This is a genomic window from Nitrospiria bacterium, from assembly GCA_035517655.1.
Lineage (GTDB): Bacteria > Nitrospirota > Nitrospiria > JACQBZ01 > JACQBZ01 > JACQBZ01.
Genome location: DATIYJ010000012.1, coordinates 1 through 57,671 on the forward strand (window position 1 = coordinate 1; position 57,671 = coordinate 57,671).

At 60.0% G+C, this 57,671-nt stretch carries 52 protein-coding genes, 2 tRNA genes, 3 rRNA genes and 1 riboswitch (1 of these 58 running past the window's edge); of the genes, 9 read left to right on the top strand and 48 right to left on the bottom strand.

Annotated elements, in window-relative coordinates:
* Together VLY20_02305 and VLY20_02310 are read left to right on the top strand one after the other, a co-directional pair.
* Positions 1-1,015 (top strand): hypothetical protein (locus VLY20_02305; GenBank protein ID HUK55472.1); only part of this gene is annotated, 1,015 nt, incomplete at its 5' end.
* Between the two features lie 147 nt (positions 1,016-1,162).
* Positions 1,163-2,062, top strand: coding sequence for a diacylglycerol kinase family protein (locus tag VLY20_02310; GenBank protein HUK55473.1), 900 nt, complete (start codon positions 1,163-1,165; stop codon positions 2,060-2,062).
* A gap of 24 nt (positions 2,063-2,086) precedes the next feature.
* Here VLY20_02310 and VLY20_02315 read toward each other — a convergent pair whose 3' ends face one another.
* From VLY20_02315 to radC, 29 genes are all read right to left on the bottom strand, one after another.
* On the bottom strand, positions 2,087-3,208 hold the full coding sequence (locus VLY20_02315) for a glycosyltransferase (GenBank protein HUK55474.1): 1,122 nt from the start codon (positions 3,206-3,208) through the stop codon (positions 2,087-2,089).
* A gap of 69 nt (positions 3,209-3,277) precedes the next feature.
* Complete coding sequence (locus VLY20_02320; protein ID HUK55475.1) at positions 3,278-4,483, bottom strand: polysaccharide deacetylase family protein; 1,206 nt, start codon at positions 4,481-4,483, stop codon at positions 3,278-3,280.
* Positions 4,484-4,597: 114 nt separating this feature from the next.
* Positions 4,598-5,815, bottom strand: a complete 1,218-nt coding sequence (locus VLY20_02325) for a glycosyltransferase family 4 protein (GenBank protein ID HUK55476.1) — start codon at positions 5,813-5,815, stop codon at positions 4,598-4,600.
* Positions 5,802-6,542, bottom strand: a complete 741-nt coding sequence (locus tag VLY20_02330) for a polysaccharide deacetylase family protein (protein ID HUK55477.1) — start codon at positions 6,540-6,542, stop codon at positions 5,802-5,804. Before VLY20_02330 ends, VLY20_02325 begins: the two co-directional genes overlap by 14 nt.
* Positions 6,539-7,651: a glycosyltransferase family 4 protein gene (locus tag VLY20_02335; protein ID HUK55478.1), complete on the bottom strand. Its 1,113-nt coding sequence runs from the start codon at positions 7,649-7,651 to the stop codon at positions 6,539-6,541. Before VLY20_02335 ends, VLY20_02330 begins: the two co-directional genes overlap by 4 nt.
* Positions 7,648-8,730 (bottom strand): GNAT family N-acetyltransferase, encoded by a 1,083-nt coding sequence (locus VLY20_02340; protein HUK55479.1) that lies wholly within the window; start codon positions 8,728-8,730, stop codon positions 7,648-7,650. The genes VLY20_02335 and VLY20_02340 overlap by 4 nt, the downstream gene beginning before the upstream one ends.
* A complete protein-coding gene (locus VLY20_02345) occupies positions 8,708-9,838 on the bottom strand; it encodes a glycosyltransferase family 4 protein (GenBank protein HUK55480.1) in 1,131 nt (376 codons plus the stop codon). The genes VLY20_02340 and VLY20_02345 overlap by 23 nt, the downstream gene beginning before the upstream one ends.
* A gap of 45 nt (positions 9,839-9,883) precedes the next feature.
* A complete protein-coding gene (locus tag VLY20_02350; protein ID HUK55481.1) occupies positions 9,884-10,936 on the bottom strand; it encodes a glycosyltransferase family 9 protein in 1,053 nt (350 codons plus the stop codon).
* Positions 10,933-12,021, bottom strand: coding sequence for a lipopolysaccharide heptosyltransferase II (gene waaF, locus VLY20_02355; GenBank protein HUK55482.1), 1,089 nt, complete (start codon positions 12,019-12,021; stop codon positions 10,933-10,935). Before waaF ends, VLY20_02350 begins: the two co-directional genes overlap by 4 nt.
* The gene (locus VLY20_02360; GenBank protein ID HUK55483.1) at positions 11,991-12,752 is read right to left on the bottom strand and encodes a glycosyltransferase family 2 protein; all 762 of its coding nucleotides are present in this window, start codon (positions 12,750-12,752) and stop codon (positions 11,991-11,993) included. The genes waaF and VLY20_02360 overlap by 31 nt, the downstream gene beginning before the upstream one ends.
* A 6-nt stretch (positions 12,753-12,758) precedes the next feature.
* Positions 12,759-13,301 carry an isoprenylcysteine carboxylmethyltransferase family protein gene (locus VLY20_02365; protein HUK55484.1) on the bottom strand — a complete coding sequence of 181 codons (543 nt, stop codon included), beginning with the start codon at positions 13,299-13,301 and terminating at the stop codon, positions 12,759-12,761.
* A gap of 11 nt (positions 13,302-13,312) precedes the next feature.
* The gene (locus VLY20_02370) at positions 13,313-13,480 is read right to left on the bottom strand and encodes a Trm112 family protein (GenBank protein HUK55485.1); all 168 of its coding nucleotides are present in this window, start codon (positions 13,478-13,480) and stop codon (positions 13,313-13,315) included.
* Positions 13,481-13,495: 15 nt separating this feature from the next.
* Positions 13,496-13,993 (bottom strand): adenylyltransferase/cytidyltransferase family protein, encoded by a 498-nt coding sequence (locus VLY20_02375; protein ID HUK55486.1) that lies wholly within the window; start codon positions 13,991-13,993, stop codon positions 13,496-13,498.
* A complete protein-coding gene (locus VLY20_02380) occupies positions 13,990-15,003 on the bottom strand; it encodes a PfkB family carbohydrate kinase (protein HUK55487.1) in 1,014 nt (337 codons plus the stop codon). The genes VLY20_02375 and VLY20_02380 overlap by 4 nt, the downstream gene beginning before the upstream one ends.
* A 27-nt stretch (positions 15,004-15,030) precedes the next feature.
* A complete protein-coding gene (locus VLY20_02385; GenBank protein ID HUK55488.1) occupies positions 15,031-16,539 on the bottom strand; it encodes an HAD-IIIA family hydrolase in 1,509 nt (502 codons plus the stop codon).
* Complete coding sequence (gene lpxK, locus VLY20_02390) at positions 16,536-18,959, bottom strand: tetraacyldisaccharide 4'-kinase (GenBank protein HUK55489.1); 2,424 nt, start codon at positions 18,957-18,959, stop codon at positions 16,536-16,538. The genes VLY20_02385 and lpxK overlap by 4 nt, the downstream gene beginning before the upstream one ends.
* A 142-nt stretch (positions 18,960-19,101) precedes the next feature.
* Positions 19,102-19,608, bottom strand: a complete 507-nt coding sequence (locus tag VLY20_02395) for a lysophospholipid acyltransferase family protein (GenBank protein HUK55490.1) — start codon at positions 19,606-19,608, stop codon at positions 19,102-19,104.
* Positions 19,592-21,334, bottom strand: coding sequence for an ABC transporter transmembrane domain-containing protein (locus VLY20_02400; GenBank protein ID HUK55491.1), 1,743 nt, complete (start codon positions 21,332-21,334; stop codon positions 19,592-19,594). Before VLY20_02400 ends, VLY20_02395 begins: the two co-directional genes overlap by 17 nt.
* Positions 21,331-22,548 carry a lipid-A-disaccharide synthase gene (gene lpxB, locus VLY20_02405; GenBank protein ID HUK55492.1) on the bottom strand — a complete coding sequence of 406 codons (1,218 nt, stop codon included), beginning with the start codon at positions 22,546-22,548 and terminating at the stop codon, positions 21,331-21,333. Before lpxB ends, VLY20_02400 begins: the two co-directional genes overlap by 4 nt.
* The gene (locus tag VLY20_02410) at positions 22,545-23,228 is read right to left on the bottom strand and encodes a hypothetical protein (GenBank protein ID HUK55493.1); all 684 of its coding nucleotides are present in this window, start codon (positions 23,226-23,228) and stop codon (positions 22,545-22,547) included. The genes lpxB and VLY20_02410 overlap by 4 nt, the downstream gene beginning before the upstream one ends.
* Positions 23,229-23,231: 3 nt before the next feature.
* Positions 23,232-24,032 carry a UDP-2,3-diacylglucosamine diphosphatase LpxI gene (gene lpxI / locus VLY20_02415; protein HUK55494.1) on the bottom strand — a complete coding sequence of 267 codons (801 nt, stop codon included), beginning with the start codon at positions 24,030-24,032 and terminating at the stop codon, positions 23,232-23,234.
* On the bottom strand, positions 24,029-24,805 hold the full coding sequence (gene lpxA / locus VLY20_02420; GenBank protein ID HUK55495.1) for an acyl-ACP--UDP-N-acetylglucosamine O-acyltransferase: 777 nt from the start codon (positions 24,803-24,805) through the stop codon (positions 24,029-24,031). The genes lpxI and lpxA overlap by 4 nt, the downstream gene beginning before the upstream one ends.
* On the bottom strand, positions 24,802-25,254 hold the full coding sequence (fabZ, locus tag VLY20_02425) for a 3-hydroxyacyl-ACP dehydratase FabZ (GenBank protein ID HUK55496.1): 453 nt from the start codon (positions 25,252-25,254) through the stop codon (positions 24,802-24,804). Before fabZ ends, lpxA begins: the two co-directional genes overlap by 4 nt.
* Positions 25,251-26,309 carry a UDP-3-O-(3-hydroxymyristoyl)glucosamine N-acyltransferase gene (gene lpxD, locus VLY20_02430; GenBank protein ID HUK55497.1) on the bottom strand — a complete coding sequence of 353 codons (1,059 nt, stop codon included), beginning with the start codon at positions 26,307-26,309 and terminating at the stop codon, positions 25,251-25,253. Before lpxD ends, fabZ begins: the two co-directional genes overlap by 4 nt.
* A 27-nt stretch (positions 26,310-26,336) precedes the next feature.
* The gene (locus VLY20_02435) at positions 26,337-26,891 is read right to left on the bottom strand and encodes an OmpH family outer membrane protein (protein ID HUK55498.1); all 555 of its coding nucleotides are present in this window, start codon (positions 26,889-26,891) and stop codon (positions 26,337-26,339) included.
* Positions 26,892-26,928: 37 nt separating this feature from the next.
* Entirely contained in the window at positions 26,929-29,280 is a 2,352-nt protein-coding gene (gene bamA / locus VLY20_02440; protein HUK55499.1) for an outer membrane protein assembly factor BamA, read from the bottom strand.
* Between the two features lie 186 nt (positions 29,281-29,466).
* Positions 29,467-29,844: a phage holin family protein gene (locus VLY20_02445; protein HUK55500.1), complete on the bottom strand. Its 378-nt coding sequence runs from the start codon at positions 29,842-29,844 to the stop codon at positions 29,467-29,469.
* 42 nt (positions 29,845-29,886) lie between these two features.
* Positions 29,887-30,735 carry a formylglycine-generating enzyme family protein gene (locus VLY20_02450; protein ID HUK55501.1) on the bottom strand — a complete coding sequence of 283 codons (849 nt, stop codon included), beginning with the start codon at positions 30,733-30,735 and terminating at the stop codon, positions 29,887-29,889.
* Positions 30,728-31,438, bottom strand: a complete 711-nt coding sequence (gene radC, locus VLY20_02455) for a DNA repair protein RadC (protein ID HUK55502.1) — start codon at positions 31,436-31,438, stop codon at positions 30,728-30,730. Before radC ends, VLY20_02450 begins: the two co-directional genes overlap by 8 nt.
* Before the next feature lie 204 nt (positions 31,439-31,642).
* On the opposite strand from radC, the gene VLY20_02460 reads away from it, so the two are divergent.
* On the top strand, positions 31,643-31,834 hold the full coding sequence (locus VLY20_02460; protein ID HUK55503.1) for a hypothetical protein: 192 nt from the start codon (positions 31,643-31,645) through the stop codon (positions 31,832-31,834).
* Between the two features lie 106 nt (positions 31,835-31,940).
* On the opposite strand, the gene VLY20_02465 is transcribed toward VLY20_02460, so the two are convergent.
* From VLY20_02465 to VLY20_02480, 4 genes are all read right to left on the bottom strand, one after another.
* Positions 31,941-32,558, bottom strand: a complete 618-nt coding sequence (locus VLY20_02465; GenBank protein ID HUK55504.1) for a hypothetical protein — start codon at positions 32,556-32,558, stop codon at positions 31,941-31,943.
* A gap of 73 nt (positions 32,559-32,631) precedes the next feature.
* Entirely contained in the window at positions 32,632-33,921 is a 1,290-nt protein-coding gene (locus VLY20_02470; protein ID HUK55505.1) for a glycosyltransferase, read from the bottom strand.
* 6 nt (positions 33,922-33,927) lie between these two features.
* The gene (locus tag VLY20_02475) at positions 33,928-34,308 is read right to left on the bottom strand and encodes a hypothetical protein (protein ID HUK55506.1); all 381 of its coding nucleotides are present in this window, start codon (positions 34,306-34,308) and stop codon (positions 33,928-33,930) included.
* A gap of 25 nt (positions 34,309-34,333) precedes the next feature.
* Positions 34,334-34,666, bottom strand: a complete 333-nt coding sequence (locus tag VLY20_02480; protein HUK55507.1) for an antibiotic biosynthesis monooxygenase — start codon at positions 34,664-34,666, stop codon at positions 34,334-34,336.
* Between the two features lie 183 nt (positions 34,667-34,849).
* Here VLY20_02480 and rsmD point away from each other — a divergent pair, with 183 nt between their 5' ends.
* The 6 genes from rsmD to VLY20_02510 all read left to right on the top strand — a co-directional run bounded on the left by rsmD (position 34,850) and on the right by VLY20_02510 (position 39,272).
* The gene (gene rsmD, locus VLY20_02485) at positions 34,850-35,404 is read left to right on the top strand and encodes a 16S rRNA (guanine(966)-N(2))-methyltransferase RsmD (GenBank protein HUK55508.1); all 555 of its coding nucleotides are present in this window, start codon (positions 34,850-34,852) and stop codon (positions 35,402-35,404) included.
* Positions 35,401-35,889 carry a pantetheine-phosphate adenylyltransferase gene (gene coaD / locus VLY20_02490; protein ID HUK55509.1) on the top strand — a complete coding sequence of 163 codons (489 nt, stop codon included), beginning with the start codon at positions 35,401-35,403 and terminating at the stop codon, positions 35,887-35,889. The genes rsmD and coaD overlap by 4 nt, the downstream gene beginning before the upstream one ends.
* The gene (locus tag VLY20_02495) at positions 35,886-37,088 is read left to right on the top strand and encodes a pyridoxal phosphate-dependent aminotransferase (GenBank protein ID HUK55510.1); all 1,203 of its coding nucleotides are present in this window, start codon (positions 35,886-35,888) and stop codon (positions 37,086-37,088) included. The genes coaD and VLY20_02495 overlap by 4 nt, the downstream gene beginning before the upstream one ends.
* 14 nt (positions 37,089-37,102) lie before the next feature.
* Complete coding sequence (locus tag VLY20_02500) at positions 37,103-37,423, top strand: FmdB family zinc ribbon protein (GenBank protein HUK55511.1); 321 nt, start codon at positions 37,103-37,105, stop codon at positions 37,421-37,423.
* Between the two features lie 142 nt (positions 37,424-37,565).
* The gene (locus tag VLY20_02505) at positions 37,566-38,810 is read left to right on the top strand and encodes an Ig-like domain-containing protein (GenBank protein ID HUK55512.1); all 1,245 of its coding nucleotides are present in this window, start codon (positions 37,566-37,568) and stop codon (positions 38,808-38,810) included.
* Positions 38,811-38,831: 21 nt separating this feature from the next.
* On the top strand, positions 38,832-39,272 hold the full coding sequence (locus VLY20_02510; GenBank protein HUK55513.1) for a hypothetical protein: 441 nt from the start codon (positions 38,832-38,834) through the stop codon (positions 39,270-39,272).
* A gap of 40 nt (positions 39,273-39,312) precedes the next feature.
* On the opposite strand, the gene rrf is transcribed toward VLY20_02510, so the two are convergent.
* The 15 genes from rrf to VLY20_02585 all read right to left on the bottom strand — a co-directional run.
* Positions 39,313-39,429: ribosomal RNA gene (gene rrf / locus VLY20_02515) — 5S ribosomal RNA — on the bottom strand.
* A 65-nt stretch (positions 39,430-39,494) separates the two neighbouring features.
* A 23S ribosomal RNA gene (locus VLY20_02520) occupies positions 39,495-42,508 on the bottom strand.
* A 230-nt stretch (positions 42,509-42,738) separates the two neighbouring features.
* Positions 42,739-42,814 (bottom strand) — tRNA-Ala (locus VLY20_02525).
* A gap of 117 nt (positions 42,815-42,931) precedes the next feature.
* Positions 42,932-43,008: transfer RNA gene (locus VLY20_02530), tRNA-Ile, on the bottom strand.
* A 181-nt stretch (positions 43,009-43,189) separates the two neighbouring features.
* A 16S ribosomal RNA gene (locus VLY20_02535) occupies positions 43,190-44,750 on the bottom strand.
* Together the 16S, 23S and 5S rRNA genes with 2 tRNA genes alongside form the textbook arrangement of a ribosomal RNA operon.
* 210 nt (positions 44,751-44,960) lie before the next feature.
* Positions 44,961-46,262, bottom strand: a complete 1,302-nt coding sequence (gene mtaB / locus VLY20_02540; GenBank protein HUK55514.1) for a tRNA (N(6)-L-threonylcarbamoyladenosine(37)-C(2))-methylthiotransferase MtaB — start codon at positions 46,260-46,262, stop codon at positions 44,961-44,963.
* Positions 46,259-47,581: a tRNA (N6-isopentenyl adenosine(37)-C2)-methylthiotransferase MiaB gene (miaB, locus tag VLY20_02545; GenBank protein ID HUK55515.1), complete on the bottom strand. Its 1,323-nt coding sequence runs from the start codon at positions 47,579-47,581 to the stop codon at positions 46,259-46,261. The genes mtaB and miaB overlap by 4 nt, the downstream gene beginning before the upstream one ends.
* Positions 47,582-47,639: 58 nt before the next feature.
* Positions 47,640-48,002, bottom strand: coding sequence for a VOC family protein (locus VLY20_02550; GenBank protein HUK55516.1), 363 nt, complete (start codon positions 48,000-48,002; stop codon positions 47,640-47,642).
* A gap of 82 nt (positions 48,003-48,084) precedes the next feature.
* A complete protein-coding gene (locus tag VLY20_02555) occupies positions 48,085-49,191 on the bottom strand; it encodes a DNA topoisomerase IV subunit A (protein ID HUK55517.1) in 1,107 nt (368 codons plus the stop codon).
* Between the two features lies 1 nt (position 49,192).
* The gene (locus VLY20_02560) at positions 49,193-51,079 is read right to left on the bottom strand and encodes a DNA topoisomerase VI subunit B (GenBank protein HUK55518.1); all 1,887 of its coding nucleotides are present in this window, start codon (positions 51,077-51,079) and stop codon (positions 49,193-49,195) included.
* Positions 51,080-51,620: 541 nt separating this feature from the next.
* A complete protein-coding gene (locus VLY20_02565) occupies positions 51,621-53,954 on the bottom strand; it encodes a 6-phosphofructokinase (GenBank protein ID HUK55519.1) in 2,334 nt (777 codons plus the stop codon).
* 154 nt (positions 53,955-54,108) lie between these two features.
* Positions 54,109-54,870, bottom strand: coding sequence for an exodeoxyribonuclease III (locus VLY20_02570; GenBank protein HUK55520.1), 762 nt, complete (start codon positions 54,868-54,870; stop codon positions 54,109-54,111).
* Between the two features lie 85 nt (positions 54,871-54,955).
* A complete protein-coding gene (locus VLY20_02575) occupies positions 54,956-55,348 on the bottom strand; it encodes an AtzH-like domain-containing protein (protein ID HUK55521.1) in 393 nt (130 codons plus the stop codon).
* 824 nt (positions 55,349-56,172) lie between these two features.
* Positions 56,173-56,272, bottom strand: a riboswitch (cyclic di-GMP riboswitch).
* A 118-nt stretch (positions 56,273-56,390) separates the two neighbouring features.
* Positions 56,391-57,032, bottom strand: coding sequence for a thiopurine S-methyltransferase (gene tmpT / locus VLY20_02580; GenBank protein ID HUK55522.1), 642 nt, complete (start codon positions 57,030-57,032; stop codon positions 56,391-56,393).
* A gap of 115 nt (positions 57,033-57,147) precedes the next feature.
* Positions 57,148-57,671: the 3' portion of a hypothetical protein gene (locus tag VLY20_02585; GenBank protein ID HUK55523.1), read on the bottom strand. It continues 130 nt past the right edge of the window; 524 of the gene's 654 nt are visible here — the last part of the coding sequence; the start codon falls outside the window, past its right edge; its stop codon occupies positions 57,148-57,150.

A 57,671-nucleotide genomic window follows, 5' to 3' on the forward strand; every position in this document is an offset into this window, starting at 1 on the left:
GGATAGTACCAATATCATCTTTATACCCAACGGATCGGGAGGCTTCTCGGTTTCCAACACGATGACTCACCCGCCGGCATCGACACAGCCTCCCACTTGGGAGTCCGCGATCGGCCACACGATTTCCACGGTGGGTCTGGACAGCGCGGATGACCAAACGGTCGGCCTCACCTTCGGTTCCTTTTCGTTTCCTTTCGCCGGGACAACCTACACGGGCGGGAACGTTTTTTATATCTCCTCCAACGGAACCGTTAATTTGGGGGGAGACAACGGCGACGACTGTTGCTCCCCGGCCGGCGGCTCTTTGGTCGGAGCCACATACCCGAAAATCGCGGCCTTTTGGACCGACCTTAAACAGGCAAACGGGGGGGACGTTTATGTCAACGCCTTCGATGACAATGGCGACTCGATCACGGATCGAATTGTGATCACCTGGGAGGGCGGTTTTTATCCGTGCAGCAACGGTCCCACCTGTTATGAAGCGGCCCAGCTGCAACTTCTCACCAACGGGACGATCATCATGGGGTACAACGGGATCGTTATCACCAACGGGTATTATGACAATGTTCTGATCGGAGTGAGCCCTGCGAACGGTGCTTTCGATCCCGGAAGCACGGACTTCGATACAAAAAGGTCGTTCGACACCGGGAGCACGCCTACCGTCTACGAAGATTTTCCTGCGCCTCCGGTGTTGGATATGGATTTTACCAATATCACCTTCACTCCCAACGGGTCGGGCGGTTTCACCGTCGACTACACGGGCCCTCTTCCCCCCGTTGAAAATAACCCCGGCAATAATCAGGAGGGCCTCACCAAAGCCACAACCCGGGAAAACGGAGCGAGTTTCCTCGGGTGCTCCCTCGGTATGATCCGGCTCACCGGCGACGGTGACGGCCCTTCGGGCGGTTTCACATCCGGAATGGGGAGCATGATGACGCTCGCGTTGGTTCCAATCTGGATAACGATAAGACGCTTGGCCCGGCGCTTGCGGCCCGGCCGTCTCGCGAACTACTGACGGGATTCGCCCGCCGTTTTTCTGAAAGCGTCCTTGGCAAGTTTTCCAAGGACGCTTTTTTTTGAGGGAAGCGGCCCGTATGCTCTTCTCAACACGATCCGGGCTGTGTTAAGATGGCGGCGCGAAAATATTCGGCGGATCACAACAATGGATGCGAAAAACCCGGCATTGATCTTAAACCCCGTCGCCGGTCCGCTATGGCGGCGGAGGAAGTCGCGGCGTTTGATCGGCCGTCTCAAAACGCTCTATCCCGGTCTCACCGTCCATCCGACGGAGCGGGCGGGCGACGGCGAACGCCTGGCGCGTGAGTTGTCCTCCGCTTCCCACGATCTGATCCTGGCCGCCGGAGGCGACGGAACCTATCACGAAGTGATCAACGGGATGCGGAACTCTTCCGTCCCGCTCGGCATCCTCCCGATGGGAACCGGCAACAGCCTTATTCGCGAATTGGGACTGCCGACCAACCCCCTGAAGGCCGCGACGGCGATCCGGGCCGGCGCGGCCCGGCCGATCTATCTGGGGCGGTACGATCAACGCCTTTTTATTCTGATGGTCGGCGCCGGATTTGACGCGGCCATCGTCCGCAGCGTCCCGCCCGGAAGAAAACGGTTGGGCATGTGGGCCTACATGGCGGCCGGCCTCCTCCAATTGTTCCGTTACCCCTATTCCACCATTGTATTCCGTGTGGACGGGCGCGCGGTCAGAGGCACGTCGGGCATCGTCGCCAAGGCCCGCTGCTACGGCGGTTCTTTTGCGATCGTCCCCAACGTTCGGCTGGAGCGTCCGGAACTGATCCTCTGTCTCTTCAAAGGGCGGGGCCCCGTGACTTACATGAAGTACACCCTTGGAGTGATCACCGGGCTGCACGTGCGGATGAAGGACGTGGAATTCCACCGCGGGACGGCGATCGAGATCGAAAGCCCGGTGCCGCTCCAGGCCGACGGGGAAGCGGCCGGTTTCGCCCCCGCCCGACTCGCCGTCGTTCCCGAACCCCTCAACCTCGTCTTTCCGCCGACCGATGGAACGGAATTCTCTGGATCGGCGTGACCCCGTTCGCCCGAGAATCCCCGACTACGCCAAAAATTTCGGGTTCTCCGCCAGTTTTAAATAGAGAGCCTCCGTCCGGTCCACCATCGTCTGAACCGAGAACTCGGCCTCCATGAATCGGCGTCCCTCCATCCCCATCTTCGATCGACGCGCCGGGTCTTTCAACAGATTTAGGATCGCCTCGGCCAGGGCTTGGGGATCTCCCGGCGGAACCAGGAGGCCGGTCCGCTCCGGAATTACCAGCTCCCGATTTCCCGTCACATCCGAGCCGATCACCGGCACCCGCATCGCCAGCGCCTCGCGGAGGGAGCCCGGAAGCCCCTCGGAGACGGTGGTGCTGTTGACGCAGACGGACATGATCGCATAAAAGGCCTCCACGTCTTCACGGAATCCGGTGAAGGTAACCTTCGGAGCGATTTCCAGACGGCGGGTTCGTTGGGCCAGCCCGTCATACTCCTCCGGGCTTTTCCGGCCGATGCAAAAAAAATGAACGTTCGGCATCTGTTTTAATACGAGCGCCGCCGCTTCAACCAGAACACCGTATCCTTTATAAGGGCGCAGGTCGGCCACCTGCCCGACCACGGGCGTGTCCGGAGAAAGCCCGAATTCTTTCCGGACACGATCCGCCGAAACATCGGGATGGAACCGATCGAGATCCACGGCGCTGTAGATCGTCACCACCTTCTTTGGCGAAATGCCCGAGGCGATCAGACTCTCCGCCACCCCTTTCGATACCGCGATCATCCCGGCCACGGCCTTGTCCCATTTCCATTTGAGAAAGGGGTGGCGCCGCAGCGGAAAAGAAACCCGTCGCGTCGCCACCACGGGCGGTCCGGACCACCCTGCGGCCAGAACGGCCAGGGTGTGAGCCAGCGGCTTGTGCGTGTTGATGATATCGATCCCCCGTTCCTTGATCCATCGCCTCAAGCGCCAGACGGCTCCGAGGTCCCACTGACCCCGCATCCGGAGCGGGACCACGTTCAGGCCGGCGGCCCGCGCCTTTTCCATCAGATGGCTCCCGGGCTCGCATACGACGGTGACCGCATGGCCCCGGTCGGCCAGTCCGCGGCTCAGCAGGTAAACCTGATGATGGCTTCCGCTCCAGCCGACGCCGGAATTGATCTGTAGGATTCGAAGCGTTTTCATCATGGATCGGATGCGATCAAGAACATCTCCGCGGGAAATATCGTCCCCGAACAGGTCGCGTCCGGATTTTTAAATCTCGGAACGGTCCGCCGACACGGACCACAGCGATCTTCGGCCCTCGCCGGGCAAGCGGAAGATATAATAGTCCCGCAAGCGAACGATATGGAAGGGGTCGTCGCCGGGGCGATTGACGGGGCGCCGGATCAACCTTCCCCAGAAATTGGCCTCGTATCCGGCCTCTTTCGAAAGTTGAACGGCGCGTTCGCAGCCGTTCCACCAAGGATAACAAAAATGCCGGACCCGATGACCGGGCAGCTTCTCTTCGATCCGTCGCTTTGAACCGTCGAGCTCCTCGATCATGGCCCGATCCGTCTCGGCCGAAGTGGCGTAGCGCCCCCCATCCCCGTGGGTGCTCCGGTAGTTTCGTACGATTTTAAAGAGCGTTCGGACGGAGCCCTTTTGCGAAAAAAAATCCTCTCCGTTTTGTTCCGCGACATACTGAACGCAAATTTCCCGGAGTTTTTCATCGTCAAAGTAGCGGGGCCGCCCGGAAAAAACCGATTGACTTTCGTAAAGCGGCATGCCGAAGCGTCCCCGGCGATCCCGGCGATCCCGACCCGCTTCCCGATAAACCGGAAAACTCAGCTTCGGAAGGGGCCCGTTTCGTTTCGGGCTATAAAAGTCGACGACCTTGGGCGAGATAAACACGCGCGCGTGGTTCAAACTGTGCGATTGGATATCGACCACCCCGTTTTGAAGCATCTCTTTCAGTTCCGACCAGGTGCAAAACCGGCGGGGACCGGTTACCCGATGCTTCCCCCCGGGTGGGAGCGCGTCGGATGCAGCCGGCGGGCGACTTTCTCCCTCAAGCGGTTCTTCCCCGATCAGCGCCGGGGCGATGAAGGCCACCGCTTTGTAGCCGTACCGTTTCAACAGAGGGTAGGCCACCGTCCAAAGCGTCGACCATCCATCGTCGAACGACAGGAGCACCGCCCGGTCCGGAACGGGGATCTCCCGCTTGAGCACCGCCAACAACTCGTCGGCCGTAAGGGTCCGGTATCCGTTCTGATGGAGATACTTGAGCCGCGACTCAAACGGCTCCGGTTCGACCGAATGAAACGTGAAGACCGGAACCTGCCCCTCCAAGGTCCGGAGCCGGCCGTCGTATACAAAACGAGGATACCCCCAATGAAAGGCCGCGGTCAGAGCCGGGATCTGTATTTTCCAGGCCTCCCACACCTTCTGAAGATAGGCCTTTGGGGTCGCGCCGTCCATAATCTCCCCACCTTATCAGAACGTCCGGACGGGGTCAAGGCGCGGTCCCGCCCCCCGGAACGGCCCGGTGGCGGATCGGAATGGTTGTTCACCCGGACCATGAGGCGCTCCGGGTCAATTCCCGGTCAATGAAAAATAAAAGGCCTCGGTCTTTTTGAGACGGATTTCCTCCGTAAATTCGGCCTCGATCCGTTTGCGGGCCGCCTCGCCCATTGCCTGCGAGCGCGGACGGTCGGACAGCAGGGCCGCGAGGCACTCCGCGAGATTCTCCGCATTCCCTTGCGGAATCAGATGACCCGTCACCCCTTCGACGATCGTCTCCGGAAGGGCCCCCACCGGGAAACCGACCACCGGTCGTCCGACCGCCATCGCCTCCAAGGCCGCGCGACAGGAGCCGTCCCGGCCGGAGGCCAACAGGACTGCGACGTCCATGGCGGCATAGATCTGCGGCAGGTCGCGATCGCGGTAACCGGTGAAGACCACGCAGCGTTCCAGGTTCAGCTCCCGGACGACCCGTTCGAGAACCGGCTGATGCTCTCCCCGCCCGACCAGAAGAAGGCGGATCGTCGGAAAGAACGTTTGAAGACGGGGCATCGTCCGGATCAACAGTTCGTGCCCCCGATGCGGCTGGAAACGGGCCACCATGCCCACCACCGGCGTCGTCATTTTGATTCCGAACTCGGCGCGGCCCAGCCGGGCTTCCGCATCGGAATGAAAGCGCGTTGTGTCCACGGCGCCGTGAATGACCGAGACCGGTTTCGGATCGATCCGATAAGTCCGTCTTAACCGTTCCCGGTCGTTTTCACAGATCGTCACGAACCCGTCGGTCAGGGATTCGTACAGCCAGGACCGGAAGGGCCGACGCTCGATCGTTCGCGGGTGATGAATCGTCCGGACGACAATAGGAAGAGCGCCCATCCCCCCACCACCGGCGGAGCCGGATGGAGCCTCCCCCTTCCCGACGCCCGCTCCCGCTCGCTGTTCAATACAGGTTGACCCTTTGGCCCAGCGGGCCGCCAGGGCCCCGATCCAATGATCGGTCGACTGATGCAGATGCAGTATGTCCGGCCGGTCCCGAATCAAAATCTCTTTGAGTCTCCGAACATCCAACCCGAACTGGACCGGATGCTTTCGCGCCAGCCGCAGGCCGTTCTCCGGCGTCACGCCTTGTTCTATCGCCCGGTCGGCCAGAAGCCTTCGGGAATTGGGCGTGCAAAAAAGACGGACCTCGTGCCCTCGCTGCTTCAGATCGCGGCAGAGCGTGACCACGCCTTCGGCCGGTCCGGTCCATTTATAACTGGCCAGCAGGTGAATGATCTTAAGCTTCGACACGATGAAACTCCCCCCGCCTCGCCCGGGCAAAGCGCCACAGAAACCGCAAGGCACGAACTTCCCCGTGGATGTTCTCCCGACGGACGGCGTAAAGACCCCGTTCCGGGTAGTGGGTCGTGAAACCGATTTCGTATCCGACCTTCCGCACCATCCGGGCATGTTCGGGGGAACAGGCGCCGTACGGATAGGCGAAGGACCCGATCGGGATCGAAAGCGCTTCTTCAAGCCGTAGCTTGGATTCCCGGATTTCCCGTTCGGCCTCGTCTTGCGACAACGCGGGCAGGCGGGAATGGGTCACGGAATGGGCCCCGATCGACCAGCCCGCCCTCGCCAGTTCGCCGATCTCGCCGGCCGTCAGCAATTCGTCGTCGGGATGATCCGGGTCGCGGTCCCATACCGCCCGGCCGCCCAGTTGTCCGGAGACGACGAACACCGTCGCGGTCAATCCCAGCGGACGCATCACCGGAAGCGCCTCGGTGAAGCACGTCCGGGACCCGTCATCGAACGTGATCAGAATGGAATCGGCGCCGGCCTCCTTCTCCCCCCGGTAATGGGCCGCCAGCGCCTCCGGCGTGATGCACCTCCAGCCCCGCCGGGAAAGATAGCGCATCTGCCAGGCGAAGCGCTCCGGGGATACCCACGTTCGCGGGCGGCGGACGCCGGACGGCGGCACGCCGATCTTGTGATATAAGAGGATCGGGACGCGGCGGAGGGAACGGGTCGTCATGTCGCCCTCCCGGCCGAGGCCGCTTCCGTGTACACTTGCAAGGTCCGCTCGGCCACGGAATCCCAACTATACCGCTCCGCCGTGGCACGGGCCTCGCGACCGATCCGCTCGCGCAAGCCCGCGTCCTCCAACGCGGCGAGGGCCGCGGCCGTCCCGTCCAGATCTTCGGAATGCTTCAGGACGAGTCCGTTGTGCCCGTCCGTGATCAGCTCGCTCACACCGCAGGAAGCCGTCACGACCACCGGCAGCCCGGAGGCCATCGCCTCCAAGGCCACGCTGCCGAAGGTGTCGTAATAGGACGGAAAGATGAGGGCGTCCGCGCCCGCATGGAGCTCCTCGAGCCGCTCGGCGAACGGGAGAAAGATCACGCGGTCCTCGATCCCCAGGCGGCGGGATTGGGCCCGATGGGGCCCGGCCCGGTCCCCGCCCGCCACGATCAGTTTGACCCGGTCGTTCGTCCGTCTCGCAACGGCCGAGAGCAGGTTCGGAAGACCGCGGTTTTCGAAATTTCCGGAGGCGACGAACAACACCGCCAGATTCCGGTCGGAAAGGCCGATCTCCCGTCGGATGCGATTGCGATGAAGGGGTCGGAGCCGGGGATGAAACCGGTCGGCGTCCACGCCGTTGGGGATGACCGCGACGCGCTCCGGAGGAATCCCGTAAAGATGATAAAGATCCCGCTTTAAGCGCTCCGAAAAGACGATAATCCGCCGGAGCCGGCGATTCTCAAATTGACGCCGCTCGATGAACAGGTGCGGATCCCGGAGCCGGAGAGGCAGACCTCTCGCCAGGCGATTGGCCTTGCGGCAGATATGGACCGTGACGACGTCCTGGTCGGCGGTGTTGCCGTGCCCGTGGACGATATCGAACCGTTCGGCGGCCATCCTGCGGCGGCATCCCCAGTCGAAGCTCAGAACACGCCCCCACGAGCCGAGGGGCAGCATCGGGACATGCCGGAGGGCCGGCCCGGCGTCATACCGTATCGGGTTGCGGTTGCAAAAGATCTGGATGTCGTGGCCCCGGGCCGAAAGCCGCGAAGCCGCTTCATGGATCGCGCGGCTCGACCCGTTTCGCAGCGTGAAATGCTTGGTCAGCATCGCGATCTTCATCCGGCCCCGGCCTTCTTGAACATCCTCCCCGCCCGGGCCGCAAGGCCGGATCCGAGGAGCTTCAGGTAGCGGATGGAATCCCGCGTCACCGCGACGCGATAGAAGGGCCGCTCCTCGACCTTCCACTTCGATTTATACTCGGCGCGTCCTCGCATGAAATCAAATTCACGGACGGACCGCTCGATTCCATCCTGGATGCACTTCGCCAGAAGCACCATCCCGGCGCTGTACCTCGCCCATGCCGGATCGAAGCCGGAATGGTAATAAAACAGCTTTTCGCGGTATTCGAACGCGAAAAGTCCGGCGATCATCCGGCCTTCCCGTTCCAGCGAAGCGAGATTGAGCCATCCCCGTTCGGCGAACCGGGCGGCCAGCTCTTGGTGAAACCTCAGGGCGGTCTCCTCCTCGGCGGCGAGCCGTCGGCCGCGCATCGTGAGACGTTTCGTCATCAAACCGAAAAACTCCCCCACTTTTTTTTCCAGTTCCGAACCCGGCCGATGAAAGCGCCGGAAGGCGACCCCGTGCTGGCGCTCCAAGGTCCGTGTCCGGCGGCCGATGTTGTAACGCTCGTTCTTTCCCAGGGCCGAGAGGTAATCCTCCCATTTCGATGGAAGGCGGACGAAATAGCAATGGCCCCGCTCCTTGACCTGGAGAACGGCCCCGTCCGCGCGGGAGACTTCCCGGATGATCCCGAGACGATCCGGCGGGATCTGTTCCAGAAGAACCAGATCAACCCCGCCCGTCTTTAAAAGATGCCGGAGCAGCTCCCGATAGAGCCGATCCGCTTCTCCCCGGGCGACAAGAAAATCAAGATAGTCCGACTGGCCCCGGCCCAACATTTGAAGCGACGTCATCCCCCACGGGCCCCGCGCCCGATGAAGCGGGGCGACGCCGATGAGTGTTTCCTCCCGCCAAAGCGTGAGGACGTGGAGCTTCCCGCTTCCGAACCGTCTCCACCAAGTCGAGATCCATTCCCAGCTCAGGAACGGCGTGGCGTGATCCGATCCGGCCAGGAGTTCGTTCCAGACCGGTTCGAGCTCCTTGAACGACTCGTCATTATCGATGAGCCGGATTTTCACCCGCGACCGTCCTCGCTTTTTGCGACAGGACCTTGAGATAAACCGCCTCGGTCGCCGCGACCATGGCCTCGGCCGAGAACGACTCAAGCATCCGGGCGCGGCCGGCTTGTCCCATCCGTTTCCGTTCATCCGGCCGTTGGATCAGTTCGATCAACGCGTCGGCCAGCGCGGCCGGATCGCGCGGCGGGACGAGAATCCCGTTGACCCCGTTCACCACCATCTCCGGAATTCCGCCCACCCGCGTGGCGACGACCGGCCGGGCCATCGCCATCGCGTCCAGGAGGGACGTGCCGAGGCCTTCCAGATGCGAGGACAGAACGACGATATCCATGGCCGCCAGCAGCTTCGGGATATCCTTCCGGAAGCCGGTTAAAAGGACGTATTGCTCGAGTTTCAATTCCTTGATTCGAAGCTCGATCGCGGGACGAAGCTCCCCCTCGCCCACCAAAAGAACCCGGACGTCCGGGACGGCGGCCGCCACGCGGACCGCGGCCTCGATCAAATAACGGTGTCCTTTGTGGTCGGCGAAATGGGCCACGCATCCGATCACGGGAGACCGTTCCGGAATTCCGAATTCCTTCCGGATTTCGGTCCCGGGATCGTTGGGATCGAACGGCCGCGGATCGATCCCGCTGCGGATCACCGCGATGCGGCCCGGATCCAGACCGTCCGCCACCAGGACGTTTCGCACGCCCTCCGAAATCGCCACGATGCGATCCACCCCCCACTGGTATTTGAACTTTCGGAGCGGGTTGGACCGCACCGAAAAATCCACGCGCCGCGAGATGATCCGGACCGGCGTTCCGGCCAGGCGCGCGGCCCATCCTCCCAACGTGCAGGCGTGGGAGGAATGCATGTGGATCACCTGGATCCGCTCCCGCTTCAAAACACGCGTGAGCGCCAGCACGGCCGACAGGCTCCATTCGGACGGCATCGTCACGGCCTCGGTTTTCAGTCCTTTCTCGGCCGCCCGCGAGAGCAGCGGACTGCCCGGCGGACCCGCAACGATGCAACGATGGCCCCGACGGGCCAAGCCTTCCGCGAGGTGGAGGAGCTGGGCTTCGCCGCCTCGCCAGGTGCGTTCGGTGTCGAGATGTAGTATGTGCATTTTTTGAAAACACGTGAGGAGTGAAGAGAATTTATTTTTCTCCCCTTACCCCTTACCCCTTACGTCCTTTAACGAAGAACCCGCCGCCTCGACAACCGTTTCCACCGGGATCGCGTTCATCCAACGGTCGCCGATTTCCTTTTTCTGCCAGTGGGTCGCCGACGGGATGGGGGACCGGACGACCGTGTGGCCTTGGCCGTAAGGCCCGTTCCGGGCCGGATCCGACGGCCCGAACAACGCGACGGTTGGAATACCCAGGGCCGCGGCGATATGAAGCGGTCCGGTATCGCCGCAAATGAGAAGCCGGCACCGCTTGATCAGGGCCATCAATTGTTTCAGGTCCGTCTCCGGCGCAATCACGGCCTTTTCGCTCATCGATCGGACGACGCGGTCCGCCAAGGAACGCTCGCCGGGTCCCCATAAGACCAGAGGCCGTATCCCATGCTGTTTCACCAGCCGGTCCGCAACCTGCGCGTACCGTTCCGGCATCCATCGTTTGCTCGGCCAGCTGGCCCCGGGGTTCACCGCGACGACTCCGTCGTATTTCGAAGCGCCCGAGCCGAAGCCCTCCCGTCTCCAAAACCGGTCGGCCCGGTCTTCGTCCTGCGGATTCCACGTCAGCGGAAAGCGGACCGTCCATTGCCTTTCTTGAATCCCGAGCGGCTCGAGCAGGCTCAAATATTTTTCGACCGCATGCCGACGCCGGGGAGCGGGTTTGACCCGCCGATTCATGAAGAGGAAATTACCCTCTCGGAGTTTTTGGAACCCGATCCGGAGGTGCGCCCGGCTTGCAAACGCCATCAGGCCGCTTTTAAACAGATTGTGCGGATCCAGAACCGTGTCAAACCGTTGTCCCCGAAGCGCGCGAAGCCATCGCATGAAATAGGCCGGGCCCGACAACCCGCTCAGTGCTTTCCGATTCAGAAGGATCAATTCGTTCAGCGCCGGATTACCCTCCAAAATCGGGGCGGCCGCCTCCTCCACGGCCCACGCGATGTGCGCTTTCGGAAAACCGACCCGCAACGTCTCCAGCATCGGAAGGGTGTGGATCACATCGCCGACCGCGCCGAGCTTGATGATGAGGATTCGCCGATTCACGGCCCATTCCTAGCGAAGCGAGGGCCGGGGGCGTCCGCTCGCAACAGCCTCTCGACCGCGGCCATCACGTCTTCGGGCGTGATCTGTTTCATGCAATTGAAATGACCCAGCGGGCATTCCGGATAGCCGTGCTTTCCGCAGGGACGGCAATCCAGGGGGCGCTCCACCACTTCGGCCCGATCCGTGAACGGCCCGTAGCCGAGGCCGAGGGTCGTCGACCCGAAGATGGCGACGACCGGAATTTCCTCCGCGACGCCGACGTGCATCGATCCGTTGTCGTTCGTAATCAGGAGCTCGCAGCGATGCAAGACGGCGCCGAGTTGCCGCAGTGAGGTTTTTCCGGAAAGATCGACCGGTTTCTCCCGACACCGGTGCAAAATTTCGTCGACAACCGGCCGGTCGTCCCGAGAGCCCAGAAGCACCACGCGTCGTCCGTGCCGGGCGATCAGTCCGTCAATCACGGCGGCGAAACCCTCCGGGATCCAGCGCTTGGTCGCCCAGACCGATCCGGGAGCGATCGCAATCACCCGGTCGTCCGGACGGACGCCGTGCCCGGCCAAATAGCGGCTCGCCCATTCCGGATCACCGGAATCCGAAGACACCCAAAGTTTTTCAACCGGGACCTCCCGACCCCCGGAGCGATCGGACACGAGCGGGTCCAGGAGCTGAAGATTTCGACGGACTTCATGGCGCGAGGCATCCCGCCAAACGCGTCGGGAATAAAGAAAGCTCCCCGGGGATTGGACGAACCCGATCCGATTCGGAATCCCGGCGGCGAAGGCCAGCAGCGCCGATCGAAACGACCGATGCGGAAGCAGGCAGAGATCGAACCGCTTTTCCTTCAACAACCGCGCGATCGACCCAAATCCCCGGAGACCCCGATCCCCTCCCTTTTTGTCGTAGACCAGAACTTCGTCCAGTCCCGGACGGCCGGCGAGAATTTCGCGCGTGCCGGGGATGACGAGAACGGCGAGATAGGCCTTCGGAAACCGGTCGCGGAGGGTTTGAAGAAGCGGCGTGGTCAACACCACATCCCCGAGAAAAGCGGTCTGGATCACGAGGATCCTTTTTGGTTCAGTTCCCATAACTTCGCATACTTGGTGAAGACGCTGAAGGCCGCCAGCAGGCAGAGCACCAGACCGTGCAGACCGTCCAGGAAACCCCGCTGAAAGATATACATGCGCAGGAACCGGAAGGCCGGATGCAACAGGAGGTGGTACCAGCGGGCCCGCTTGCCCCGCTTCTGAAGCTCCAGCGCCCCCCAATCCGTATAACGCTGGAATTTGCCGAAGTACTGCTTGAAGTCCCGATAGGTATAGTGAATCAGCGGCGATTCCAGATCCCCCGTCTTCCCATCGATCACGACGTCCGCGTGGACTTCTTTTTCCTCGTACCGTCCCTTGTGACGATTGAAGAGCCGGAGCACCCGATCGCTCTGCCAGCCGCAATACCGGATCGGTTTCCCCCAGAAATAGGTCTGCCGCCGGATCCGATACCCGTCGCAGGGCGGCCCGCCCTCGGCGCCCAGCACCCGGCGGATCTCTTCCCGGAGGCCGTCGGTCACCCGTTCATCCGCGTCCACGATCAGAACCCAGTCATGCCGGGCCTGCGGAATCGTCCAATTTTTCTGCGCGGCGGAATTGACGTACTCGTGCTGGAGAATCCGGTCGGTGTAACGACGGGCGATCGAAAGCGTTCCGTCCCGGCTGAAAGAATCCACCACGAGGATTTCTTCGGCCCAGGTCAATCCCCGAAGGCAGTCCTCCAGATTCTGTTCTTCATTGAAAACGGGAACGATCGCGGTCAGTTTTTGCATAGACGCTCATGGGGAGGTCCACATTTTCAGGAGGAGGACCGCCACGCCACCGGCGATGCCCGCCCACGCCTGGTACTCCCGGTGTTTCCAGACCAAGGCCCAATCGAACCCGCCGACGCCGTAGGGGGAACGGGTCCATCGCGGGAGAAACCGCGGCACCGTCCGGACGTACTGCTCGAAGCGGGCTCCGAAGGCCCGGGCCAGATAGCCCTCCTCGGAGCGGATCACCCCCCAATACACCAGAGCGAACGCCGAGAGGAAAACGAACAGGACCCAAACGCTGTTTCCCATCACGACGAATCCCATCCCGATTCCGAAGCTCCCCAAGTAAAGCGGGTTTCGGGTGTGGGCATAGGGACCCTCGGTGGCCAGATCTTTGTTCTTTCGGATATACCCGGACGACCAGGTCCGGATCGCTTCGCCCACCAGCACAAAGGGCAGGCCGGCCAGCAAAGAGACCACGGTCGGCCGGGAAAGATAAATCAGAACGGCCCCGACGGCGCCGCTCAGGACAATCCGGTGTCGCCGAACGATTTCGAAGAATTTCACGGCCTCCCCGCCTAAATTTTGATCGCTTCTTCGATCAACATCACCGGGATGTCTTCTTTGATCGGGTACATCAGACGGCACGCGGCGCAGATCAATCCATCGCCTTTTTCATTGAGCCGGATATCCCCCTTGCACTTGGGACAGGCCAGTATTTCGAGAAGTTCTTTATCAATCGCCATGTGCTATCCTCCTTTTCAATGACGGCGCCCTGGAGACCGTTTCACCCGCTCGATGATCCCGCGGGTGGAACGCACCTTCGGTCCGCCGACGACGGCCACGCGCCCGCCGTAGGATCGGACCACATCCCGCTCCGGCACCGTGTCGATCGTATAATCCTCGCCTTTCGCATGCACATCCGGACGGAGGGCGCGCAACAACCGCTCCGCGTCGGGTTCCTGAAAAATGGTCACGTAATCCGTGCAGGCAAAGCCCGCAACCAATTCCGCGCGCGCCGCTTCCGGCGTCAGGGGCCGGCCTTTTCCCTTGAGTCGGCGGACGGACCGGTCTCCGTTGATGCCGACGATCAGCACGTCCCCCAAGGACTTGGCCCCGGCCAGATAACGCGCATGGCCCACATGTAAAAGATCAAAACAGCCGTTGGCGAAAACGATCTTTTTCCCCCGTTTTCTCAGCTTGCGGACGGCCGCCGTCAACCCCTTCAAGGTTTTTAGCTTGGTCCGATCGTCGTTCATACTCCTTGCGGCTTCGGCAGGGCCGCCTCCAATTCTTCCCGACTGACCGTTGCCGTGCCCCTCTTCATCACGACGACCCCTCCGCCCACGTTGGCCAATTGGGCCGCCTCCAACAGCGTCGCCCCGCTCGCCAGGGCCAAGGTGAAGATCACGATCACGGTGTCCCCCGCTCCCGTCACATCCGCGATCTCATCCGTACCGTGGATCGGAATAAATTCGGCCTTCCCGTTCCGCTCGATCAACGCCATTCCCTTGCTGCCCCGGGTTATCAAGACGGCCCGGCTTTGAACCCGATCGAGAATTTGTTCGCCGGCCGCCCGAACCGCCGCTTCCTCATCGTCCAACCGGATGCCCAGGGCCTCCTCCACCTCCGGCTCGTTCGGCGTCACCGCGGTCACCCCCCGAAACGACAGCATGCGGTACCGCGAATCGACCGTGATGATGGACGAATCCCGCTTCGCAATCTGATTGACTTTCTCGATCACGCGCGGAGACAGGACGCCGTATTGATAGTCCGAGATCACCAAACCGTCCACCCGGGGGGCTTCCTCCTCCAAGGCTCTCAGGAAAACCGCTTCGCTCTGTTCGGAGACCCGGTCGAATTCTCCTCGGTCGATCCGGACCACCTGCTGTTGCGAAGTATGCTGATGCTGGCCGCCGGCCATGATTCTCGTCTTGGTGGTCGTGACCCGCCCCCCTTGGACGCAAAGCAACGCGGTGTCGATTTCCCGCTGTTTCAGATGACGCGTCACCTCCCGTCCGATCTCGTCATCGCCGACGACCCCCACCGGAACCACGGTCGCTCCCAGAGCGGCCAGATTGTTCGCCGCATTGCCGGCCCCGCCCAGGACAATCTGCCGCGAGAGATATTGCAAAATCAAAACGGGCGCTTCCCTGGAGATCCGGGAGGTCTTGCCCAGAATATACTCGTCCGCCACAAAATCGCCCAGGACCATGATCTTTTTTCCCGCGAATTGTTGGACGATCTTTCGGAGGCGGTGGGTATCCATCAAAGGATGCTCTCCGTAGGTTTCATCTCAGCAACCCTCCCCGCCGGCCGCGCCCAACGCGGGATGCGATAGAATCCAGTCCACGGCCTTCTCCAGATCGGGAACGACGGCGTCCGGACGGGAGCGGCCGTCGTCTTCCTTCTCCGTCTCTTCCGACCCGTAGCCCGTCAGAACCAGGACCCCTCGAGCCCCGACCCGATGGGCCATTTCCATGTCGGTCCGTTTGTCTCCCACTACGAACGAGCGGCGAAGGTTGACCGGCTGCTCGGAGACGGCCCGATACAGCATCCCCGGCTCCGGTTTTCGGCAAAGGCAGGATTGCGTGTAAGCGCCCGTTCCCTCCGTGGGATGGTGCGGACAATAATAGACCCCATCCACCTCCGCTCCTTCCGCCTTGAGGAGATCGGACAGCCGTTCGTTGACCCGACGGACATGTTCTTCGGAATAGAATCCGCGGGCCACGCCGGACTGGTTCGTCACCACGAAGACCTTGATCCCGCAGCGGTTGAGACGCCGGATGGCCCGGGCGGAATTCGGAAGCAATTCCAGGCGATCCACCTCATGGATGTAGCCGACTTCCTGACTGATGGTGCCGTCCCGGTCCAGAAAAACGGCGCTCTCTCCGACGTCCGGCTGTTTCCTCCATCGATCATGCATCCAGAGCCACATTTCCGGACGCCGTCGAACCGCCTCCTCAACGGCGCGGGTCATTATCTGGGTGTTTGTCCAGACGTCATGCTCGCGATTTCCGGTCCTGACCAGCGGCAAGGGCTTTCCGTAAACAAGCCGATGGCCGCCTCCCTCTTCCCGATGCATGAAGCTTGGAATGACGGGGGCCCCCGTCTTGATCGCCATCAAGGCGACAACTTTGTGAGTATAGGCCAGCCGACCGAAAAAATCAACATAGACGCCGCGGTTTCCGACGACGTTCTGATCGATCAGGAACGCGACCGCTTTCTTCTGATGAAGCGCGGATAAAATCCGTCGGACGGAAGCGGGGTCCTTGCTGTTGATGACGGTGGCCCCGAACCGCTCCCGCTGCCGGTTGATCCACCGGTCGAGCCAGGGGTTGTCCAAGGCGCGTGCCACCACATAGGTCGGAACGCCCGTTGCGGAATTGACCAGACTCATCAGCTCCCAGTTTCCATAATGGGATGCCAGGAAGATGACCCCGTGTCCCTTCTGGAACGCCTCCTCCATATGGGACCGGCCCTCGATCCGGACGTCCCGAAGAATCGTCGACCGGTCCTGTCCGACGGCCCCCAAAAGTTCGATCAAACTTTTGCCCAGGGACCGGTACGCCGCACGCGCGACCTTCGTCGGATCAAAATCGGTCGTCCCGAACGCGCAACGCAGATTATCGAGCGTGATCCGCCGGCGTCGGGAAATCAGCCGGTAGGCCGCTTCGCCCACGAGCGCTCCAAGGGCCGGCGTCCAGGAGCGGGGCATGAGACGGTACAGGCCGTAGAGCGCCATCGCCAACCCGTACTCCAACCGGTAGCGCAAGGGATGATTTTTCCGCTTGACGGATTTCACCGGAAGACCCCGCGCAGCATCGATTCAAAGGCCTCGGAGTGATCGATGACCAGCTCCAACCGGGCCGCCCACCATGCCTTCGCGGGTCGTCCAAGCCTCTTGATTCGGACCGCATCTTTTTCGGTCGTCACGATTCCGACGGCATCCAACCGCTTGGCTTCGCCTTCAATCGCATCCAAATCCTCCGGTCGATACCGATAGTGATCCGGATAAACGCACGCCGCGGCCGAATCCGCTCCCCCCTCTTGAAGCATCCGGACGAAGCGATCCGGCTGCCCGATGCCCGTCACGGCGAGGAGACGCATCCCCTTGATATTTTCAAACGGCAAGGAGGAACCGGAACTGAACGGGATGAGTTCCACAATGCGATGGCGACTGGTAAAAATACGGGGATCGGAGAAGTATTCCCGAATGAACTTTTGCAGCTCAAGGGTCCGGTCCGGATCGACGACGTGGGTCAGAAGAACGGCGTCTGCCCGGCCTAATTGGTGTACGGACTCCCGAAGGGTTCCCCGGGGGAAGACATAACCATTGCCGAAGGGCTCCATCGCATCCACCACGAGAAGATTAAGATCCCTTTTCAAACGGAGATGCTGGTAGCCGTCATCCAGGACGAACACGTCCGGTTGTAGCGCCTCGAGGGCGTAACGGGCCGCGGCCACACGGTCGGATGATACAACCACGGGCACACCCCAAAGCCGGTCGGCCATAAGGGAGGGTTCGTCCCCCACCTCCTCGGGCCCCGGTTCGATGCCGGCCGAAGCGGAAACCACCCGGATCGTTTTTGCGCTTCTTCCTCCGTAGCCCCGTGAGAGAACGACCGGGCGATGTCCTTGGGCAAGGAGAAATCGGCAAACGGTCATGACGGTCGGCGTCTTTCCGGTTCCACCGAGGGTAAGATTGCCGATGCTGACGACCGGCCGAGGCATCCGGACGGACCGTAACAGTCCGACGGAGTAGGCCGCCGTCCGCGTCTCCTGCCATCCTTGATAAAGAACCGAGACCGCGCGCAAGCCCGCGGCGGCGAGGGACGTGAGCAGACCGCCTTTGGATACGAGCATTCGTTCTTTAAACCAGCGCTCAAGGCCGCTGCGATGATCGAGGCGAGTGAGGCCACCGAAAAGCCTTTCCTTCAATTGCTGCTCCACCATCGCCGACGTCCGGCCGGACGCCCCTTGATGAAGGCGCACCGTTTCCCGGGCGTGATGCTCCATGGCTTCCCGTCGGGCCGTTTCCGTCAGCAACGATTCGATCTCCCGGACCAATTCTCCGATGTCGTGGACCATCCGTCCGCCGGACGAGGCCAGGAGCAGGTCGGCCGTTTCCTGAACGTGCTGGACGAACGGTCCAAACAGCACGGCCCGCCCGAGCGCCGCCGGTTCCAACAGATTGTGCCCTCCCACCGGCGCCAGACTGCCGCCCACAAACACGACCGTTCCCAGACTGTATAGTCGTCCCAATTGCCCCAGCGTATCCAAAAGCAGAACATCCGCCCCGGACTCGGTCGTCGCACGATCCAAGTCGGAATACCGGATGTAACTTATGCCCTGTCGGGTCAGCAGCCCCGTCACGTTCGACAATCGGTTGAGGTGGCGCGGGGCCAGGATCATACGGAAGCTCGGCCATTGTTGTTTGATTCGGGCAAAACCGGTCAACAGAAGTTCCTCTTCCTTCTCGTGCGTGCTTCCGGCCACCAGAATCTTTTCATCGGAGCCCCAGCCCAGGCGCTCGATCAGTCGTCGACGTTCCGACTCCGACAACGGAACGGCCGCCTGATCGAACTTGAGATTGCCCAGGACCCGTACCCGCTCGGGTGAGGCGCCCAGTTCAACGACGCGTCGGGCGTCCTGCGCCGACTGCATCCCGAAGACCCGGATCCTGCGGAGCGTCTCACCGAACAGCCACCGGACCGTTCGGTAGCGACGGTACGAACGCGGAGAAATCCGGCCGTTGATCAGAAGAACCGGGATGTCGCACCGAGAAGCGGACCGGAGAAAATTAGGCCACAGTTCGGTTTCGACCAACAGGATGAGATCCGGAGCCGCGCGGCGGAGGAGGCGTGCGGAGATTCCCGGAAAATCCAGCGGGAAGAAACCGACCCGCACCCGGTTCCCAAGCCGTTGCGCGATCAACTTCCGGCCGGTCGGCGTCATCACCGACAAGACCAGGTCCCATTCCGGCCGGTCCCGAAGCCACCGTTCGATCAAAGGCAGCACGGCGAGACATTCGCCGACCGAGGCCGCATGGATCCAAACCCTCGTCGCCGCTCGGGCCGGCCGGCCCCAACTTCCGGGCCATCGACCCAGGCGCTCGGACAATCCGGTTCGGTATTCCGGTCGAACGATCATCAAAAGGACAAAAACGGGAAGGGTCAGCGGCAGAGTCAAAATCAAGATGAGGTTGTAGAAGACTACTCCCAATAGCGGTCCGCTCTTTCTGTAATGTCTCGAAGCTGTTTTTCCAGCTCTTGACGCTTGTCCTCGAGCACATCCCGGTCCGCGTCGTTCGGCACCCGGACGGGATCCCCCCAGATGAACACCCCGCGACTGAACGGATGCGGAATCAGAAAGCCGTCCCAGGACTGAAGGATTTTTTTTTAGAGGCGCTGAAGGCCAACGGAAGGATCGGCAATCCCGTCAGCTTTGCCAGTTCCACGACGCCCGGCTGGACCACCTGCCGCGGCCCCCGGGGCCCGTCCGGAGTGACTCCCAGGTCGTCTCCCGAACGGGCCGACTGGACGAGACGCCGAAGGGCCGTCGCCCCGCCCCGCGTCGTGGAGCCCCGGACGGCATGAAAACCGAAATACCCCACCGTTCGAGCGATCAGTTCGCCGTCCCGGTGCCGGCTGATCAAGATCGAGATCCGCTTCTTCCCCTTGTAGGCGAACGGCATCATCAACTGCCGGCCGTGCCAGAAGGCGACGATGAAATTCCGACCTTCGTACCAGAGCGCATCGGTCGTTTCGGAATTCAGGGTCGTCATGCGCATCGTCCATCGAAGCCCGCGGATCACGCCGTATCCCAGCCACGGGACCCATCGGACCAGCAGCCCGTCAAAGAGTTTCTGCATACTGTTCCCGGAACTGCAGTTGATAGAGCTTTTTGTAGACGCCGCCCCGAAGGAGAAGCTCCGCGTGCCGGCCCGTTTCGACGATCCGTCCCTGCTGGATGACGACGATGCGGGTGGCGTTCTGGACGGTCGACAGCCGGTGGGCGATCACGAACGTGGTTCGGTTCTTCAAAAGGTTCGCCATGGCCTTCTGAATATACATCTCGGACTCCGAATCGAGCGACGACGTCGCTTCATCCAGGATCAGGATGGGGGAATTTCTCAGGATCGCCCGCGCGACCGCCAATCGCTGACGTTGTCCGCCGGACAGGCGGACCCCGCGTTCCCCGATCATCGTGTCGTATCCCTGGGGCAGCCGTTGAATAAACTCGTGCGCGTAGGCCGCCTGCGCCGCCTCGATGACCCGGTTGCGATCGACCGACTCCAAGCCGTACGCAATGTTCCGCGCGACCGTGTCGTCGAACAGAATCGTCTCCTGGGCGACCAGACCGATCTGTTTGCGAAGCGAGTCCAAGGTCACGTCGCGGAGATCGGTCCCGTCGATGCGGATCACCCCTTCCGTCGGATCATAAAATCGAAGCAGGAGGTTCATCAGGGTCGTCTTCCCGGACCCGGAACTTCCCACCAGGGCCACGACTTCTCCCGCCTTGACCGTGAGGTCGATCTCGCGCAACGCCGCTTCGTCCATGCCGTCATAATGGAAGGAGAGGTGTTCGAAGGCGATTTCCCGTTCCACCGGGTGCAGCGCCCTTTTCCCCTGATCCTTGACGCGCTCGCTGGGCTGGTCCAGCATCCAAAAGATTCGATCGACCGCCGCGATGGCCTGCTGGACGATCGTCGAGGTGGCGGCCAGATGGCGGACGGGCGCGTACATCAGCCAGCTCGCGCCCAGAAAGGAAAAGAAGCCGCCCGGCGTCATCCTTCCCATCCGGACCTCGTGAGCGCCGACGCCGATGATCAGGGCCGCGGCGACGGCCCCGACCCCTTCCATGATCCCCGGCACCAGTTCCGAAAGCCGAGTCGTCTTCATCGTCTTCTGAAAATATTCCTGGTTTTTGCGGTCGAACCGGTCGATCTCGAACGGCTCGGAACCGAAGGCTTTGATCAACCGGACGCCGGACAGGGTTTCTTCCAGCAAGGTCGTCAGCTCGGCGATTTTCTCCTGGCCGGAATGGGCGATCCTCCGGATGCGTTTGCCGATCCGGCTCATGGGATAGTACGACAGCGGCACCACCACGATCGACACCAGCGCCAGCCACCAGTTCAGGTAGAAGAGCACCCCCATGAGGGAGATCATCGTCAGCGACTGCTGGAACAGGTCGCGGATGACGGTCGCGATCACCTGCTGGATCATGCCGGCGTCGTTGACGATCAGCGACATCAGGGCGCCGGTCCGTTGATGGCTGAAAAAACCGATAGGCATCCGGATGAGTTTTTGGAATAAATCCTTCCGGATGGCCGCGATGGCGCGGTTCCCGGCATAACGCATCAGATAAGACCGCGCGTAATTAAATCCGCCCTTGGTCATCCCGACTCCGACAATGGACGGGATGATCCAGTAGAGCAGGTCCCACTGATTCTTGATAAAGATCTCATCGATGATCGGTTTGACCATCCAGGCGTACGAAGCCGTCAGAAGCGCGACGGTCCCGGCACAGGCGGTGGCGCCGACCAAGCTTTTCCAGTGGGGCTTGAGGTATCCCAACAATCTTCGGGCCCTGTTCATGCCGTGACCGTCCGAGTCGTTTGAAATAAAATCTTCAGGATGCTGGCGGCGGCGCGATGGGCGGCGCCCGGCGAGCCCAGCTTTTGCCGAACCTCTTCCAGCGATTTTCGTTGTTCCTTCATCTTGGCCGGATCGCGCAGGTGATCCAGGACGACCTCCGCGATCCTCTCCGGCGTCGCATTCGACTGAAGCAGTTCCGGCGTCACGACCCGCCCGGCAAGAATGTTCACCAGCCCGGCGGACCGGATCTTCACCAGCAAACGGGCAAGGAGCATGGTGAGCGGGGCCACTTTATACACAATGACCATCGGGGTTCCGACCACGGCCGCCTCCAGCGTCGCCGTCCCGGAGGCGACGACCGCAAAATCGGCGCAGGCCAGGACCTGGGGCGCGTCGCCGCTCACCAGCCTCAACCCGTCGGCGCGCCCGAATAATTTCCGGCGAATTTCCGACATCGAAAGCGACGGCGCCACCGGCACGATTCCGATCACGGACGGCAGACCCGTCCGGATCCGTCGGAAAGCCTCCGTCATCCGATCCAAAAGACGATCGATTTCCATCCGCCGGCTGCCGGGCAAAAGCGCGACGACAACGGCGTCGTCGGAAATTTCGTAGCGGCGGCGCAGTTCCCCGCGGTTCAGCGTCGGCGGAATTTCATCCAGGAGCGGATGGCCCACGAACTCGCAGGGCACGCCGGCTTCTCGATACAACGGCTCTTCGAACGGAAAGATCACCAGCATCCGGTCGACCCATTTTTTGATTGTTTTGAGGCGGCCCGCCCTCCAGGCCCAGACCTTGGGCCCGATGTAATAGACCGTCGGAATCGCCATTCGTTTGGCCAGCTTCGCGACCCTCAAATTGAAATCCGGCGAATCGATCAGGACCACCAGGTCAACGCCGCGATTCATGAGGACTTCCTTGACCGCCTCAAACGCCCGGAGAACCGACCGCCATCTCTGGAAAACCTCGACGAGCCCCATGACGCCCAGTTGCCGATTGTCGAATACCAACTCCACCCCGGCCCCCTTCATTTTCTCCGCGCCCATTCCAAGAATCCGGAGGTCCGGCTGCTGGAGGAGAAGCGCCCGGGCCAATTCGGCGCCGTGCAGATCGCCCGAGGCCTCGCCCGTCACAATCAGGATCGTGGGTCCGGACACGTTGGGTTCCTCCCGTCCTGGTGGAACGGCGCGCCGCGCCCCCGCCGCAACGGTCATGATGGACTGACCAGCCGCTTCAACCAGCGCACGCAGAAATTTCGGACCGCCACGGCCTTATTCTGCATAAACAGCCCCCGATCCAGTCGATCGGCTTCTTCCGTCGTCAAGATCTCGGGCGCCAACTGCCGTTTCAGCTTGGCCAATCCCAAATAATCGTCCTGATAGAAGATCCCGTAGAGCCCGTTCCGGAAAAAACTCCAGCGACGGCCCCGTTCAAATGCGGTGGCGAGGTCGATCAGGTACGGCTCTCCGCTCTTCGAAATCATGATATTTTTCTTATTCCGCAAATCGCACAGGACGACGTTCCGTTCATGGACCGAATCGACGATTTGTTTCAGGCGATGAAAAAAATCATGGGAAAGCTCGCCGGTTTTGAACTTGGAGGCGTTCCGGCCTTCGATGTACTCGATCGCCAGGGCATAGCGGTCCAGTTTACCATAATAACGCGGGATACCCTGCAAGCCGGCCAGCTTTCGATACATGCGCGCTTCATTCCAGGTCGACACCAGCCCCACAAAGAACCGATACAGAAACCCCCGGGGTTGATAATCCTTGACGACGATCGGCCCCGCATCCGCCCGCACCAGAAGAATGTCCGGCTGCCAAGGCTTGGAGGGACGCAACGGCTCAAGACATCGCTGAACGAGATTCTCCCTCGTCACCCCGTCGATCGCCATGGCTTAGCGACCCAAAACCGAAATCCCGGCCGTCCGGGCCTTTTCCAATAGCAGGTTTTTTTCCAGCAAAATGCTGCCTCCGGCTTCGAGGACAAGAACCGTCGCTCCGACCTCGGACATCACCTCGATGGTCTGGGGGCCGACCGTCGGGAGATCAAACCGGACGTCCTGCTGCGGTTTACGCACTTTAACCACGACGGCCCCCTCGCCGCCGTGGCGGCCGCCGCGGCGGATCGTCTCGTCCGTTCCTTCGATCGCTTCCACCGCCAGGACGGTGCGATCCTTCACCACGGCGCATTGTCCGATGTCCAAGCGGCCGATCTCCTTGGCCAGCGACCACCCGAACTCCGCATCCTGCTCCTCCCGCGCCGTCAGGGGTCGTTCCGTCAACGGTCCTTTGGGCGTCAGGATGCCGGACAACATTTCCGTCGCCGAACGGATCCGGATTCCCTCCGAGGCCAGCTCGTCCGCCACGGCGCGGAGCAGACTGTCGTCTTTTTTGATTCCGACCCGGGCGAGCAGCGACAGGGTGCGAAGGTCCGGCCGGGCGTTTCCAAACAGCCGAACCTTTTTGATGCCTCCCGCCATGACGGCCTCGGATACGCCGGCGTTTTTGAAGGCCTCGATCAGTTTATTCAACTCCCCCACGTAGATCCACGTCAGTTCATCGACGTGCGCGGCCAGGTCGGGGTGGGTTTCGCCCTGATGGGCGACCGCGACAACGCGATACCCCTCCCGCCGCGCGGCCTGCGCCACCGTCAAGGGAAAAGTCCCGCTGCCGGCGATGAGTCCCAGCGTTTTCATCGGCACACACCCCGCTCGGACGTCTCGACGAACGTGGCCAGGTCCTGCGCCTCCGGTGAACTCGGAAGCTCGTTCCGGATCTTCTCCACGGCCTCTTTCATCGAAAGCTTGGATCGAAACAGAATTTTGTAAGCCGTCTTGAGCGAGGCCATCTGCTCGTCGCGGAATCCATGGCGTTTCAATCCGACCGTGTTCAGGCCGTACAGTTTGGCCCGGTTCCCCACGGCCGAGACGAACGGCGGAATGTCCTGCGCCACCGCGGAGCAGCCTCCGATAATCGCGTGCCGGCCGATGCGAACAAACTGGTGCACGCCCGTCAGTCCGCCGATGACCGCGTGATCCTGCACCGCGATATGCCCGGCCAGGGTCGCCGCGTTGGCCAGAACGACGTGGTTTCCGATCTGGCAGTCGTGCGCCACATGGACGTACGCCATGAGAAGGTTGTGGTCGCCGATTTTCGTGACGCCGCCCCCCGGTTCCGTGCCGCGGTGGACGGTGACGTATTCCCGTATTGTATTATTCTTTCCGATCACGACGTGCGATTTTTCTCCCTTGAATTTCAGATCCTGGGGAACGGAACCGATGGACGAAAAGGGAAAGAGACGGCACCCTTCCCCGATCTCGGTCCAGCCGTCGATCACGACATGCGAGGCGACCTGAACTCCCCGGTGCAATTGAACGTGTTCCCCGATCACGCAGTAGGGACCGACCTCGACGTCGTCGTCGATGCGGGCCTTCGGATGAATCAACGCGGTCGGATGGATTCGCGTCACCGGGCTCCCCCCTCCTCCGCGTCCTCCGCCAGCATGGCCGTCAGCTGGGCCTCGCAGACCAGCGTCTTTTCCACATGGGCGGTCCCTTTGAGCTTCCAATACGGAGGACGACTCTGGGCCACCGTCAACTCGAACCGGATTTGATCGCCGGGTAAAACCGGCTTTCGGAATTTGGCTTTTTCGATGGCCAGAAAATAGACCAGTTTTTTCTTGGGATCCGTGCTGGACTTGAAAGCCAACACGCCGCCGACCTGGGCCATGGCCTCGATGATCAGCACTCCCGGCATAATCGGGCGATCCGGAAAGTGCCCCTGGAAGTAGGGCTCGCCGATCGTCACATTCTTGATGCCCACAATCCGCCGGCCGATCTCGATCTCCTCGATGCGATCGATGAGGAGAAACGGATAGCGGTGGGGAAGGATTCCCAGAATGTCGCGCGCATCGATCATCGTTCACTCCGCTCCGGGGCGCCTCCGCTCATCGCTTTTTCAAGACGCTCCAATTTCATTTCCAGTTCCTTGATCCGCTTCCGAAGTTCGGGAAGATGCGGGAACGTGGCCTGGGCCTCGAGCCATTGTCGATGCGGCAGCGCCGGATAGCCCGACACGACTTGATTCGGACCGACGTCCTTCGTCACCCCGGCCCTTCCTCCGGCCACCACGTTGTCGCCGATCGTCAGATGTCCGGCGACCCCGGTTTGTCCGGCCAGCGTCACGCGACGGCCGATCACGGCGCTTCCCGAAATGCCCACCTGCGACACGAGGAGACAATCCTCGCCGACCGTGACGTTGTGCGCGATCTGAACCAGGTTATCGATCTTAGTCCCCCGCCGGATCACCGTCCGCCCCATCGCGGCGCGATCCACGGCGACGTTGGCGCCGATCTCCACGTCGTCCTCGATCACGACCGTTCCGATCTGCGGGATTTTGTGGTGCCGGCCCTTGTGCGTGGCAAACCCGAACCCGTCGCTGCCGATCACCGTGCCGCCATGAATGATCACCCGCCGGCCGATGATCACCTTTTCCCGGATGCTGACATTGGCATGGATCACCGTGTCCTCGCCGATTTCCGTTTCTTCGCCGATATAAACGCCGGGGTACAACGCCACGCGGTCTCCGATCACGGCCCGGTCTTCAACGGTCACGAACGAGTGGATGGAAAGATCGCGTCCAAGCCTCACCCCGTTCCCAATCGCCGCCAACGGACTGATTCCGACCGCTCGATACGGCTTCTCCACCAAAGCCGTCAGGATGCGGGAGAACGCATAATACGGATCCTCCACGATCACCTGGGCACAGGAGACATCGGGACGGGGCTTGGATAAAATCACGGCGGAGGCCCGGGTGTCTCGGAGCAGGGTGGCATATTTGGCATTGGCCAAAAACGTGATTTCCCCGGGCCGGGCTTCCTTGATCCCGGCCGCGCCGTGAATCAGCACGGCGGGGTCGCCGAGAAGGCGCCCGTCGACCGCTTCGGCCAGTTCTTTCAGTGCGACCGATTTCATGTCCCGCGTTTCTCCGAGCCGTTCGGGTCAGGGGAAGGATTTCTCAAACTCTTTCTCCACCAAAGATGTGAGATCGAGCGACTCCTTGGCGTAGAGCAAGACGCCGCCTTCGGCATTCCGGTCGATGATATAGGTATATCCGTCCCGTTCGGCCACTGTTTTTACGACGCCCTCGAGATCCTTGTTGAAGTTGTCAAGAATCTCTTTTTTCTTGTCCTGGACTTCCTTGTTCAGTTCGCCCGCCCGCTTCTGGTATTCCACCACCTTTTTTTGCAAGGCCTCCTCTTTCTCGCGACGGGCGTCGGGACTCAACACCGCGGACTGCCGGGTGAGATCGTCCTGGAGTTGCTTGATTTCGGACTCGTCGAGATCAATGATCTTCTGACGGCTTTTTACAAACTCTTCCATGTCGGATTTGGCCTTCTTCCCGGCCTTGGTATCGTCCAGGACTTTCTGCGCATCCACGTATCCGATCTTGATGGAATCCGCCGATTGAACCGGCGCGGCGGCCAACAACAGGCAGCCGAGGAACAAACCGACGGACGCTCCAATTTTCCCCTTGTTCGATACCGCTTCTTGCATATTCTTTCTCCTTTCCGACATGAGCTCCTCATATTTCTTAGAATAATGTTCCGATGGTAAATTCCACGGCGCTGTGCGCTTCGGTTCCCTGGGGATGCAGATTGTATCCCCACTCCAGACGCAACGGCCCGATGGGCGATATCCAGCGGAGTTCAATTCCCGTACCGTATCGAAGGGCCCTGAGCAAAACCGGCTCGTCATCGTCAAACGCGCGCCCGGCATCGAAGAAAAGCACTCCCTTGACTTTGGCTTCCGGCACCAGCGGGAAGATGTATTCGGCATTGAAGACGAGTTCCTTGTTCCCGCCGAGAACCTCGTTCGTGGCGGGATCGACCGGACCGGCCCGTCCGAATTTAAAACCGCGCACCGTATTGATGCCGCCGACATAGAAACGTTCCGGAATCGGGAGTTCGGTCCCTTGCATGCCGTGAGCATAGCCGAACAGGCTGTGCAACGAGAAAACGGTATCCCAAAAAAGCGGGTAAAACTGGCCCCCATCCACCGTGGTCTTTACAAAATTATTGTTTCCGCCCAGATACTGGCTGGCGTATTGAACCGTCAACGCCGTTCGCGTTCCTTCCTTGGGATCAAAGTAAAAATCCCTCGTGTCCCGCGCCAGGGTTCCTCCGACGCTTCCGGTCACCGACTTTCCCGATTGTTCCTGGATTCGCAAAGGAGCCACTGAAGTCAGATGAAAGACATCCAAAGTCTCCAACGTATAATTCATAGTCCCGGTGATATATTCGGTGAAGTATTTCCCCAATACGACGTCTCCCCCGATCGTTTTTTCACTGTAGGAATCGAAATCCCGCCTTTGGTTAAACAGATCCACGGTTCCGGACACCGGATGGTCGAACATGTACGGTTCACGGTAGGTCAGACTGTACGAGTGGGTGATCTTGCCGAATTGAGCCTGGCCGCGAAGAAGCTCGCCCGAGCCAAAAAGATTTCCCTGGGTGATGTCCACCATTCCCACCAGACGATCGACGGAGCTGTACCCGCCGCCGACGCTGAATGAGCCGGTCGACTTTTCCTTGACTTGAACATTCAGATCCACCTGGTCCGGGCCCACCCGTTGCGGCACGATCTCCACGGAGTCGAAGAAATTCAGATTGTTGATGCGCTGGAAGCTACGCCGCAACAATTTGGTGTCCACCAGCTCCTGCTCGTTCAAGCGCAGCTCCCGGCGAATCACCTTGTCGCGGGTTTTGTCGTTTCCCGAGATCGTGATTTGACGGACCCGCATTTGATTGTCTTCGGTGACCTCCAGGGACAAGTCCACCGTCTTCATCGCCGGGTTCGATGTGTACTGCGGGATCACTGTGGCGTAGAGATAGCCCTTCTCGCCGTACAAATCATGGATCGCCGCCACGCCGTCCCGCAACACATTTTTTCGGAACAGATCCCCCTCCTTCAACTTCAAGGCTTCCCGCAGGCGATCGGTCGAAAGAACGTGGTTGCCGTTCAGGGTAATCGTTCGGACCCGGAACTGGTCACCCTCGATCAATGGAAACACAATGGACGTGCGGACCGTATGAAATTGGTAGGGATAGTCGATCTCTCCGTGCAGAATGGGAAAGGTCACAAGGGTCTGGGACCGGTCTTCCTTAAAATCGATCGACGGGGTTCCCACCTGGATTTGAAGGTACCCGTTGTTCAGATAATAATCCTTCAGCTTGTCGATGTCCTCGTTCAAGGCTTCCTTCTTGAAATATCCGCTGCTGGTCAGCCAGGAGGTCATATACGAATATTCCTGCGTGTCGATGTTTTTCTGAAGCGTTCGGCGCGGAAAGTTTTTGTTTCCGTTAAAGTCGATTTTTTTAACCGTCGCTTTGGCCCCTTCCTTGATGTAAAATGTCAGGGCCGCCTTGTCTCCCTCCATCTTCAGAACCGGGATAACAATCGTGTTATAATAGCCCTCCTCGTCATAATACTGCCGCAGCTTTTCCGCGTTTTCTTTCACCTCCCGATCGTCCAGGAAGCTCTGCGGCTTGATCGTGATCTTCTCCTTCAGCTTGTCGGCAAGAACTTCCACGTTGCCCACGAAGTTCGTCTCGGTGATGTAAGGCCGTTCGGACACCTGGTAGATGACCTTCACGCCACCGTCCGCCGGTTCCGAATCCACCCGCACATCCCCAAAAAAACCCAATTGATAGAGTGCGTTGATATCTTCGCGGATCCGGTCCGCCGATAAAGGGCTTCCTTCCGTCGTTTTGATCCGGGACCGAATGGTCGACGTCTCGATCCTCTTGTTGCCGCGAATCTCGATCGCCACGACGGTCTTTCCCTCCGTAGGATTTCCGATTTGTCCGAATGATGTTTGATCTAAATTAAGATTGAAGCCCCAGATGAAGATCAATACGGTCAACGGCGCCCAACGCCTGAGCATTCGTCCAATAAACCTTTCCTTTGCGTCAATGATGAAAATTTCTTTATTGTAACATCTGAAAAATTAATTGTAAATCAAAAATCATCCTCTCGCGAGACGACCCAAAACTCAGGTCGTTGCCTGTTCGAAAAGAGGGTTTTTGAAATTCAGCCGGGAAGAATCAGGGATGGAACGACCCGTCAATCTCTAGCGGGTACGAACCTCGATATACTGGATACGGCCCCGGTCGTTGATGAACGCGTTGGCGATCCAACTGATCACCGACAGGAAAAGCGCTCCGAATACGGAAGACCAAAAGCCGGTCACGTGAAATCCCTTCACCACGGCCCCGGCGATGTACAGCATGAATCCATTGATGACCAGAACGAACAGGCCCAGCGTCAGAAGGGTGATCGGAAGCGTCAGGAAAAGCAGGATGGGTCGAACGACGGAATTCATGACGCCCAGCACCGCCGCGGCCACGAATGCGGCCAGAAGATGATCCACCTCGATCCCCTTAACGACATGACTGACGAGGATCAACGCCAGCGCATTGATAACCCATCGAATTAAGATCCCTTTCATATCGGCCAGCTTACTGGATGTGTTTAAAAAAAGCAATGCATTTCATCGCGACTTGGCGCAACGGAATCCCGTATCCGGGTATCGGTCCAACGGATCCGCGAACAAACGATGCGCCGCGCGGTAGAAGAGGCCCAGGGTGTAATGCCCTCCCCCTCCGCCCCAACTTCCCCCGCGAATCACCTTCAATCCTTCTCCGAACAGGGGGCTGGTTTGCGAGTTGCCCGGATAGGGTTGATACCCGTCCTCCACCCATTCGCCGACGTTTCCGATCAAATCATAAACTCCATAAGGACTCTTTCCGGACTCGAAATGGCCGACCGGCATCGTATCGTTGGGTTCGGAGTCGCCCGTATTCGCACGGCCGGCCTCGTAAGTGTTCCCCCAGGGATACTCGAGTCCGTCCGGACCCCGCGCGGATTTTTCCCATTCGGCCTCGGTCGGCAGCCGCCTTCCCGCCCATCGACAATACTGTTGCGCATCGTACCAGCTGACGAAGGCCACGGGATGGTTGTCGCGGCCGGGGGCGAACGTCCCGTTTTTCCAGTCGGGCGGAATCCGGTATCCGGTCCGGTCCGTGAAGACCTTGTACTGCGCCTGCGTGACTTCAAACCGATCGATAAAGAACAAGGGAAGATAGATTTTTCGTTGCGGGTGTTCATCCTGATACAAGGGCCGGACCATGCCCATTTGAACTCCGATCCCTTCGGTATCGACCTTGTCGCTTCCCATGATAAAATCCCCGGCCGGAATCGCCACCATCCCGTTCGGAGCGGACGGCTGGGAACATCCCCACAATAAAATGACCGCCATCCCGATTCGACCGATGCAAGCCCTTTTCTTTCTCCGGGATCCTTGCACTGAAAACGCGGACCGACGCAGGCCGTCAGTCATGGATCTCCCATCCCTGATCCGCAAAGCTGACGTACCGACCGTCTCCGAGCACGATGTGGTCCAGGACCTTGATGCCCATAATCCGACCGGCCTTCACAAGACGCCGCGTCAATTCGCGATCCTCGGGACTCGGGGCAGGGTCCCCGCTGGGATGATTATGCAACAGGATGACGGCGGACGCGGACTCCCGCACGGCCGGCTTGAACACCTCGCGCGGATGAACAATATTGAGGGACAGGCTTCCCGTGGATACGGTGATCTCCTTCAGCAACCGGTTCTTACCGTCGAACATCAGCAGCATAAAATGCTCTTTTTTGGCATCCCGGAGCAGGGGATAATAATGATGATAGACGTCCCGGCTGGAAAGGGCGCGAAGCTCCCCGTGAAGAGGCTGCGCCAGCGACCGTCGCCCCAATTCCAGAGAGGCCAGGATCTGCGAGGCCTTGGCCGGTCCGATTCCATCGACCGCGCATAACTCAGAAACGCTGATCTGTTTTAGCGCGGCCAATCCGCCGAACCGCCTCAGGAGAAGATGGGCCACCTCGACCGCGCTGCACTTTTTCCGGCCGGTCCGCAACAAAATCGCCAGAAGCTGCGCATCGGAGAGCGTTTCCGGTCCCTGCCGAATCAATCGCTCGCGGGGACGTTCGGTCTCCGGCCAGCTTTTAATACCCTTTGCGGTATTCGTCTTCACCGAATCCATCGCTCCGGCTCCTGTATTTTATGTAGTCTGTTACTTACAAAAATTACAATTTTCGGCATTTTCAAATGGATGAATGAGCGGCTAGGATCTTCCACTTATGCCATTTCATTATAATTTCAATTGCTTAAGAGCCTGTTCAAAAATGGCACATCGCTTGCAGTAAGGTATGGTCAAGATTTCAACCACGCAAGGAGGGTGACTTCCATGAAATGTCCAAAATGCAACGGCTTGATGTTCATCGAACGGTTTGCCGATTACTTTCTGACTTTTCATGCATGGAAATGCGTCAATTGCGGCGCGATCATGGATCAAACCATCCTGTCCAACCGGGCCAAGGGCGCCGAAATGGAGTTGATGCTCCAGACGGTCCCCACCGAAAAGAATACCGACGACTGAGAACCGGGACGATCCAAGCCGGCTCAAACGGGTTTTCCGCTGAAGGCGGGAAACCCGTTTTTTTCAGGTCGCCCGCGTTCGAATCCGCGCACGGCCGTTCAGCGCTTCAAGATTCCGGACAATGAAACGTAAACTTAAACTGCCGGTTTTGATTCTCACCGGCGATACGAACCCCGTTCAAGGTTAAGGAAACCGCACGGCATTTATCCGTCGGGACTTTACGAAAGAGCAGAATCCCGTACGTCGATCCTCCCGAAGGGACGTCCGAGTTCTTCAAACGAAGTTGGAGAATTTTATCCATCTCCTCTTTGGCCACCCCGACCGGCTTAGGAACAAGAACGATCTTCTCACCCGGCAGTCCGCCCGAGGCGTAATAATCCAGGCTTTCATCCGCGGATAGAACGGCATAACGTTTCTGGTCGTCGTCCGATAACTGAGCGCCCCGGCCGTCGATGGCGACCGTATCCTGCGTCCGATTCCGAATTGTCACCTCGAACGCGGTGAAATAAGCCGAGAGATCAATTCCAAGCCGTTCACGTTCTTCATTTCCAAATCCGGAAGTATCGATCGGTTTGATCTCCACGATCACCTGATTCGAAGCGGTTAGAGAATCCGGGCCCGCCGAAACGGGATTAAGATAGGGAGCCCGTGTTCCGCAGGCCGAGGCCAGAAGTAGAAAGGAGAGGGGGAACCACGATACGCGCGCTGGAAGGGAAAAGACCATCGAACCCTCCTGCTTGAAATGTTCTCATTATAATGAATCAAAAATGGCCTGTCAAAAAGCCGGGACGCCGGAATCAACTTTTTTCCAGAAGGTCGCAGGCGCGTTTCGCGCCGTTCTCACCGCGAAGCCGCTCCCCCATTTGGGCCGCCCGGTCGGCGTATCTCCGATCGGCCGCAAGCTCGGCGATATTCCTTTGCAGGACTCTTGATGTGACCTTCCGGAACGGCACGACGCGGGCGATCCCCAGGCGCGCCGCACGACGGGCGTTGTCGGGTTGATCAAACGCCGCGGGCGTCACGAGCATCGGGCGGCCGGCCGCCAGCGCCTGGGCCGTCGTGCCGATGCCGCCCGGATGAACAACGACGGATGCGTAGGGAAAAACCTCGGAATACGGAAGATACGGGAATACCTTGAGATGTTCCGACTCATCGATGTCGTCGGACGGCAAGGAGCCCGTGATCAGGACGGCCCGCCGGCCGAGCCGGTTCGCCGCCTCAAGCGCCTTTTGGAAAAAATCCCCCGGGTCCATCGAAACCGATGAACCCAGTGTGAAGACAATCGGCGCTTCTCCGGCTGCAAGAAAGGTCTTAAGCTCGCCGGAAACGGCGGAGCTCGGACGGCCATCGTAGTGGGCGAAGCCGCAGATTTCCGTATTCGCCGGCCAGTCGGGCTGGGGCTCCGCGAGCCACCGCGAGAAAAGCGCGAGATTGAGCCGCGGCGAGAATTGACCCTCGAACATCGCGACCTTTTTTGAGGGCGGCAGCCCGATCTCGGCGCGAAGATCATGAAGCGGTTTCTCCCAGGAGGCGCTCACGGCCTTTGCCAATCCGAATATCCAGCGATACGGGCCGATCCCGAGCCTTCGCAGGAGATGAAGCCACGGCGCGGCCGGAATCACGGACGGGTCATGGCTCGAGAAAAAACTCATCGGCGACAGCACCGTTGAGACCCATGGAATCCCCCGCTTCTCCGCCACGAGCGGCAGCGCAAAGGTTATTGGGTGCGACACCAGAAGATCCGCGCCCGCGGCGGCGCGGAAAAGATCCTCGTAGCCTTCCCGCACAAAAGGCATCACCACGCGCCGGATGAGATACACCGGACCCTTGCGGGGGTGAATGACCCGCCGGACGACTTCCTCCGGGCTGCCCAACTGGGACTCAAGCGGACGCATCACCGTGAACTCGATGCCCTCGCCCTCGACCGCCTCGCGATAACGGTCGAGCGTGACGATCAACGGCCGGTGGCCGCGGGACTTGAGTTCCTTCGCGATCGCCAGATAGGGATGGAGATCGCCCAGCGACCCGAATGTCGCGATCAGGATGCGCTTGCCGGATGCGTGGGAAGGACGGCTATCGAATGACATAACGGATTAACAGGCGACCGTGGCCGTGGATTGGTTTGTAATTTCATCCCCGATGATTTTGTCCCCTTCCATCTTTATTTTCCCTTGGTAAGTCCGAACCGTGCAACAATGTCCGTCCCTGAAAATAAAACGGTAGCCCTGATCCGTTTTGACCAAAACGGTTTCCTTTAATTGAATCAAATTCCGACTGATTTCATCTTGAGGTCCGGGCAGGCCGAAACAGGTGCCCGGCTTGTATTTGCCGATCAGATATTCCTTGATCATCGATTCCCGGCGGGAAGCATCCGCCTGAACTTCCGATGGAGCCGGTTGAAATGAATGAACGCAGCCACCGATGAAAACAATCAAGATCGGAAGAATGAGAGGGAGATTTTGTTTCGATGTCATGGACGCTCCCCTGCGACGACGCCGGTTAGGGACCGGTGTCGAAACCGTATTCACGCTCGACCTTGCAGATCCGGATCCGGTAAGATCGATACCAGGTCTCCCGGCCTTTTCGTTGCGCCTCCCTGTGTTCCATCTGCCGCTTCCAGGACCGGATCGCTTCGGGTGTTTTCCAATACGAAACCGTGATTCCCAGCCCTGCTTCGCGAACCGATTCCACACCAAGATATCCGGGCTGCGCGGCGGCGAGTTTCAGCATCCGTTCGGAGGTTTCCTTATAACCCTCATCGGTATCCGTCCGCACCGATGTGAATATCACGGCATAATACGGCGGCTCCGGAGTCATGGCCATGCCCCTCATCTCCCATCCCCTCGCGAAAATCTCCGATGCTTCTTGCCATCCGCCGCCCGGCCGCACCCTTACGCCCGCCCGGGGCTTGTTCGTCTGTTTTCATGCTACGGCAAGCCTGAATAGAAGTCAATCGGTCGAGCACGACGCCGGAGCCGCTTGACGCCCCCCTCCCGGCTCCCCCATAATAATCTCATGCGCGTGATTGCGGGAGAAGCGAAGGGACGGCGGCTTAGAAGCCCCCGCGGGACGGAGGTCCGCCCGACCTCGGACAAGGTGAAGGAGGCGCTGTTTTCGATTCTGGGGAACCGGATCGTGGACGCGCGTATGCTGGATCTGTTCGCCGGAACCGGCGCGATCGGGATCGAGGCCTTAAGCCGCGGCGCCGCCCGGGTCGTTTTCGTCGAGACGGATCGCGCCATGACCGATCTTCTCGAAAAGAATCTCACGGCCTGCGGATTTCAATCCCGCGCCGAGATCCACCGGACGGACGCCTTCAAATTCCTCAAGCGGACGCACGGCCCGTACGACCTGATCTTCGCCGATCCGCCCTATCACGCCTGGCCGCTTAAAAAGTTATTGCCTGCCCTGGGGCGGGGTGCTATGATATCTCCAGGCGGTCTTTTGATCGTCGAGCATTTTCGTAAAACCGCACTCCCGAAGCCGTCGGGCAAGCTGCGGGTTGTCCGCGCCTATGAATACGGAGACACGGTTTTAACCCTTTACCGCGAAGAATCGAGTCCAGGATGAAAATCGGCGTCTACCCGGGGACATTCGATCCGATCACGAACGGGCATATCGACATCATCCGCCGAAGCCTTCAGGTCTTCGACAAGGTGATCGTGGCCGTCGCCCCCAATCCCAAAAAGAAGCCGATCTTCGACATCCGCGAGCGCGTCGAGATGATCCGGGAAGCCACCCGGGACATCCGGAACGTGGAAATCGAGATCTTCGAAGGACTGCTGGCCGAATACATGAGACGCAAAGGCGTCCATGCGATCATCCGGGGGCTGCGGGCGATCTCGGACTTCGAGCATGAATTCATGATGGCGCTGATCAACCGCAAGCTGGACGGCAACGTGGAGACCGTCTTCTTGATGCCGAGCGAGGAATACTCCTACGTCACCTCGAGCGCGGTCAAAGAGGTGGCCAGTTACGGGGGAATCGTCAAAGATCTGGTCCCTTCCATCGTCGCCCGGCGCTTGCAGGAACATTTCAAGAAAAAACAGAAATGAAACTCGCCCAACGCGTCAGCACCGTTCAGCCGTCCGCGACGCTGGCCCTCTCGGCCAAAGCGAAAGCGCTCAAGGCCCAGGGAATCGAGGTGATCGATTTCGGCCTGGGCGAACCGGACTTCGACACGCCCGAAGCGGTGAAAAACGCCGCGATCGAGGCGCTGCGGGCCGGCTTCACGAAGTACACCGCCCCCGGCGGGATCGACGACCTGAAAGCGGCCATCGTTGAAAAGTTTCAGCGAGACAACCACCTCCGGTACGAGAAGAACCAGGTCGTCGTTTCCTGTGGGGCGAAGCACAGCCTCTACAACCTGGCCCAGGTGCTGTTCGAGCGCGGCGATGAAGTGCTGATCCCCGCGCCGTACTGGGTTTCCTATCCGGATCAGGTCCGGCTCAACGACGCCACGCCGGTCTTCATCGAGACCCGCGAAGAGAACCGTTTCCTGCTGACGAGGGCGCTGCTGGCCCAGCGGATCACCCCCCGCACGAAGGCGCTGATCCTGAACACGCCGTCCAACCCGACCGGATCGGCCTACACGCAAAAACAGATCGAGGAGCTCGCCGAGGTCATTCTGGAAAAACGGCTGATCGTCATCTCGGACGAGATCTACGAGCCGTTCGTGTACGATCGGTTCCAGCACGTCAGCATCGCGGCCCTTTCCCCCGAACTGAAGGACCGGACGATCGTCGTGAACGGCGTGTCGAAAGCGTATGCGATGACCGGCTGGCGGATCGGCTATGCCGCCGGACCCAAGGAGGTCGTCACGGCCATCGAGACCGTCCAAAGTCAGAGCACCTCGAACCCGACATCGATCGCACAGAAGGCGGCCGTGGCGGCCCTGCGCGGCGGCCCGGAATTTACACGGACCATGGTGGCCGAGTTCGACCGGCGCCGCCGCTACATTGTGGACCGCTTGAATCAAATGACGGGCGTGTCCTGCCTCATGCCGACGGGGGCCTTCTATGCCTTCCCCAACGTCACGGACCTGCTTCAATCCCGATGGAAGGACCGCGTCCTGAAAACGGCCAACGACCTGGCGGATTATTTCCTGGAAGAAGCCCGGACCGCCGTGGTCGCCGGAGACGCCTTCGGCGCACCGGGTCATCTGCGAATTTCCTACGCCACCGCCCTGCCGTTGATCGAAAAGGGCATGGACCGGATGGCCGAGGCCATTTCAAAACTTAAAGTCAAAAATTAGGGAGATCCCACAACTTGCCGATTTACGAATACGAGTGCGAATCCTGCCATCACCGCATCGAGGTCATGCAAAAAATAAACGATCCTCCGTTGAAAAAATGCGACCGTTGCGGCAAAAAACTAAAAAAGATCATTTCCGCTTCCGGCATCCAGTTCAAGGGGTCCGGATGGTATGTGACGGACTATTCGCAGAAGATGAAATCCAAGGAAGACAAGAAACCCGGAGATGGCAAGAAGAAAGAAGCGTCCGCTTCGGCGCCGGACGCTTCCTCCAAGCCCAACAGCGCCCCTAAATCGGATAGTCCGGCCAAGAAAGAGCCCTCCTCCAAATCCTAGCGGAGGATGATCAAGCCCGTCGGCCGCGACGCCCGGCTCCGACGATTCGGGCCGGTCTCGATGTGATCCGAGTCCTCGGCTTGACATCCAGACTACCGGATGCTATCCTCAATCATATCTTTTGAGGGAAACAGGAGCGTTGATGCTGCCCTGGGACCTGGAATCTCAAAAGCCACTCCTGATTCGAACTCCACTTATCCTCATTTTTTCATTCTGCCTGTTTTTTTCAGGCGTTCTTCCGGCATGGTCGCAGACGGCTCAACTCAGCTGGGACCCCAACACCGATCCTGATTTGGGCGGATACAAGATCTATTACGGAACCTCCTCCAGAAATTATTCCCAGTCCGTCGATGCAGGCCGTGCCGTGAATTACGAAATCACCGGGCTCCTGGGAGGCGTTATTTATTATTTCGCCGCCACGGCATATAACACGGCCGGCCAGGAAAGCGCCTATTCAAACGAAGTCACGTACATGTCCGGAAATTCTTCTCCGGTCGCGGGGCCGCTTGCGACCATCACCGTAACACCCGCCTCCTCGACGATCGGAACGGGCTACACCCAGCAGTATGCCGCAATCGGGAAGGATGCCCAAGGACTGCAATTGAGCGACGTTGCGTTCATTTGGTCGTCGAGCGATCCGGGCACGGCCGCGATCAGCAACACAGGGCTGGCCAGCGGGCTTTCAGCCGGCAGCGCGTCGATTTCGGCCTCAAGCGGCGGCGTGGTGAGTCATTCGTCTCTGCTTCAGGTCACCGCCCCGTCGGATCAGAGTACTCCTCCGTCAACCCAGGTCACCCCTCCGACGAATCAAGTCTCGGAAACATCGCCGCCGAATGTCCAGGCGGCGGTCATTGAAATAAGCCCTCTATCAGCCGTCATTGCGGTTGATACCAGCCAGCAATTCGTGGCGATCGCAAAAGATGCGCAGGGATCCCAACTCAACGGAGTCCCGGTCACGTGGGCTTCCAGCAGTTCCGACACCGCCACGATCAACAGCGCCGGCATGGCGACCGCCCTGTCCGTGGGAACGTCGCAGATCTTCGCCATGGCCGCTTCGGTGAGAAGCAACTCCGTCGCTCTCACGGTCACCCATCCGCAGCAATCGTACACGACGGCCAGCGGCGGCGGGTGCGGTTTTGTCCGGATGAAGGGCGGGCGGCCGCCCGATGCCAGACAAATCGCCGCCAACCTGCTGATTTTCTCTGTTCCCCTCCTATTCAGCGTCCTCTCGAAGCGAGCGAAGCAATGGTTGAACATGCGGCGGGAGGATTGGGTCGAGCTTTTTGCGGTCTGGAACGGGTTGAGGGTCGCGGCGGTCGCCGTCGGTGTCTTCCTTTTCGCCGTCATGACGCAGGAGGCGATGACGTTCATTTCCAGCGCCATTTAAATTATTTTCAAGGGGGACACGATGAGAACACACTTTCTGATCGACCGAACGTTCCAGATCAAATGGATGTTGAAAATATTTCTCCTGACGGCGGCGGTTTCCCTCATCATCGGATGGACGATCTTTTACGCCGTTTGGGACGCCACCACGACGCAGTTGAAGGGATTGGTCGCCCAGGCGGTTTTGAAACAGGACCAGGTCATCCCCATTTCATCCACGATCAAATCCTCGATCGCCACCGCGCTGCTGGCGCGCGGTTTCATCCTGATTTTCATCGTGGCCGTCTTCAGCATCTTCCTGACACATCGCGTGGCCGGCCCGATCTACAAAATCAAAAAAACGATCCGGCTCGTGCGCGACGGGCGATCGTCCGAACGGGTCGTCCTCCGGAAGCACGACGAATTCAAGGATCTGGGCCAGGAAATCAACACGCTGATCGAATTTCTTCAGCAGAACAAATAAAAAGCCCGCCCCTGCCAAAGCAAGGGCGGGCTTTGATTATACCCGGCGGCGTCCTACTTTCCCATGCCTGTAAAGGCATAGTATCATCGGCCCAGGAGGGCTTAACTTCCGTGTTCGGGATGGGAACGGGTGTGACCCCTCCGGTCAGGCCACCGAGAATTCGTTGAAGACTGGTTATTCAAACGCGGATCGGGAAGATCCAACTTATTAGAAGCAAAATATACGGTCAAGCCTCACGGCCGATTAGTACGGGTGAGCTGCAGTCCTTACGAACCTTCCACCCCCCGCCTATCAATCTTGTAGTCTACAAGAGGCCTTTAGGGACCTTACGGTCCGGGATATCTAGTTTTAGGGTGGGTTTCCCGCTTAGATGCTTTCAGCGGTTATCCCTACCGAACATAGCTACTCAGCACTGCTCCTGGCGGAACAACTGACACACCAGAGGTTCGTCCGTTCCGGTCCTCTCGTACTAGGAACAGCTCCCTTCAAATATCCTCCACCCACGACAGATAGGGACCAAACTGTCTCACGACGTTTTGAACCCAACTCTCGTACCGCTTTAATGGGCGAACAGCCCAACCCTTGGGACCTACTTCAGCCCCAGGATGCGATGAGTCGACATCGAGGTGCCAAACCGCATCGTCGATGTGAACTCTTGGATGCGATCAGCCTGTTATCCCCGGCGTACCTTTTATCCGTTGAGCGATGGCCCTTCCACACAGAACCACCGGATCACTAAGCCCCACTTTCGTGCCTGTTCGACTTGTTTGTCTCACAGTCAAGCTCCCTTTTGCCTTTACACTCGACGGCTGATTTCCGACCAGCCTGAGGGAACCTTTGGGCGCCTCCGTTACAGTTTAGGAGGCGACCGCCCCAGTCAAACTACCCACCAGGCACTGTCCCCGATCCCGATAAGGGACCCGGGTTAGAACGTCGGATTAATAAGGGTGGTATTTCACTGACGCCTCCACGAAAGCTAGCGCTCCCGCTTCAAAGGCTCCCACCTATGCTACACAGATTCGTCCAACATCCCGTGCCAAGTTATAGTAAAGGTGCACAGGGTCTTTCCGTCTAGTCGCGGGCACCCGGCTTCTTCACCGGAACAACAATTTCGCTGAGTCACTCGCTGAGACAATGCTCCAGTCGTGATGCCATTCATGCAGGTCGGAACTTACCCGACAAGGAATTTCGCTACCTTAGGACCGTTATAGTTACGGCCGCCGTTTACTGGGGCTTCGGTTCAGAGCTTCGCCTTGCGGCTGACCCCTCTCGTTAACCTTCCAGCACCGGGCAGGCATCAGTCCCTATACCTCCTCTTCCGAGTTGGCAGAGACCTGTGTTTTTGGTAAACAGTCGCCAGAGCCACTTTACTGCGACCCGTTTCGGCTCAGCCTGTACGGCCTCACCTACCACGGGCACCCCTTCTCCCGAAGTTACGGGGCTAACTTGCCTAGTTCCTTAGCGAGTGTTCTCTCACGCGCCTTAGAGTTTTCCTCCTACCTACCTGTGTCGGTTTACGGTACGGTCACCGAAATGACTCGCTACGAGGATTTTCTCGGCAGCATGGGATCAGTCCGTTTACGGCCTTACGGCCTCCCCATCACCTCTCGGAGTTAACGGCCTCCCGGATTTGCCTAAGAGACCCCCCTACGGGCTTGGACCCCCACTTCCGATCGGGGGCGGTACTTGCCCTTCTGCGTCACCTCTTCACTAACATAACGTCACTCGGTGGTACAGGAATATTCACCTGTTGTCCATCACCTACGCCTTTCGGCCTCGGTTTAGGCACCGACTAACCCTGGGAGGACGAACCTTCCCCAGGAAACCTTAGGTTTTCGGCGTCCATGATTCTCACATGGATTAACGCTACTTATGCCGGCAGAATCTCTTCTCTGCGGTCCAGTTGTCCTCGTCGGTCAACCTTCGCCCCACAGAGAATGCTCCCCTACCACTTGACGGATCCGAAGATCCACCAAGTCCGCAGCTTCGGTCACGGGCTTGAGCCCCGTTGGATTTTCGGCGCAGGTTCGCTCGACCAGTGAGCTATTACGCACTCTTTAAAGGATGGCTGCTTCTAAGCCAACCTCCTGGCTGTTTAAGCGCGCCCACAACCTTTCCCACTTAGCCCGTAGTTAGGGACCTTAGCTGGCGGTCTGGACTCTTTTCCTTTCGACCATGGACCTTAGCGCTCATAGTCTGACTCCTCTCCTGCAGGACACGGCATTCGGAGTTTGGTTGGGTTTGGTAGCGCGGTAACGCCCCTAGTCCATCCAGTGCTCTACCACCGCGGCTGATCGGAGAAGGCTAGCCCTAAAGCTATTTCGGGGAGAACCAGCTATCACGAGCCTTGATTAGCCTTTCACCCCTACCCACAGCTCATCCGAGTCTTTTGCAACAGGCATCGGTTCGGACCTCCGTCTCGTGTTATCGAGACTTCATCCTGGCCATGGGTAGATCGACTCGCTTCGGGTCTACTCGACGCAACTGAACGCCCTATTCGGACTCGCTTTCGCTACGGCTCCATCTCTTCGACTTAACCTTGCTGCGCCGAGTAACTCGCCGGCTCATTAAGCAAAAGGCACACCGTCACACATTCCCCTTGCGGGGCATAGTGCTCCGATTGCTTGTAGGCATACGGTTTCAGGTTCTATTTCACTCCCCTCACCGGGGTTCTTTTCGCCTTTCCCTCACGGTACTGGTTCACTATCGGTCATAAAGAGTATTTAGTCTTGGAATGTGGTCCTCCCGGATTCCCACAGGGTTTCTCGGGCCCCGTGGTACTTAGGAAATCAACCGAAGGAGCCTTGTGCCTTTTAGCTTACGGGACTATCACCCTCTTTGATTGGACTTTCCAGACCATTCAGCGAAGGCCAAGGTTTGTAACTCCCCGTTCCGTCCTCACCCGGAACCGGCTGATTCCTGCAACCCCGATGATACAACGCGTAAGGGCTTACATATCATCGGTTTAGACTGATCCCCGTTCGCTCGCCACTACTTGGGGAATCTCGATTGATTTTTTTTCCACCAGGTACTGAGATGTTTCACTTCCCTGGGTAAGCTTCATCTGCCTATGTATTCAGCAGAAGATGTTCCTTCTTCAAAGGAACGGGTTGCCCCATTCGGGTACCCCCGGATCAAAGCCTGCTTGCGGCTCCCCGAGGCTTATCGCAGCTGGCCACGCCCTTCATCGCCTCTTTATGCCAAGGCATCCACCGTACGCCCTTTGTAGCTTGACCATAAGTTTGCTTCTAACAACTTAGGTCTTCTTGAATATACTTCCACACTCAGCGTGTTGAAATGCCCAGTCTTCATACTGCTATTCGATTGTCAAAGAACGTCTCATGGAACTTAAAACCCATGAGAAGTAGATCAATGGAACATTAGACCGCAATCGAGACTTTCAAGCGACCGATCTAATGCTCTATTGTTCCACTCCTCGATTGCTCTGTTTCGCCCTTGGCGAAACTGGTGGAGCTGACCCGGATCGAACGGGCGACCCCCTGCTTGCAAAGCAGGTGCTCTCCCAACTGAGCTACAGCCCCGAAAATTTCCGCTGGAAATTTTCCCCTATTTACCATTTACGATTTACGAGATCGATGGTCCGTCGGATGCTCGTAAACGGCGAATCGTAAATAGGGCAGGATTTGCAGGGCAAATCCTGGTGGGCCTAGGTAGAATCGAACTACCGACCTCACGCTTATCAGGCGTGCGCTCTAACCAACTGAGCTATAGGCCCGTCAACTGCAGTCTAAATGTCGGTAGTCTAATAGATCCGTTTCAGCCTGAAGCCGTAGCTCAAGCCATCGGCCCAAATCCTAAAGGGCCGATTCGATGAAGACCGAACCGTGTCTTGAAACGGTTTGGGTCCTTCAAAACTAAATAGGTGTGCCGTTCGAGTCAAGGTTTGGTCTCCTTAGAAAGGAGGTGATCCAGCCGCAGGTTCCCCTACGGCTACCTTGTTACGACTTCACCCCAATCACCAATGATACCTTGGGCGCCTGCCTCCCCTTGCGGGGTTAGCGTCGGCGACTTCTGGTGCGATCGGCTTTCGTGGTGTGACGGGCGGTGTGTACAAGGCCCGGGAACGTATTCACCGCGGCGTGCTGATCCGCGATTACTAGCGATTCCGCCTTCACGGGGTCGAGTTGCAGACCCCGATCTGAACTGAGAGGCCGTTTTTGAGATTTGCTCCACCTTGCGGTCTTGCGTCTCTTTGTCAGCCCCATTGTAGCACGTGTGTGGCCCTGGGCATAAAGGCCATGATGACTTGACGTCGTCCCCACCTTCCTCCCATTTGTCATGGGCAGTTCCCTCAGGGTGCCCGGCATGACCCGATGGCAACAGAGGGCGAGGGTTGCGCTCGTTGCGGGACTTAACCCAACACCTCACGGCACGAGCTGACGACAGCCATGCAGCACCTGTGCAGACTCCCCTTGCGGGGTCCCTCCCTTTTCAGTTCGGTACCATCTGCATGTCAAACCCAGGTAAGGTTCTTCGCGTTGCGTCGAATTGAACCACATGCTCCACCGCTTGTGCGGGCCCCCGTCAATTCCTTTGAGTTTCAACCTTGCGGCCGTACTCCCCAGGCGGGACACTTACTGCGTTAGCTGCGGCACAGCCGGCCTTCGCCGGCTACACTTAGTGTCCATCGTTTAGGGCGTGGACTACCAGGGTATCTAATCCTGTTTGCTCCCCACGCTTTCGCACCTCAGCGTCAGGGACGTTCCAGAGAGCCGCCTTCGCCACCGGCCTTCCTCCCGATCTCTACGCATTTCACCGCTCCACCGGGAATTCCGCTCTCCTCTCCCGTCCTCTAGCCAGGCAGTCACCCACGACGTTCCCCTGTTAAGCAGGGGGATTTTACATGGGACTTACCCGGCCGCCTACGTGCTCTTTACGCCCAGTAACTCCGAACAACGCTCGCCACCTCTGTCTTACCGCGGCTGCTGGCACAGAGTTAGCCGTGGCTTTTTCTGGAGGTACCGTCAAGCTTATCCGCTGTTCACAGATAAGCCTTCTTCCCTCCCAAAAGGGGTTTACAACCCGAAAGCCTTCATCCCCCACGCGGCGTCGCTGCGTCAGGTTTTCACCCATTGCGCAATATTCCTCACTGCTGCCTCCCGTAGGAGTCTGGCCCGTGTCTCAGTGCCAGTGTGGCTGATCGTCCTCTCAGACCAGCTACCCGTCATCGCCTTGGTAGGCCGTTACCCTACCAACTAGCTGATGGGACGTGAGCCCATCCTCCTGCGACAGCCCCTTGCGGGCGCTATCTTTAACCCTTCGGCTTTAACCTCCGGGTTGCATGCGGTATTAGCTCTCCTTTCGGAGAGTTATTCCCCACATGAGGGCAGGTTACTCACGTATTATTCACCCGTTCGCCACTTTACCGCCCCCCTTGCGGAGGGTTTCTCGTGCGACTTGCATGTGTTAGGCGCGCCGCCAGCGTTCGTTCTGAGCCAGGATCAAACTCTCGATTAAAACTCTATTACAGGTTTGAGACTGAACCCATTCTACAAACGGCACACACTATTTAGTTTTCAAAGACCCGTATAATGACAACCCATAAAAGTCGTCAGGAATTTCCGTCAACCCCTTCGGCAAACCTGAAGTCCGCTCTTGAGGAGAATAGAGTTTATACCATACGAATTTAATTCTGTCAACAAATTTCTTGTAAATTGTTCGGATTTTTTAGGACAGGCAGGCCGTGACCCGATCTCCGTCGACGGAACGGATCCGGACCGGCCGGATCCGGTTCATGAATTCGTCCGGCCCGGGAAGAAGGACCTTGATGTAGTTGTCGGTGATGCCCTTCAGCAGACCCGTTTCGGGATCGCGTTCCTTCTCGATCAAGGCCGGCAGTTCCCGACCGACCCGGGCGTCGAAAAACCGCCGGCTCTTTTCCATCGAGAGACGACGAAGCCCGTCCGCTCTCCGGCTCTTTTCCGGCTCCGGGACCCGGTCCCGCAGGCCGGCCGCGGCGGTCCCGGGCCGCGCGGAAAAAGGGAAGACGTGGAAGTAGCTCATCGGCAGTTCGTCGAGCAGCGCATAGGTGTTCCGGTACTCGGCCTCCCCTTCGCCGGGGAAACCGACCATCACGTCCGCCCCGATGCCCGCGTCCGGAAATCGCTCGGCCAGGGACCGGATCAGCCGTCGGTAATACGTTCCGGAATAATGCCGGTTCATCTTTTTCAGAATCCGGTCGTCACCGCTTTGAAGCGGAATATGGAAATGCCGGCAGATCCGCGGCGAGGATTCGATGATCTCGACCAATTCGGGAGTGACCGTCTTCGGCTCGAGGGAGCTGAGACGGATCCTTTCGATCCGCGTGCGGTTAAGGAGCAAGCGGAGCAGCCCGGCCAGACTTTGTTTCGGTGAAAAATCCCGGCCAAAGGTGCCGAGATTGACGCCGGTCAGGACCAGCTCCCGACACCCCTCCTCGACCAGGACCGCCGTCTGCTCGACGACGTTCTCCGGCGGAAGGCTTGCGCCCGGACCGCGGGCCCGGGGGATGAGGCAAAAGGAGCACCGGTAATCGCAGCCGTCCTGGATTTTCAGGAAGAACCTTGTGTGGCCCGTGAAACTCCGAAGAACGGGCTGGACCAACGGGCCGGACGAAATGATCCCGCCGACGTTCACGACGGGATCGTCGGACCGGTCGCACCCGCCGAGATAGACCGCCAGGTCCTCCCTCTCCCGGCGCCCCAGGACAAGGTCGATGCCCCGGATCCGTGCGAGCTCCTCCGGGTGGGTCTGCGCGTAACAGCCGGTCATGATGATCCGGGACGACGGATTCCGGCGCCGGACCTGACGGACGAGCCGGCGCGCTTCCCGATCGGCGTTCGCCGTCACCGAACAGGTGTTGATCACGTAGACGTCCGCGGACCGCCCGAAGGGAACGATTTGATGGTCGGCCCGCCGCGTTTGGTCCTCCATGATCGCGGTGTCGAACTGGTTGACCTTGCATCCCAGAGTGTGAAAGGCGATCTTCATGGCGGCGAGGGCCGTATCCCCTCCAGACAGGTGGGACCGGCTGAGGCGATGCGCAGATTCACGAGGCGGCCGATCTCCTCGTCGGCGCCGCAAAAATGGACCAGCTTGTTCGAGCGGGTCCGGCCGGTGTGCCTGTCGCGGTCCCTCTTGCTCCGGCCCTCGACGAGAACTTCCTGGACGGTGCCGATCAGGGCCTGGTTCTTTTTCCGGGCCAGGCTCTTCTCCAGCATCGAGAGGCGTTGGAAGCGGGCCTCCTGGACCTCGGGGGGAACCGGGTCCCCGAATTCCGCGGCCGGCGTGTTCGGACGCCGCGAGTAGTTGAAGTAGAAGACGTTGTCGTACTCGAACTCCGCCACGGCATCGAGGGTCCGGTCGAAATCCTCCCCGGTCTCCCCGGGGAAGCCGACGATGATGTCGGTCGAGAGCGCCGTTCCCGGAATCCGTTCGCGGAGGCGGGCCACGATCCGCCGGTAGTCGTTCAAGGTATACCCGCGGCCCATCCGCTCCAGCACGGCGTCCGAGCCGGACTGCAGCGGCAGGTGCAGGTATTCGCAGACCTTGGTCAGCCCGGCCATCGTCTCGATCAGCTTGGGGGTCATGTCGCAGGGATGTGGCGATTCGAAACGGATCCGCACGATTCCGTCCACCGCATCGAGCCTCGCCAGGAGATCGGCGAAGTCCACCCCTTCATCCAAATTCTTCCCGTACGAATTGACGGTCTGCCCTAAAAGAGTGATTTCCTTATAGCCGGCCTCGGCCAGATGGGTCGTCTCCTGCACGATCTCGGCGCTCGGTCGGCTCCGCTCCCTCCCGCGGGTCGTCGGAACGACGCAAAAGGCGCAGCGGCGGTCGCAGCCCTCCATGATCGAGACCCAGGCCCGAACGCGGTCCTTGCGGTCCGCCGGCGTCGTCCGGGGCGGTCCGGGCGGCTCCTCGACCATCACGACCGGCCGCGACCTGAGCGTGATCGTCTCGATCATCCGCGGGACATTGGCGATGTTGGACGAGCCGAAGACGAGATCGAGCCCCTTGAAGCGTTTTAAAACGCCCGCGCCCTCCTGCTGGGCCACGCAGCCGGCCATGCCCAGGATCAGACCGGGTTTGTCGCGCTTGAGCTGCGCGAAGCGGCCCAGATCGCTGTAGCCCTTCTGCTCCGATTTTTCCCGGATGCTGCAGGTGTTCACGATGATCATATCGGCCTCTTCGGGTTTTTCGGTCAAGCGGTAGCCCTCGTTCCGGAGCAGCCCCCCGATCCGCTCCGAGTCGTGAACGTTCATCTGGCATCCGAAGGTCTTGATGTAAAGTCGCTTCGCGGTCATGGCGGGGAATACTTTATCCCACCGGCCGACGGCCTGTCAATGGAAGGGCCGGCCGACTTCATGACGAATGGAGCGCGACGCGGTTGCCTTCGCTGTCCTCGACGACGGCCCGGAACCCGTACGGCCCGATCGGCCGCTTCGGCTGGACCAGCTTGCCCCCGTTCGGCTTGACCGCTCTCACGGCCTCGTCCAGCCGGCCCTGGACGTTGAGGTAGATCCGGGGCCCGTTCGCCGAGGGCCGGTTGTCGTCGCTGAGATAGAGACAGGCGCCGATCTCGCCCTCCCCGGACGGAAGCCGTCCGATCGATCCGACCGGAAATTTCTCTTCCCTCACCGGCGCGCCGAGCACCGCGGAATAAAACCGGATCGCGCGGGCCAGGTCCGTCACCGGGATATCACACCAAACGATCTGATGCGCCATGATTTCACCTCCGCGTTTTCCTCTTTCAACATTCCGGAATACCCTCCCCGCCCCGAAGACGGGGCGGCGCCGGACGCGGCCCCTAGTCGAGCCAGTCCCGTTCCTTGAGCTTCCGGGGCAGATACTTCTTCGTGAGAAATTGAAAATCCTTGTTCGCGAGCGCGTCCAGTTCATACTTGAGGCCGCTCGCAAGCATCCGCTTGACCTCCTTTTGCCACGCCTCTTTCTGGAACCACGGATAGGCGAGGAGCTCCTTGGCACGGTCGATGTCCTTCTCGTTGAGCTTGATCCCGACGTTGCGCGGCAGGCCGTAGCGGTCGGGGTCCGCGCTGGACAATCCGATGAACTTGGCCTTCGGGATCGCCATGCGGTTGCTCTCGAACGCGAGGTTGATCGAGCCCTGCTTGACGACCGAGTAGATGTAGTAGCCCCAGGGGTCGTTGTCGACCATCACGTAGACCGGCAGCCGCCTCTCCTCGTGCAGCCGCCGGGCCAGGCGCCGCACCCCGCGGGGCGGCTGGCCGTTGCCGGTCAAGAGCACGCAGTTGTAGCGTCGCCAGAACTTGTCCTCCGACAGGCGGTTCCACTGCGTCCCTTTTTCAACCAGCAGCACGAAATCCGCCGTGCATCGCTTGATCTCGAGATATTCGGGCTCGACGATCGAGGGCACGGAGTAGCCGCCCTTCCCCAGCCGGGCGCAGTCGACCCGGTCGCCGTCGTCGCCGAAAACGACCGGCCCCACGACGCTGCCGGCGTTTTCGGCGCGCACGTGCAGCTCCTCGCGGAGGGCCTCCAGCGACACCTCCAGATCCTCGATCAGCGGGTCCGATTCGTTCTGGGTGTCGAAGGTGTTCTCGTTCGAATCCCGGATCGTGTGCTTGGTCCGGTAATAGATCTCCCGGAGCGAGGTGGTGAGGTTCGCGCGCTGCAGCTCCGAGAGCGCGTCGGCCACCAGCACCGTCTGCATGAATTTCTTCGCCATGCCGACGTTGAAGAACGAGCGGGCCTGCTTCCTCCGGCCCATCTCGATCATCCCCTTGCGGGGATTGAAGTTCACGTTCGACAGGGACCGGATGGGGATCGACAGCGTCGGGTCCTGGCGCCTCCCGGCGGCCGCGATCACCGCGTCGGCGATCCCGATCAGTTTCCTTGCAACCGCGTTGTTTCGGCTCCGCGTGGTCTTGGCCATGTTAGCTTCCTTTGCGCGCACGGCGCGTCCTTGTTTTCTTGGGTTTCTTTTTTTGCGGCTTTTCGGAGGACTTTTCGGGGGACGGCCCGGCCCCGTCGCCGGCCGCCCCGCCCGTCGGATATCCGGGCGCCCCGCCGTCGCCGTCGGCTTGCAAGGGCACCTCTCCCTCGACGCCCTCCGGCGTCACGATGATCGAGTGGGGCAGCCCTTCCGGCCCGCGGCCCGTCTTGCCCAGCGCAAGGTCGGTCTGCTCGCCTCCCGTCCGCTTCATCGCGATCTTCTGCAGCTGGTCCTTGAGACGGTCGACCCGGAGTTTTCCCCCCTTGAGACGGCCGCAGGCCTCCGCGACCTCTTCGATATACAGCTCGAATATATTCCGACGGCGGAATTCGCTCTTGGCCCGCTCCCGCCTCCGTAGAAAGACCCCCAGCCGCCGGCCGCATTCCTGAAGGGCCAGGCGGATCTCCTTCCGGATCTCGTCGTAGTCGGCGATCGCCTCCTTCGATTCGCTGGTAAAGGGCACCCAGACCGAGGCCATGTGGACGAAGATCACCATCGGCCCGGCCGGCAGCGCGCCCTTCGACTGGGCGACGCCGTAGTTGCGCCAGTGGGTGTCGAGGACGGCTTTGAAGGTCGCGCAGGCCGACTGCTGGTAGAGCAACGGGACGCGGTTGGCGTAGCGGATGACGCGGGCCAGCTCCTCATCCCCGTCGCGCTCCTCCCCTTCGGCCAGCGGGGCTTCCGCCGCCTCGGTTTTCTTCGCAGCCTCCTCCGGGCCCCGGCCGTAGGCCAGGCCGGCCTCGATCACGAAGGGGTTCCCCCGGTATACCGCCGGGGGACGGCTGACGGCGGTGTAAAACTCGCCCTTGATCTGCTTGTAGAGCCCGGTCAGGATCGCCTTCTCGCCGATGGGCGAAAGGCAGTTGCTCGGCGGCGCCATGATCTTGGTCGACTGCAGCGCCTTGTACAGCGTCTCGGCCCGCTCCCCGCGCAGGTCCCGCGGGCGCGTGTGCGGGGGAACCTTTGCGCGCTTGCAGATCTCCTCGGCCAGGTTCGATGAAACCCGGCTGAAATCGCCCGACAGAAACCCGGAGAGCCAATGGCTCCTGGTGTCCTGGAGCATTTTGAGGAACATGCCGAATTCAATGCCGTAGGGATGCGGCTTGATCTCGCGGGGCGGCGGGGGAAGCTCATGGTAGGTCCGGGGATAGTCCTTCGTCTCGCCCTCCGGCGTGTGATAGACCAGCCGGACGTGCGGGTTGGCGATCGAAGTCAGCTCGAGGTATTCGTCCACCGAGGCGCGCCCCTTCTGGTAGCGCCCCTCGATCTCGAGCGTCACCTGCGTGCCCCGGTGCGGCTCCCACTCGACCTGTTTTTTCTCCAAAATGCGCGGTTCGTTCTTCTTCGTGTCGATCTGCACTTCGAAATAATGTGCCGGCTTCTTCGGTCCCGTACGCGAGATGATCCGGACGGGCTTTCCGGTCGTCAGCTGGCCGTACATCCCGGCGGCGGAGATGCCGATGCCCTGCTGTCCGCGACTCATCCGGAGCCGGTGGAACTTGGAGCCGTACAGGAGCTTCGCAAAGATCGGCGGAATCTGCTCGCGGACGATCCCGGGGCCGTAGTCGACCACCGTGATCCGGAAGCGCTCGGCCTGGCTCGGCGCGGGCGTCTTCCCATCGACGGGGACCGCCTCCAGGGTGACGGAGACCTCCGGCAGGATGCCGGCCTCCTCGGAGGCGTCGAGCGCGTTGTCCACCGCTTCTTTCACGCAGGTGAGGAGCGACTTCCTGGGACTGTCGAAGCCCAGCAGATGGCGGTTCTTGGTGAAGAACTCCGAAACGGAGATTTCCCGCTGGCGGGCCCCCATCTCGGCCGCGGAGACCATCGGGGCGGCTTTCGAGGGTTTAACGGCCGGCGGGGACGCGGCCTTGGGAGGGGGTGCGTCCGGTTTCGTTATCGGCTTCGGTTCTGGTTTCGATTTAGATCTGCGCGTGGCCAGCGGAGCCCTCCGGTCGGGATGATCAATCCCAATCTACTGTGAAGTCCGCGGCCTGTCAAGACTATTTGCAACGGAGCCCCCGCGCGCGAAAAGAAAACCTATCGTTGGAATTTACACGGGCGTAATGGTTTCTTAAGAAAAATTTCATAACCCGGGGCTACTTTTTATAAGACATAGAACAAACCGCAAAGGGAGGAAAACCATGATTTTACTTGTCTTAGGTATCGCGGCGGGATTCGGGACCATTGCCGTGGTGGCCTTCAGTCTTTTGAGTCTGGTTCATGATGGCGTTCAAAAGCACGATGAAGCTTAACCCTCCACGGCTCCGCCCTCCGGTCCCCGTCGCCCCACGCGGCGACGGCGTCGAAATTTCTTAAGGCCCGATCCGGCCCGGCCCGCGCCAAGTCGAAAAAACAGGACGCTTCGGTCAGGAGGCCTCCGGAATGGGCAGATCGCTCCCGTGCATCCGCGCGAAGAGTTCCCAGTCGAAGGGCTTGGGTGTGAGCGCGTGCAGCGGAATCGGCTCGACGACGCCCGACCCGCTCCAGGCCAGAAAAGAGCCCACGACCGTGTCGGGCCGTTCCACGAGGCGGCGGATCGCCTCATAGGCCAGGTGCTGCGCGAGCGCCTTATCCTCCGGCGCCGGCGGCGCCCCGCGCAGGGTATGCCCCAGAATCGTCGCCTTCGTCGCCGCGGAAAGCGGATACGACCCCGGCTGAATCGGAGGCTGCGGCCACCGGGCGATGGTGCGGGCGACGTACTCGCTCAATCCGTGCACGCCGCCGCCGGGGTGGTGGCGGTGCGGCGTCTTTTCGGCGACGATGAAGAGGTGGCTTTTGTTCGGAACCCCCAGGCTTCGTTTCAACGTTCCCAAAATGACCTGGTCGATGTAGCCGTCCGGGTCCGGATGCTCGTTGACCAGGACGCCCTCGGCGCGGGACTGATAGGCGCAGGCCAGCGCGAGGTGGCCGGAACCGGCTCCCATCACCTCGACGAAAAAGATGCTCCCCATCGCCGCGCTGGTCGCCTTGAGCGACTCCAGCGATTGATTCGCCAGCCCGACGGCGGAATGAAACCCGAGCGCGGTGGTGCCGTTGATGTTGTTGTCGATCGAGCCGGGCAGTCCGACGACCTGCGCCCCGAACCCTTCGAACAGCGCCCGCGCCCCGCGCAGACTTCCGTCGCCCCCCAGCACAATCAAGGCCCCGTCGTTCAGATAAGGCTCCAGGTGCCGCCGCGCGATCTCCTGGACCCGCTCCTCCTTGAACTCTTCGAAGCGGCTGCTGCCGATCGGGCTGCTGGCGGTGCCGGCCATCCCGCGGGTCTCCCGCTCCGTAACCTGCTCGATCCAGTTGTTGGCCAATCCGAGAAAACCATGCCGGGCAAAGTAGACCCGCAGCCCGAAGCGCTCGCCGGTCACGCTGATCTCCTTGAGCGCCGCGCCGGCGCCGGCGAAATCGCCCCCCGAGACGAGCGCCACGATCTGTTTAATCTGCCGGGGGCGCAGGGTGACGCGGCCCGTCCGTTCCCGCTCGACGCCGGCCCAGGCCTCCCGCGCCGTCCGCTCCCGGGCGGAGAGTCCCACCGCCGTCGAGTAACCGGAAAACTGCCCGTTCTCGTACGAAAGGAGGACGACGTTGTCCTGCCCTTCCTTATATTCGCCGAACTCCGCGAAGGCCTCGTGGAAGGGCCTCGGATCAAGATAGATGATCAGGGCCCGGAGGGTCGAGCTGTGGGTATAAAGGCAGGCCACTCCGCCCTGCTCCGATTGTGCGATTCGATGGAAGCCGTCCGCCACATCGACGTAGAGATCGTAAAAGGAGTGGCCCCCCGGATAACCATAGAGCGGATGCTTGATCAGCCGTTTCGCCGAGGCCCCGTCCACGCCGAAGCGCCGCTCGGCTTCCTCCGCTTCCCTACGCTTTTCCACGCCGGTCGCCCAGCCGAAGTCCTGGGACTCCAGGGTCGCATCGACCGCGGCCGAAGCCCCGGCCGGGCCGTCCCGGCGGAGGGCCGACGCCACCCGTTCAAACAGCTGCCGGGTGTTGGGGCTGCGGCTCACGCGATGCGAGAAATTCCGGGGATCGAGGTAATTGGGCACCTTAAGAAAATCGAGCTGGTGCCCGACGATGCCGAGCATCCTGGCCAGCGCCGACCCGACCGCCTCTGCCTTGGGGACGCCCCGCTCCGGATCGAGCGCGTTGGCCAGCCGCCGTCCGACGCGATAGGCGCCGCTTTCCACACGCGAGACGCCGTGGCGCAGTGTGAAGAGCAGGGTCCGGCCGCTCAAGTCCCGGGGGAGCAGCCAAAAGCGATCGTCGCCCAGATCGAGGACGATGCGGCCTTCAATCAGCTGCGGGGTCAGATGCGCCCGGGGAACGATCGCCACGGGGCGCCGTTGGATTGGTTTTTGGACATGCCCGATCGGGGCGCGGAGCAAGGGCGTCAGCCCTCCCTCGGCGAGCGTCCGGTTCCAGGCCGCGTAAAAAACCAGCTCATCCCCTCCGCAGGCTTCCTGGATGAGCAGCGCCCGCGCGGCGCGATAAGCCTCGGCGTCGGGAAAGCCGCTCTGGGCCCGGCTCACGAATTGCCGGATCGCGTCCGCGGCGGCCCGGACCCGGGGCGCGCGGTCTGCGACGGGGAGAATCTCAGGCGGCGGCTCGGCCCCATCGACGCGCGGGCACAGAGCCATCGCTTCCCCGTAGGCCAGGAGCCCTTCGATCGTGACGAACTCCAGTCCCTTTTCTCCGGCACCCTGCATGGCCGACACGCTCCTTCCGGGCCCTCAAGCGGCCCGTTTCATTCTAACACGCACCCGTGCCGAATTTCGCGAAAGGATCCGGGGGACGGTCTCCCGCGATGGGGCCCTAAAGGCCGACCCACCCGCGCGCATGACGGAGGGGGGCCGTACCCGATCATTTCAAATCCAATAAAACCGGACAATGGTCCGAACCCATGACCTCATCTAAAATGTCGACATTCTTGATGCGCCCGGCCAGGCTCGGCGACACCAGCACGTAATCGATCCTCCATCCGACGTTTCTTTTGCGGGCGCCGGCCCGCATACTCCACCAGCTGTATTTAATTTCATCCGGTTTCTTGTGTCGGAAGCTGTCGATGAAACGGGCCCGTGCGATGTTATTCATCCCGTCGATTTCTTCCTGCATGTAGCCCGCGTTCTTATTATAGTTTTCTCTCGGTCTAGCCAAATCGATTTCCTTATGAGCCACGTTGAAGTCGCCGCAGACGATGAGCGGCTTCTTCTTTTCCAAAACCTTTAAGTACGACAGAAAGTCGGCGTCCCACCGTTGGCGGTATTGAAGCCGTTTTAATTCACTGCCGGAGTTGGGCGTGTAGACGTTCAGAAGAAAATAATCCTCAAACTCGAGAGTGATCACGCGGCCTTCCCGGCCGTGCTCTTCCCGATCGATGTCCTTGCGCACGGAAAGGGGAACCATCCTGGCCAGAACGGCGGTTCCCGAATACCCCTTTTTCACCGCCGAATTGGTGTAAATGTGATAGCCATGGATGCCCGACAAGGCATCGAGGACCTGTTCGTCCTGGGCCTTGGTTTCCTGAAGGCAGAACATATCCGCCCCCATGGCCTCGAGGGAAGCCGGAAAATCCTTTTTCATGGCCGCGCGAATGCCGTTGACATTCCAGGAAACAATACGCATTTTCTTTTATTGCTCCACTGATCCATTGCTCCATTCTCAAGCCCCCCGCGCGCGTGGGCGGACCGGAGGGGCGCCGCTTCCCGATCTAGCGCCCCCTGGAATGGTGCATATGAACCACCTTCCATCCGTTTTTGTAACGGCAGAGGACGCAGCTCCAGCGGGTCTCAAAACTTCCGGCCTTGCTTCCGCCGATCTCCTTGTACCGCAGGTCGTAGGCCGCCCAGGCCGTATCCCCGTTCACCTTGATCGTGCTCGCCAGCTCCTCCGACTCGATCGCGCTCGTCTCGCGGAACTGCTCCTCGAAGGAGGCCTTGATCGCGGGCCAGCCCACCTGCTTGTCTCCCGCCTGCGAGCCGTAGAAGACCAGGTCGGGCTCGTGCGCCACCGCCGCTTCCAGCGCCTTGATGTCCCGCTTCTGAACCGCGTCCCGGAATTTTTCGATCACCGCCCTCACATCCTTCACCGCCTGCGTATCCATGTCGCACCTCCCCGATTGATGAATGCCTTTTACCTTACTGCTCTACTGCTCCATTGATCCAATGCTCCATTCCCAAGCCCCTCCCGCGCTTGAAGGCGGAGGGGAGACGGAAATCAAGTCAATATGACTTCGCCGGTGGTCATGGTCGTTTGCCGTTTGGCCGAAACAAATTCCGCTTGTCGGGCCTTCCTCATACATCCTCCTAATAATTAGGCGGTGTGATTTCTAAAACGAGAACCGTAACGGTATCGCGTTCCACGGCATAGACGACTCTGTAGGGCAAACTTACCCGTAATGAATGCTGTAATAATATATTACTTTTAATAAGTCAAGGGGCGCGGGAATTCGGATCGGAGGATCCGCGATGACAGGAGAAAATGGGACGCCGCGCGCGGGGCCGGGGGGAGTGAAACTAAAATTTTAAGACCTGACCGTCTTCCTTTGGATTTGCCGGTATAATCGCGGTGGCTTACAATCCACTTGGCGTCAAAGTCGACTGCGCCGGAGAGACGGCCCTAGGCCAACTATCGGGATAAAAAAAGAGGGTAGCCACTTGGCTACCCTCCGGAATATCAAGGGGCTACTGCCCCCGCGTGCCTTACTTTGGGCTCGCCGGACTATCCGCGGCCATGGACAGGGCAAAATAGATGACCCATACCACGAGACCCGTGATTGCGGCAAACGCAAGGGCCGTATTGCCCAAGTCGTGTGGAATCATTGTGACCTCCTTCTCTCAGCAGGGTTCAACGTTGCTTCGTCAGGAGGCTCCGATGAAAAAACCCTGCGCCACTTACGTGGTTCGCAGGGTTCCACTTGAAAGCCTCTTCGGCAGCGGTCCAACCATTCCCTTCTTACCATCATTATGCGGGAGTAGGTTGACGGCTTTGCGCCCCACCCTTTCGGAGTGGGTTGCCCTTTCGGCGGCCTTCTGACCTATTGTTCTGCTTGAATAGGACTATACCATAAAACAGTGTCCGCTGTCTATCAATAAGAAAAAAGGAGTCGGGTCCTGATTTCAGCGCCCAACGAGGACACTGTGACCCTAATTCTTTTTTTGTAGCAGCCATACATTCTCTTTAGCCGCGCATTTTCCCTTCAATCCACCCGGGACATCCGTGCCTGCCAGGAGTTTTAAATCATAACGATCTCTATAGCGCTTTTTTACTTCCTCGTTACTGACTGAAAAAGGAGGGCCATCCATCATGCTTTGGTCGTACTCATAGCTAATGAGCAACTGCCGTGCCGTATCGGTCATCTCCGTTAAGTGCGCCGTGTATCGACCGCGCATGGCTTCGGGCAGTGCGACTAAAGCGGCCCGGTCATAAATGGCATCAACCGGGCCGAGCATCCGGCGTGACAAATTAAACATGTCGCCAACAAATATGTCGATATTTTCAGCGCTGTGATGATCGGCATCACCCACCCCTGATATTTTGGGTTCCACCCCAAGCTCCGCAAATAATTGCTCAACGGCTATTTTGCTCAACTCAGCACCCGCGACACGATAGCCATTGGAAAGCAGCCAGGAAATATCAAGAGTCTTACCGCACAAGGGTAAAAATACGCGACGGCCTTTCGCCAGGGAAAGCTCTTTGAAATATTTGACCAGGAGTGGGTTGGCTTCACTTGCGTGGAAAGAAATTTCATTATTTAGCCACCTTTGGTGCCAAAAACTTGGATCCATCATAACTCCTTTCGAGCGCTATCCCGTCCTAACAAAGAAGCCAACAGTCAGGCATGGCGTCACCGGAACTACCAAGATGATCCAAGAGCAAACTTAAGCCCTTTACAGCACGTTATTAGCGGCTTTCGTCTTCCACGGCCACGGCGGTCACGATGAGCACCGCATAGTCTTGCTTTTTACAGCCCGCGACGGGAGGCATCGGCCCCCCCGGAGGAACCGGAAACGCCGCCTGCTGCGCCCTGGACGGAGAACACGATCCATCGCCGGCCGCCGGCGTATAGCGCGCGGAACGGCACCCCAGGTGCGTCACGTCATGGAGCGTGGCGTGGTCGTCGAGCTCCCAGCGCGCGTTGCCGTCCTTGTCGGGCGGATGAACGGTCAGCACCGCCGTGACCTCGCGATTACCCGTGACCCGGTATTGGCCGGGAGGGAGTGGAAATTCCGGCTGCTCCATGATCAAGCCGTGTTCCTCCAGCCACCAGTCGGCCCGGTCGAACTTCCAGCGTGCCGGGGCGACTCCACCCGCTTCCTCCAGCTGCTCAAAGCGGCTCAAGCGAACTCCCCGAGGACCCGGATCCAGAGGCCAGAGACCCCACAACTGCGCGCCGCTCCCGGAGCTGGCGCCCGGATCGCCCAATG

Coding starts and splice junctions, on each gene's coding strand:
- VLY20_02310 (HUK55473.1), top strand. CDS start 1,163: ATGGATGCGAAAAACCCGGCATTGATCTTAAACCCCGTCGCCGGTCCG.
- VLY20_02315 (HUK55474.1), bottom strand. CDS start 3,208: ATGAAAACGCTTCGAATCCTACAGATCAATTCCGGCGTCGGCTGGAGC.
- VLY20_02320 (HUK55475.1), bottom strand. CDS start 4,483: ATGGACGGCGCGACCCCAAAGGCCTATCTTCAGAAGGTGTGGGAGGCC.
- VLY20_02330 (HUK55477.1), bottom strand. CDS start 6,542: ATGACGACCCGTTCCCTCCGCCGCGTCCCGATCCTCTTATATCACAAG.
- VLY20_02335 (HUK55478.1), bottom strand. CDS start 7,651: ATGAAGATCGCGATGCTGACCAAGCATTTCACGCTGCGAAACGGGTCG.
- VLY20_02345 (HUK55480.1), bottom strand. CDS start 9,838: ATGCACATACTACATCTCGACACCGAACGCACCTGGCGAGGCGGCGAA.
- waaF (HUK55482.1), bottom strand. CDS start 12,021: ATGGGAACTGAACCAAAAAGGATCCTCGTGATCCAGACCGCTTTTCTC.
- VLY20_02360 (HUK55483.1), bottom strand. CDS start 12,752: ATGCAAAAACTGACCGCGATCGTTCCCGTTTTCAATGAAGAACAGAAT.
- VLY20_02370 (HUK55485.1), bottom strand. CDS start 13,480: ATGGCGATTGATAAAGAACTTCTCGAAATACTGGCCTGTCCCAAGTGC.
- VLY20_02375 (HUK55486.1), bottom strand. CDS start 13,993: ATGAACGACGATCGGACCAAGCTAAAAACCTTGAAGGGGTTGACGGCG.
- VLY20_02380 (HUK55487.1), bottom strand. CDS start 15,003: ATGGATACCCACCGCCTCCGAAAGATCGTCCAACAATTCGCGGGAAAA.
- VLY20_02395 (HUK55490.1), bottom strand. CDS start 19,608: ATGCAGAAACTCTTTGACGGGCTGCTGGTCCGATGGGTCCCGTGGCTG.
- VLY20_02400 (HUK55491.1), bottom strand. CDS start 21,334: ATGAACAGGGCCCGAAGATTGTTGGGATACCTCAAGCCCCACTGGAAA.
- lpxB (HUK55492.1), bottom strand. CDS start 22,548: ATGACCGTTGCGGCGGGGGCGCGGCGCGCCGTTCCACCAGGACGGGAG.
- VLY20_02410 (HUK55493.1), bottom strand. CDS start 23,228: ATGGCGATCGACGGGGTGACGAGGGAGAATCTCGTTCAGCGATGTCTT.
- lpxI (HUK55494.1), bottom strand. CDS start 24,032: ATGAAAACGCTGGGACTCATCGCCGGCAGCGGGACTTTTCCCTTGACG.
- fabZ (HUK55496.1), bottom strand. CDS start 25,254: ATGATCGATGCGCGCGACATTCTGGGAATCCTTCCCCACCGCTATCCG.
- lpxD (HUK55497.1), bottom strand. CDS start 26,309: ATGAAATCGGTCGCACTGAAAGAACTGGCCGAAGCGGTCGACGGGCGC.
- VLY20_02435 (HUK55498.1), bottom strand. CDS start 26,891: ATGCAAGAAGCGGTATCGAACAAGGGGAAAATTGGAGCGTCCGTCGGT.
- bamA (HUK55499.1), bottom strand. CDS start 29,280: ATGCTCAGGCGTTGGGCGCCGTTGACCGTATTGATCTTCATCTGGGGC.
- VLY20_02445 (HUK55500.1), bottom strand. CDS start 29,844: ATGAAAGGGATCTTAATTCGATGGGTTATCAATGCGCTGGCGTTGATC.
- VLY20_02450 (HUK55501.1), bottom strand. CDS start 30,735: ATGACTGACGGCCTGCGTCGGTCCGCGTTTTCAGTGCAAGGATCCCGG.
- radC (HUK55502.1), bottom strand. CDS start 31,438: ATGGATTCGGTGAAGACGAATACCGCAAAGGGTATTAAAAGCTGGCCG.
- VLY20_02460 (HUK55503.1), top strand. CDS start 31,643: ATGAAATGTCCAAAATGCAACGGCTTGATGTTCATCGAACGGTTTGCC.
- VLY20_02465 (HUK55504.1), bottom strand. CDS start 32,558: ATGGTCTTTTCCCTTCCAGCGCGCGTATCGTGGTTCCCCCTCTCCTTT.
- VLY20_02470 (HUK55505.1), bottom strand. CDS start 33,921: ATGTCATTCGATAGCCGTCCTTCCCACGCATCCGGCAAGCGCATCCTG.
- VLY20_02475 (HUK55506.1), bottom strand. CDS start 34,308: ATGACATCGAAACAAAATCTCCCTCTCATTCTTCCGATCTTGATTGTT.
- VLY20_02480 (HUK55507.1), bottom strand. CDS start 34,666: ATGAGGGGCATGGCCATGACTCCGGAGCCGCCGTATTATGCCGTGATA.
- rsmD (HUK55508.1), top strand. CDS start 34,850: ATGCGCGTGATTGCGGGAGAAGCGAAGGGACGGCGGCTTAGAAGCCCC.
- coaD (HUK55509.1), top strand. CDS start 35,401: ATGAAAATCGGCGTCTACCCGGGGACATTCGATCCGATCACGAACGGG.
- VLY20_02495 (HUK55510.1), top strand. CDS start 35,886: ATGAAACTCGCCCAACGCGTCAGCACCGTTCAGCCGTCCGCGACGCTG.
- VLY20_02505 (HUK55512.1), top strand. CDS start 37,566: ATGCTGCCCTGGGACCTGGAATCTCAAAAGCCACTCCTGATTCGAACT.
- VLY20_02510 (HUK55513.1), top strand. CDS start 38,832: ATGAGAACACACTTTCTGATCGACCGAACGTTCCAGATCAAATGGATG.
- mtaB (HUK55514.1), bottom strand. CDS start 46,262: ATGAAGATCGCCTTTCACACTCTGGGATGCAAGGTCAACCAGTTCGAC.
- miaB (HUK55515.1), bottom strand. CDS start 47,581: ATGACCGCGAAGCGACTTTACATCAAGACCTTCGGATGCCAGATGAAC.
- VLY20_02550 (HUK55516.1), bottom strand. CDS start 48,002: ATGGCGCATCAGATCGTTTGGTGTGATATCCCGGTGACGGACCTGGCC.
- VLY20_02555 (HUK55517.1), bottom strand. CDS start 49,191: ATGGCCAAGACCACGCGGAGCCGAAACAACGCGGTTGCAAGGAAACTG.
- VLY20_02560 (HUK55518.1), bottom strand. CDS start 51,079: ATGGTCTCCGCGGCCGAGATGGGGGCCCGCCAGCGGGAAATCTCCGTT.
- VLY20_02565 (HUK55519.1), bottom strand. CDS start 53,954: ATGCAGGGTGCCGGAGAAAAGGGACTGGAGTTCGTCACGATCGAAGGG.
- VLY20_02570 (HUK55520.1), bottom strand. CDS start 54,870: ATGCGTATTGTTTCCTGGAATGTCAACGGCATTCGCGCGGCCATGAAA.
- VLY20_02575 (HUK55521.1), bottom strand. CDS start 55,348: ATGGATACGCAGGCGGTGAAGGATGTGAGGGCGGTGATCGAAAAATTC.
- tmpT (HUK55522.1), bottom strand. CDS start 57,032: ATGGATCCAAGTTTTTGGCACCAAAGGTGGCTAAATAATGAAATTTCT.